The organism is Candidatus Wallbacteria bacterium, from assembly GCA_028687545.1.
Lineage (GTDB): Bacteria > Muiribacteriota > JAQTZZ01 > JAQTZZ01 > JAQTZZ01 > JAQTZZ01.
On record JAQTZZ010000010.1, the window covers coordinates 57,672 to 115,342 of the forward strand.

The window sequence follows — 57,671 nt, forward strand, 5'->3', positions numbered from 1 at the left end:
TGCCTGCTGGGAGGATTTATTGCTGAAAAATAGCTCAAAAGGCAGAAATTCAGGAAATCCTCCAAGTCCGGCAAAAAATGGCCCTTGAGCAAGTGGATTCAGGTAAACACAGTGGCACCATATAAAAAAGCCGCAGGTATGATAAAAAAAAATTAGGGATCAAGTAAGGAGCAAGCGATGAAATACATTTTGGGAATTCCTTCAGCCTGGGGATCATTTTTTAATGGACCTGAAGTGAGTCCTGCGGCGATCCGTGAAGCCGGACTTATCGATGCATTCAAATCAAGAGACGTGGTATTCGAGGATCTTGGTGATCTGCAACTGCTTCCCCTGATGTCCAGGCACAGTGTACCGCCCATCAGGCATTACCCGTCCCCCAGGATTGTCTGGGAATTGACCTTGAATGAGCTGGAACCTGTGATCAGGAAAAGTAAACGGGTTTTGCTGCTCGGCGGAGACTGCAGCATAGTAGTCGGCTCCATGACAGCCATGCACAATGTCTATGGAAATTCAGCTTATCTTCTCTATCTTGATGGACACATGGACTGCGAGATTCCAGTGGCCGATAAATGTGCAGGTGCGGCTGGCTTCGGCCTCTATCTGCTCACAGAGCAGAATCCCTTCTGGCCTTCCCCGGCCATCACTGAACAGCAGCTGCTGATAGCGGGAGTGCATGTCATGCCGGCTAACTGCAAAAAGATTCTGCCTCACTTAAGCCTTGCAAAGATGCGCAAAACCGGTATCCGCGACTCTGCCTTGAAGATTCTCTCGGCAATCGGGGCAGACATGAAAATACTGGTACACCTGGACGTGGATGTAATGAATCAGGAGTCAATGCCTGCAGCTTATTCGCCCAGCGAAGAAGGGCTGACTCTTGATGAAATGCAGGAGCTACTGTCGGTTGTCATGCATGATCAGCGGGTGAAACTGCTGGAGATTACCGAATTCGATCCGCTGAAAGATCCTGAAGGCAAATCAGGCGCAGATATAGTGAAGCTGCTCTCCGGTTTTTCGTGGTAGATTTTATTGTGAAGTAGGGAGGATAAATGAGTAATCACAAAGCCGGCACGAATGACGGGATCGTGATCCGCAAAGCAATGCCTGGGGATGTTGAGGTTCTTACTTTTTTCAGGGTCGGTATGCTGAGTGAGGTTTTTACGGGGATGGAGGTTTCTGAAAACTTGGAGTTGAAAACTGTCATCAGAAAGTACTTTGAGGACAAGCTGGAAGGCAGTGATTTTTTTGGTCTGATTGCCGAGAAAGACGGGAGAGAAGTCGGAACAGGCGGGATGACCATTTCGATCGGCCCGCCCTCACCGGCCACCAAAAGCGGCAAGAAAGCATACATTTTCGGGATGTACGCCATCCCAAAAGAGCGCTGCCACGGCATCGGAAGCAGAATTTTTCAGTGTCTGGTGGACGAAGCTGAAACGCGGGGAATAGAATACATACACCTTCACGCGGCACCTGACGGCCTCAATGTTTATCTGAAAAAAGGCTTCCATGACCCGCACAACAAGGAACTGGTGCTTTTGCTGAAAGGTTCCTCTCGGCAAAAGCCGGAGCAGAAGCAGCCGGAGAACAAATTTGTAGTCATCCTGAAAGAGAAAAAGACTGGCACTCTGCAGAGACCTCTTCTGGAATCACATGTGGAACATCTCAAAAACCTGCATCTGAAAAACCTGCTTTTCCTCTGCGGCCCTTTGAAAGACAGTGAATCAGCCTTATTGATCATCAGAGCAGAAAAGATGGAAGATGTAGAATCAATTGTGCGGAGTGACCCTTTTATTATCAACCAGTATTACCGATCGTTCGAGATACATGAGCTGATCGAAGGCAATGAAAGTAACAACTGGCTTTTGGAGTGATGACATCAGACTTCATGCTTTTACCTTCATTCCTGTTCGCACAAACCGGCAGATAACACAAAGTGTCAGAATTTCCTGGGCAAGATCATGGAAGAGATCACTTTTAAAGTTTCTCTGTTTGTATATTCCAGAAGCGCGGTTTAAAATTTTCTGATATGAAGTCCGGTTTGCTAAATCTCAGCAGAAACGAAATTGTCGATATGCTGGCTGAAAAATCCCGCACAGGATGCGTCTGCGTCGCTGGCCTTTCCGGATCAGGCAAAACCTGGCTGGCTAATGCACTGGCCGCTGAGATTCAGAAAAGAGGGAGAAATGCCCTGCAGATCGACTGCAGACGGGCCTGGACCACATCGGATGTTTACAGCGCTTTATCTGAATCCCTGCTGCAGCTCACCTGTGACAACAGTGTTCAGGCTTTTTCCAGTGATCCCGGAAAGTTCCTCGGATTCATCTCACGAAAAAATATTACCCTGATCATCGATAACTTCCATTTTGCGGAGAATCCAGAAACGATTGCTTTACTTGAAGAAGCGGCTTCTGGAAGAAACGGGATCGTGGTTTTCTCCAGAGAAAGGCCGAAAATGGACCTGGCAACCAAGGGTGAAGTCTTCACCTGCGTGTTACCGGGTTTAACTGAGCATGAAACAGGAGTGATGTTCGATTCCCTGTTCGAAGTCCAGGGCCAGGAGACGCCGGGTTATGAGGCGAAACAGGCAGTCTTCCGTTTGACTCAGGGTCACCCCTTTTCGATCAGGGTGATCTGCGCATTGCTTGGCCGGGGTAACCTGACACTGTCAGACCTCAAAAAAGGTGAAAATGAAACCCTGCTGGGCAATTACCTGGAATGGCCTGCCTGGAATGCCCAGTCTGATGATTTCAGGCATGTATTGAAACTGATCAGCATCATGCGCACTCAAGTCGACAGGGAAATTATCCGGGACATCGCCGGAGCGGACGCCGCAATAGTGCTGGAAAAGCTCCGGATTTCCTGCCTCTCAGAAATCGACCTGTACGGCAGGATCTCGCTGCCGCTGATCCTGAAGAATTTCATCAGGGGGAAGATTCCGGAGACCGAGCTGTTGGAGTTGCATAAAAAAACTGCAGTTCTGCTGCTTTGCAGATTCGGTTTCGAACCTGCCTACCTGGAAGAGATTTTCTACCATTTTTCCAGTGCAGGAGAATGGCATGCTGCTATCGACGCCCTGACCGGCTTTGGTGAGGAGAACCTTTTTCTACAGGGCACATGCAGTGGTCTCATCCCTCTTATCAGAAGTGGGGCTTGGGAAGATAACTACAAAAAGAAGGAGTTGAAGTTAGTGTTGATAGACCAGTTGATCCTCATGGAGAGATTCCAGGAAGCTCAGGAGGAAATCGAGGGGATCGGCGGGTTTTATGGTAAATTCTTTGCTGCAGGAATTGAGTACTTCAAGTGGAACAACGAATCTGCGCTTACCCAATACAGCAAACTTCTCAGCCAGACCAGAGATCAAAAACAGAGATTTCTGGTGCTCAATAGAATTGCCTTATGTCATATTTTTATTGGCAATTTCGAGAAAGGCCGGGAGTTTCTTATAGAATTATCAAAGATGCAGGAATTCGCTGCCAATCCGCTGGCTGCCATCAGGTTTTACATTTCCAGCACAAAGTTTTCTGAATACTGCGGGAAATACGATGATCAACTCACTGCAATTGAAAAAACACTCGACCTGATGGAGGAAAACGGAATAAAAACCGGGCTAGGTATTATCCTGTATGTAAAAAGTTATTGTCTTGCGATGCTGGGCAGGAATGAGGAATCGGCCCGGGTGGCAGGGGAAACATTGAAGATTGCCGAGAAGCATGGTGATACTGTGCTTCTAGCGTTAGCATATGATCTGCATGCATTACTCACTCGCTATGGCAGTGATTGGCGAAAGTCCATCGAGTACCGGCTCAAATGCATAGAATTATGCAGATGCTCAAATAACACTGTTCACATAGCATCGCATCAGGTCGAAATCGGCACTGCCTATCTGAGACTTGGAGAAATAGAAACTGCTGAGCACTATTTCCAATTAGTCCTGGAAACTATCGACAGTATCGAAGACATTGCGCTGAAAATCATAGCAATCAATTCCTATTGCGAGTTGCTGATCGCCACAGGCCGTTTCAGGGAAGCTCTGGAGCAGCTGCAGTCAGTCGAAAAGCAATTCCAGGGTAAATGTCCGCCACTTTGTACGAGCTTCAATTTTCTGATGGGAACATCCCTCGAAAAGCTTGGCGAAGCTGAAAAGGCCGGTCACTATTTCAGCCTCCACAGAATGGATCTGGATTCCATTCCCTCAGAAACCAGGAAACTATTCGAAAAGGAGGATGCCTGGCTGATTGCCAAGCTGCAGGAACCGAAGAAGATCAGGATCCTCCGCCGGGATACCGCTCCCGGATATATCAGCACAGAAGAAGTGGATTCCATACGCAGCCAGGCCGGGACTTTCGAATTTTTTGCGGATTTTATGGGTTCATACGTAATTGTGGATGGAAGAAATATCGAAATCTTCAAGAAAAGGGTCATGGCGAGGATGTTGCAGGAACTGGTTTCAATCCCAGGGACCGAATTCAGCGCCGAACAACTTTATCCGAAGCTCTGGAACAGGAAATTCGAGCCTGAATCCGATGCAGGCACATTCCGCGCCGCTGTCTCCCGCCTGCGGAAAACTCTGGATCCGGACCATTCGCTCCGCTTCATCCTGAGCACTAAAGACTCCAGCGACTGCTGTTTCAACCCTGCAGTGAACTATTGCATACTGCTTCCCTGAATCACTCAAATCTATTTGACGCAATCTGCTGCAATTTAGTACTTCAGTTACAGCTCATCCTGCGCATAATTTACTTATGAACGAAAGTAGATGGTGGAGGTGTAAAATGAAAAGGAACGTAACAAGAGAAATCATCACAGGAATCCTGATGGCAATGTTGATCGTGCTGCAGTACGGAGCGGTCTGTGCAGGTGAAACACAAGTCGGTTCAGGGTTGAATTCAGATCATTCCGCGTATTGCGTCGTTGATCCTTCGGAAGCCAATGTTTACATCGATCCTGCAGCAGCTACAGGAGCCAGGGAAAGTGCGGCAGTGGGTAAGCTCCCGCAGGGAATCAGATGCCAGGTAGTTGCAGAGGAGGACGAAGCCTTGCAGGTTGTCTGTGAAACAGGGGAAAAATTCTGGATCAACGTGCATGACGTCAAACAGGCGAAATCAGAGCCTGCAGCCGTGTCTACAGGTGAATCAACTGTGAAATACAGTGTTTTCTGGGACGTAACAGTCACTGTCAGGCCCGAAAGCACGACAAACAACCAGACCATCAATAAAGAATACAGATGGCTGATCGGCAAGTGCGAAACAGTGGATGAAGGCATCAAGCTCTCAGAAAAACTCATGGGCATCACTTCTGAAGAGAACAAGAAAATCTTTGAGGAAATCAGGAAAAAAGTATGCCAGGACCTGAATCAGGAAATCGCTGAAAATCAGATGGAGATATACGTGCACTTCGCAGCTGAAAAAGACATCGTTCAGGTTAACGATCCATCACTTAAGGGCGACAGTCACCCGAGATTCAAAGTTTACTGGGACGTTAAAGTCACTGTCCGGCCTGAAGGCCAGACAAGCAGTCAGACTATCAATAAAGATTACAGATGGTTGATCGGCAAGTGCGAAACAGCAGACGAAGGCAACAAGCTCTCCGAAAAACTCATGAACATCACTTCTGAAGAAAACAAGAAAATCTATGAGGAAATCAGGAAAAAAGTATGCCTGGACCTGAATCAGGAAATCGCTGAAAATCAGCTTGAAACATTCTGTCACTTCTCACCTGAAAAAGACATTGTTGAGTGCAGAAATTGATCGGAATTCCAGAATAAAGTATGGCAACTAAAAGGGGCTGTCCAAAAAGACGGCCCCTTTGCACAGTGCACTACTCTATTAAAGCGCAGCAGAAAGATCTGAAGATATGCGTTTTGATGTGTCCTGAGGCTGCGGAAACCGGATTTTTATTATACAATGTAGTCAGAATTTCGTGGACTATAGCCCCACGCCCGATCAGCGCAAAGGAGTAACACATGGAAGCACCTTTTTCCCAATACCTTGAGCAGAGGATACCTGCTCTAAGTGAGCTGCTGGCCAGCCTGGCAGACAGGTTTCAGTTCATTTCCATTTTAGGCGCAGACACGTCAGGCAAGGAATTCGCAGTCTCCAGATCCGCTTCCGAGATCAAACCAACGGCCTTTACCGAGTGCGGTTTCGTCATCAGGATGCAGAGGCAGGGCGTTCTCGGGGAATTCTCCATCAACGGGCTGCCGGCCGACATGGAAAAACTGCACGATCTGATCTGCACCAAAGCTGAGAAGATCTTCAGTTTCAGCGATAGATTCGACACTCAGCTCTATCCGGCGATCAGCTGTACAGGTGGAAACGAGAATTTCCGCCAGAAAGTCGAAGTTGTTCCGGACGAGAGCGACACTGAACACATCATGGCCCGGCTCAAAACGATCCTTGACCGGCTTTTGAACTTCAACAGCAAGGTTTCCGGCATCACGCTCAAATTCAGCTATGAAAAGTGTTCCAAGTTTTTCCTGACTCCTGCCGGTTGCCTGACCCAGTCACTGGTTTACTGCGACAATCCTGTCTATGTCAATGTCAGGGATGATCATGGCTGCAGAAATCTATACCAGGTCCTGTCCAGGGCAGCGGGGCTGGAAGTCCTGGACCTGATCGAGGAAAACCTGGTAACTGCCGTCAAAAGGGCTCTGGAATTGCCGGGATCGGCAGCGGTTGAGCCCGGAATTTACGAGATCATCTGTTCCCCGGATATCTCGGGCCTGATCGCCCACGAAACATTCGGCCATGGTACAGAAGCCGACATGCTGGTGCAGAAAAGGGCTCTTTCCGCACAGTATATCGGCCGGCAGGTCGCTAACCCAGTAGTAACCCTGTTCGACAATCCCACCCTGGCAGGCGGATACGGCTCATACTTTTTTGACGATGAGGGCACTCCGGCTTCCTGCACGGAAATCATCGGCAAAGGTGTGCTGCTTTTACCGATTTCAGATCTGCCCTCAGCCTGGATGACAGGTTTTCCCGCTACCGGGAACGGGCGCAGGGAATCGTTCAAAAGAAAGGCTTACCCGCGCATGTCAAATACCTACTTCGCCCCAGGCGAATCCAGCCTGGACGAAATGATCCGCTCAGTCGGCCGGGGTTTCCTGCTCGAATGCGGAGGCGGGGGTGTGGAAGACCCCAAAAACTGGCATCTGCATTGTTCCAGCCAGTTCGGCCGTGAAATAGCGGACGGCAGGCTGACCGGCAGGATTGTGTCTCCGGTAATCCTGACCGGATTCGTTCCTGATCTGCTTCAATCCATCAGCATGGTCTCCAGGGAAACCTCATTTGACTGGGGAGGCATCTGCACCAAAGGCCGGAAAGAAGGCGCCAGGGTCACACTCGGCGGCCCTTACATTAAAGCGCTGGGGAGGCTCGGATGATTGATAAGCTGATAAATTGTCTTAGGGAACGGGGCATAGACATCTGGCAGATCAGGGAAAACGGCATCAGTTCAGCTGAAGCATTCCTGAACGGAAGCAAGCTGGAAATGTTGCGCCTGTCGGACCTGTCAAGCTTCAACCTCAAAATCTTCAAGCCCGCGGCGAGCGGGGAAAAGGATCTGGGAATCGCCCAGGCTGAAATCAGCGCGGGTGCAACAAATGACGAACTTATCAGGGCTGTGGATCAACTGGCAGCCACCGCAGACCAGGCCCGGGTACCATGGTTTCCTATGCCGGACTCCGGGACTCGCGATTTCCGTATAAAAACGGCCACTGATGCTGATCTGCTTTCAGTGCTGGAAACCGTGTCCGGATTGCTGAAGGAAACTGCTGCTTCCGAAGATTTCTTTGTCAACCACGCCGAGATTTTCTCTACCCAGTCTCTGGTCAGCCATCGCGATTCCTCAGGCAGCTTCCTTCAGCAGAACATCGGTTCCGGAATTCTGGAGCTGGCTGCCGAAGTCTGCAGCCGGACCGGCACGGAATGCCAGATTTATCTAACCTTTTCCGGTAATGATAAGGATTTTATCCGCAATACAGTCTGCGAACAGATCAAGGCTTCCAGAGCTAAAATTCAAGCTGTGCCGACACCTGCCGGCCTCAAGTGCCCGGTAATCATCACCAGACCCGCTGTCACCAGATTTATGGACTACTTTGCCAGACGAGCCGATGCAGCATGCAACTATGGCAGCAGCCAGGCGCTCAGACCGGGGGACAGCATCCAGGGGCAGGACCCGCGAGGTGATCTTCTGGATATCGAACTGATCCCATGCCTGGAAAACTCATCGTACTCCAGCTGGTTTGATCAGGACGGGGTGATCCTGAAAAAGACCAGGATCATCGAACAGGGGAAGCTGAAAAACTACTGGGGATCAGCCCAGTATTGCCACTATCTGGGCCTGGAACCGGTTGGCAGGATCGAGAACATCCTCGTATCCGGCGGCAAACATCCGCTTTCCGTCCTCAGGCAGCCCCCATGTCTCGAAGTGCATGAATTTTCAGCCTTTTTCATCATTCCTGGATCAGGCTATTTCCAGGGCGAGATCCGCTTAGGCTGGTATTCAGACGGAAAATCCCGATCTGCGGTTACCGGAGGTTCTGTTTCCGGCCGGATCAGCGATGTCTGCGGGAACATGCTCTTTTCGTCGGAGATTCTGCAGTCCGGCTGTTTTCGCGGGCCTGTGGCAGTCAGACTCGACCCTGTGTCAATCGGGGGAGGAGGGTAATCTGGATCCCGTCTCTCTGATGTCGTGCAAAATACCGGATTGATTTTTTTAGCGATGATTTAATAAACTATCCTGCAAGCACTGAACTCTTAAGCAGCTGTAAAAAAGAGAAGATGGATAAAACACCAGTACCTTTAAAAAATGAAGTGCTCCGCAATGCAGTGATAGATGATGCGCTGGAAATTTGTAAGATTTATAATTATTACATCGAGAATACCATTATTTCTTTCGAAGAGGTTCCTGTTTCAGTCGAGGAGATGAAAAACCGAATCAGGGAAGTAACTGAAAAATATCCCTGGCTGGTTTGTGAGAAGAATGGCAGTATTGCCGGCTATGCCTATGCAAGCAAATGGAAAGATAGAACAGCGTATAGATATTCTGCCGAGAGCTCTATTTATCTTGCTCAAGATGCCGTAGGGCAGGGAATCGGAAACAAACTTTACAAAGCGTTGATTTCCAGAATTTCCGGGATGTCCATACATTCGGTCATCGGCGGAATTGCCTTGCCGAATCCGGCCAGTGTGGCGTTGCATGAAAAACTTGGGTTTAAAAAAGTTGCCTGCTTCAAGGAGATAGGCAGAAAATTCAGCCAATGGATCGATGTAGGTTACTGGGAACTTATTATTGACGATTCCAGACCGGAAAGGTGAAATTAAAAGGCAATGAAAGCAACAACTGGTTTTGGAGTGACTTGCAATGAGCTGTTACTTGCCAGCTCTCTTCTGCAGGATGGCCTTGCGCTCACTTAGAGACTTCTGGAATTCTTGATCAGACATCGAAGGATCACGCAATTTCAAAAAAATCTCGCAGGGAAACTGTGAACACAGACCACAATGTTCCAGGCATTTTTCATTCGTGCAGCAGTGGTAAACCGGGCACCCAGATTCTCCCGGCGCTGAGGACCAAAATGGCTTGCCTCCGGTCTGCCTGCACCCGGTGCAATCTTTTTTTAAATGGGAGCAGCCTCCACAGATATAGCCGCATGGAGGTGCGGCATTTACATCAAACATTTCCCCTCCTTCGTGAAATCTTGTTCATTTTACTTTTTTCGGTTGGCTCAGGAAGCTCTTTCGCTGTAAGCCTGATCAGTTCGCTGATCCATTCCCGGTCTTCAAACCTGTCTTCGATTGGAAAACGCAGCTTTGCTCCGTGATAGGGAGATGCCTTAAACCAGACCGGCCTTGCTCAGCGGGTTTTCGAAATGCTCCAGCTTTTCCCAGTTATCACGGATTATGTCGCGGATCAGAGTCCGGTTTACTATCTCAAGTAAAATGCCATCAGGGTCTTGAAAATAAACCGCATAGTAATCAGCACCGAATTCTAGATAGAGGCCGGGTTCGCTGACTTCTATGCCCAGCTTGCTCAGGCCTTGAGCAGCCAGGTCTACTGCGTTCATATCAGTCACCTGAAAGCACAAATGATGCAGACCCGGCACCAACTGGTCGTGCAAAGCCGCATCTGACCTTGCCGGCCGCAAAGTGTATTGCAGAGCACGGTTAAAATAATGAACATGGGGCTGTCCGTCTATAGAACCTGTTCCCTTGTGAAACCCCAGCAGCTTCATCACGGCATCGTAGAACACAGTGGACCTGGACAGGTTCGAGACTGTGATATAGATGTGGTCTATGCTTAGTACTTCAAGCGCCATCAGCGAACCTTTTCCTGAAGCCATTTTCTCTCCTTTCCCCCACCTTGTGCAGTGATTATTTTACAGTATTTTTTCAGGATAAAAAGTATTTAAGCATATCAAAACGCAGCACGAAAAGGCAGGATAGATGCGCTTTGAGGTGTATTCAGGCTGAGAAAACCTGATATTCGTGATACAATTTGTTGATCGAAAGGGTTTGAATAAAGAAGCGCAAGCAAAAACCGGTTGGAAGAAGGAGGGCCTAGTGAAGTGTTTCCCCGAAGTAATCAGTCAATTGCCTCAGGCTGATGTACTCCGTTCTGATCCTTCTGCTGACAGGAAAGGATTTTTTTTTAAACAAACGCTCTATATGCTTCCTTACGGTCACGGATCCGTAGGATGAAGATTTCCAGACAATCACGCCTGATCTGATAAATGATTCGATAGGATTTAACCCTGAATTTGAGATACCCTTTCCATGGACCTTTCAAAGGAATACCGGCATAGGGATTTTTCCGGATTTTTTCGATGGCTTTTTTGATGTCAAGTGCGGTAATCCTCTCGAATCTGGAAAGTTCCTTTACTGCAGCAGGATGAAAAACAACCTTATATTCCAAGATCACTGAAAACAGTCTCTGCTGAAACACCCTTTTTACCGTCCCTGGAGCGCTTCTGCGCCACATAGCCGTCAATGGCGTCTTCCAGAAATTCCCTGATCGCCTTGCGGATTATCCAGGGTTTCTTCTTTCCGGACTGTTCGCTGAATTCGTCCAGCATTCTGGATAAATCCTCAGGAAGAGAAATGCTCATAGTCTCTTTATTCATATTACCTCGCCTGTACAAACTATATCCGTTTCAGGAATCTTGTCAATAATAAAGTATTCGCGCAAATGATGCGTCTTGATTTGCATTGATGCTGTATTAACCGGTTTTTCATGATAGATTTTATTTGTGAAGGTGGGAGGATAAATGAATAATCACAAAGCCGACATGAATGACGGGATCGTGATCTGCAAAGCAGTGCCTGAGGATGCTGAGATTCTTACTTCTTTCAGGATCGGAATGCTGGAGAAAAAATTTGTAGTCATCCTGAAAGAGAAAAAGACCGGCACTCTGCAAAGGTCGCTTCTGGAAGCACATATCGAACATCTCAAAAATCTGCATCGATAAAATCTGCTTTTCCTTTGCGGGCCATTGAAAGACAGTGAATCAGCCTTATTGATCATCAGAGCGAAAAAGATGAAAGATGTAGAATCAAAATTCAGGTTTTGACACGAAGCAGTCGTTTTTGATCAGTTTCCTGAAGGTGTCCATCACTTTGGGCGATGAATCCAGCCTCAGGTTGGACACGCTTTGGTCATCATTCTGCCAGATCTCATGCCAGTATGAGACAGCCTGGATTCTGGGGTATTTTTTATCGATGATTGAGTTCAAAGCTTCAGCAATCCATCTCGCTTTTTTGTCAGATCCGTCATCGTATGCTCCGAATTCCAGCAATGCCAGAGGTTTGATCTTGGTCAGTTTGCAGAGTTTCGGGTAGGCTTTGTCCATCAATGAAGTGAAGCTCTCCCATTCATCCCCAGGTTTGAGAGGCCCGTATACGCTTACACCTACCCAGTCCACATACTCGTCGCCAGGGTAATAATCCGCGAACCTGTTCCAGGCCACGTCCGGGCTGTCTGCGTTATTGATATGGAAAAACCAGGTGACATTGTCGGCCTTTTCAGCTCTGAAGAGTTTCACGATGTGGCGGAAAGCGTCCCTGTATCGCTCAGGCCCGTCGTACTGATCAGGTTCTCCATATCCATCCTTATTGTTTCCTCCATTCCATTTCGCGTTCCAGGGAAACCAGTCGCCATTGGCTTCACAGGCAAATTCAATCATCAGGGGAGCCTTGACTTCCCGCGCAGACCGGGCAAAAGCACTCAAATCCTTGTCGAACTGGCCGGAAATAATCGCAGAGAGCGTGAATTTTTTCTCAGGGCATGCATCCACGTTTGATCTCGGGATAAGCCTGATATAAGGCAGAACTCCTTCAGCCTGTATCTCTTTGACTTCAACGGATGGAAAAGTGAAGCCGTCGCCAAAGGTTTTGGAAAAAAAAGCCCAGATTATCGGTTTTCCGGCAATTTCTTCGAAATCAGAGACCTTTTCCCTGGTCACTGCGTTTTCAAAGCCTGTTTCATTGGGATAACCGCTGAAATCAGGGTATGCGCCAAAATAGATGCCATTAGATGGCGGGAGCAGTTTTTTTGTGTAATACCCGGACTCGTCGGATGCGGATAAGTTTGATGCAATCAGCCAAAAGATTAAAAGAATATATAGACCCACAGCACCTTGTTTCATCATATAGCGACCCAGCCTTTCTGTGATTATTGGCGCGACTGATTGGCTTACCTACTTTTCAGGGCTGCAAAACCCGCAGCAAGGCCTGATAAGCTGATTTCTGGTGATACGAGGAGTCGTAGAGCAGAGAATCAGCATAATGCGCCCCCCAGTTTGGAGAGGAATAATTATCCCCGCTTTCGCCTCCGTTTACCGGATCAGACATTGAGCCGTATTTGTCAGTGAATCCCCACATCCCGAAACTCCGGCAGAGAGGATTTTTGACGAAATCGCAGCAGACAGCCAGTTTGTCGGAAAAAAGGGCTGGTCTTTTGGAAGCACCTGCAACATCGAGTTCAGAGATTCTGACCTTGACTCCCTTTGCCGAGATCCTGGCCATATTTTTCAGACACTCTGAAGCCACTGAAGGGTCTCCCTCAGGATCGTAATTATGGGCCTGGAAACCGACACCGTCGATTTTTTCTCCGTTTGATTCGATGTATCCGATCAGAGAAAGCACATTGTCAACAATCTTGCTGTTCGAAGCCTGATCTATGCCGAACTCGTTGATCCAGAGTTCACATGCCGGGTCAGCGGCGCGGGCAGCCCTGATCGCTTCCAGGATGTATGATGGCCCCATGGCCCAGAACCAGACCGAAGGATCGCTTTCCTCTTCCTTGCCGTTTCGAAGACCATAGGGATGATTCGCGTCAAGGGTCTGAAAATCATGGGAAAAGATTTCATTCAACAGGTCCCATTCCTCAATTTTGCCCTTGTATCTAGTGACAAGAGCGGTGATATGCTCAGTCATCACGGATTTCATCCGATCCCTGTCTCCTTTGCCGTTCGCATAAATCTCCCAGACCCAGCCTGGAAGAGCCTCGTGCCACACAAGACAATGCCCGTGGATGCGCATGCCGTTAACATCCGCGAAATCTACCAATGCATCTGCTTCTGCCCAGGCATAGCTTTGCTCCTGCGGATGCACTGCCTGAAATTTCAGGCACATTTCCGGGGTAACCATGCTGAATTCACAGGCAAGCGTCTTACCATACTGAGGATCTGACATGAGGGGCTCGACATTGCCGGCTGTACCGATCCAGAATTCATGGGTTAATCGCGAAGCCCGCGCCCTGAGAGAGTCAGGATTCACCGGATAGGACCTGATGCATTCATGATAGTTGTCATGGATAGAAACGCCAGATCCGCAGGCCGAAAGACTTTGCAGCAGAAATCCGCCTCCTGCCTCTGCGTCAGCTCCGAAATAGATCTTACTGTCAGTAAAAACAGTATCTTTGGCCTTGCCGATTTCAGCGCCATTCACAGAGAATTTCAGAAATCCGCCGGAACCGCTCAGGCCGATCTCCACTGCTCCGCTCAAGCCCTTCTTCAGGAAGTTCTGCTTTTTCATGTTGAGCCAGATTTCCAGAATGCCGTTTTTCAAGCCGAACCGGACATTTTTACCGTCTATGCGCCATTCGTCGTAGCAGATTGGAATGGAGCCATAAAAATCCAGAAAGGCCGATTTCTCCGGATTCTTTGTATTATCAATCACGGCACTGATCTGGAAATCTCCGGTCAGATCCAGTCTCGGACCGCAGAGATTTACAGGCGGATTGAAATACCATTTCCCGCCCCCTGCTCTGGGCCGGATCTTCCTGTCCAGCGGAGTGATCTCGACTCCTCCTTTGACCGGGACAGCTCCGGAAAAACGGGTCCAGTCGCCTGCCAGAAGATCGTATGCCTGAGGCTCTGCACCGGATGCAGAACAGGTCAGGACAGTTACTATAAACAGTGTTGCAAGGATTTTTGTCATATCCTATTCCTGAATGCTGAACTTTATAGAATTATAACCAGTTATTTATAGAATTGTAAGCAGCAAATTGCGTCAAATGAGTACGCCGTTAATTTGCTGCGTGCTTTGCAGAGCAATTTAACTATACAGAGGCGGTCCGCCTTCAGATTACCTTTCCAGCCCAGAGTTGATCAAGAAAGTTTTTCCATGGCAATATCTCGATCCTATTGTGAATTCTCTTCTCTTTCTCATTACATACCAAAATACTTTTTCTTGAGGGATGTGCTTCACGGAAGGATTCCAATCCGTTGATTTCTTTTGCTTCAACACGGCTGGTTCCCTTTACTTCAACGGCAACTTCTCCTTCCCCGAGTATGAAATCTACCTCCAGGCCTGCTTTAGTTCTCCAGAAATTAATTGCATAATCCTTGCCGCTGTATGACTTGTATGCCACCATCTCCATCAGCATGAAGTGCTCGAAAGCCTTGCCGAATTCAGCGCCTCTTTGCTCCACTATGTGCCTTTTCGTCAGGCAGCCTGCCACCCCTACATCAAACAAATAGAATTTGGAAGCCTTTGTTATGACCTGGCGCGATTGCTTCGTTTTAAAAGGCTCAACCCGAACCGCAAGCAGCGTATCCATGAGAATCTGATAATATTCCTTTACAGTTTTCGAATCTACCCCGCAATCCCGGGCGATATTGCAATAATTGGTCATCTCCCCGTGGCTGTATCCGAATGCATCGAAAAACCTTGAAAAAGCCGGTATGTTCCGCGTCAGGCCTTCCGCAAAGACCTCCTCACGCAGATAGTCCTGCACATAAGCCTTCAGTGATTTTTTACAGTCAGCGTCATTTTGCAGATAATGCCGCGGTATCAGACCATGATTCAGAACGTGCAGCAGGTCGATGCTCCCGATCTCCTGGCTGACAAACGGAAAAAGTTCATAACGCCATGCCCTTCCGCCCAACAGATTGGCCTGGCCCCGCTTGAGTTTCCTCGCACTGGAACCGCAAAGCACAAATCTCAAACCCTTTTCTTCTATCAGCGAATGCACTTCATCGAGTACCTGGGGTACCTTCTGCACTTCATCGAGTATTATCGGCTTTCTCAAGGATGCATCGTCTTTCGCAAGGATCAGTTCGCGCAGGAGCGACGGTTTTTTTGAGACTTCTAAGAACAAATCGGTTTTTAAAAAATCATATGTCAGACTATCAGGAAACCTTGCTTTCAGATAAGTTGTTTTTCCTGTCTTCCTGGCACCCCACAGAAAAGCCGATTGCCGCTCAGGAAGTTTTATCTTCAGTATTCTTTTCAGATTTTCCACAAGAATTAACCTCCAATATAGTTTAACTAATTTGGAGTATATTCCGTTTCAGTAATTTAGTCAAGCCGGGGCAAGGAAATTTGCCCACTCAGCTATGTAGAGGCTCTCAATTACTATTGATTATGAAAAAAAGCTGAAAACCTGTTCTGATTCTGCTGCACAATTGCTGCAACTTAATGCTCAAACCCAAGAGTGATTTGAGCATTGACATAAATGTTCCATGAAAGCATACTATCTTCAGAGAGCTCTTTTGTACAATCTGTGGATCAGGTTTTTTTTACTTCTGATTTTTGCTGCCGCTATTTTCTCCTGCTGGCAGAAAGAAGACTTGGACAAAATTCCAGGATCTGACAAGGACTCGGCAGAAGCGGAGATTTCTCCATCCCCTTCATACGGAGATACCATTATCAGCCTTGGAGATTCTCCTCCTGATTATTACATACCATTTCTTTACGAGGAAGAAGAATATTGGGACATTTTTTCCATGCTCTATAACAGACTTTACGATCTTTCGGATTCTGATGAAGTATTATCTGACCCGCATCGCATCCTGGTTCATCTTAAGAAAGATGTCCGATGGCATGACCAGCTTGATTTTACAGCTGACGACGTGGTTTTCACGTTTAGAGCGATTCTGGATCCTGAAGTTCAATCCCCTTGGCGTAAAAAGTATAGCCCTATCCTGAGATCTGTTGAAGCGGCTGATCCTTTTACAGTTGTGTTCATCTGCAGTGAAACGGCTGCAGATGAAATCTTTGATTGTTTCATACTGCCTGCTCATCTTCTCCATGGTTCGAATCCAAGGGATACACCTTTTAACAGAAATCCTGTGGGAACCGGCCCCTTCCATTTTACAGACTACACTCCTGGCGAGGAGCTGAGGCTTGACAATTTCAAGGGCTATTTCAAGGGAAGACCCTTTGTCGACAGCATGATTATCAGATTTATCCCTGACGAGTCCGCTGCTTTCCTGGCAATGCTAAACGGAAAAATTGATATGATGTATGTTTCAGTCAACCTCCTGGAACGAAAAATTTCCGATCCTTTGTTCAGTTCAAAGTTCAATGTCTATCTTAGTCAGAGGGCTACCAGCTTTTTATCAATACAATATAACTGCACCGATTCTGTTCTTAAAGATTTTAAAGTCAGGCAGGCGCTTACGCTGGCACTTGACCGCAAGCGCCTTATCGATGAAGTTGAGTACGGGTACGGCATTGAATTCGCAGGTCCGTTCCATCCCCTATCAGAATACAGTGATCCTGACGTTAAACCGTTGCCATTCTCACCCCAATCAGCCCGCAGACTCCTGGCAGATGCAGGATGGAGTGACAGTAACCATGATGGTCGGCTGGACAAAGATGGCAGGCAACTCACGATAGAAGTCGTCATGGTCAACTGGAAAGAAAGAGACAGCTGGTTTTCAGATGTGATGCGCACCCAAAAGCTCACCATTGGACTGATCAAAGAAATGTGGAATGAAATCGGTGTTGGACTTTCAGTGAAACCGGTTGATATAAATGAGTTGATGACTCTGAATAACAGTCGTGAGTTCTCGGCAGTACTTTTATGGTCAGACCTGAAACCGGATCTATCCGGCAATTACAGTCTCTGGCATTCTTTGCAAAATCCGGGACTGACCAGGGAGATTCCAAATGATGTCTTCAATCTTACAGGATACTCTAATCCTGAGGTGGACAGCATGCTGGAACAGGCCTTGTCGGAAACTGATCCTCAGGTTGTTGCAGGACTTTGCCGCCGAGTCCACAGGATCATTCATTCTGAACAACCTTGTTCATGGCTGTTTCTGGTGCCAGACGCGCTGGTGGCTGATAAAAGGATTTATGGAATTGAAACAATTGACGGCGAAATTGTGGTCCAGCCGGAACGTCTTTATGTACCGATAAACATGCAGAAATATCATTGAGTTCTCTTTTGCCGCGTTTTAGTAGGGGCATTCGGGAATAATCCGGACATAATCAAATCGTATGGGGTATAAGTGAGGAGTGCAGGATCTTCCAGAATAGGTAAGGAGGAAAATAACCGGAATACGTTCATTCTTCAGGAATGTGTATTTGGTCATTCCCAGGCCTGGCAGGATAAAACCGGAATCACACAACTGAAGTACTATGATCGATATGTCGAGGAATTGCTGGATAGTCTTCAGAAACAAGATTTATGGGAAAAAACTCTTCTGATTCTCACAGCTGATCACGGTTCACGTCGGAATCCGGCTGATCCTGAAAATTACAGGATTCCATTAATCTTCCGGGGCGGCATGGACAAACCTGGAAGAGATGATCGGTTTCTTTCGCAACTTTGTTTTGCCCGTCTGATCCGGGAACTTGAATCGCCCGATTCAGAGGAGCAAACTGACGAACCGATTCTGACTGTAGGACATTCCGGACAATGGGTATATGGTGAAATCCGGCCCAATGGGGATTGCCAGTTCATTGAAAATTCACGAGGGAAACTCCTGAGAAGCCAAGGAAATCTGAACCCTCTTGACTTGCAACAGATTTCAAAAATATTTAAACCAATTTACAGCACAATTTCCCGATCTTCGCTAAGTGGCCTTCCCTCCCAAGCAAGTGCACCCTGCCTGGCGCACAATAAAAGGGTGTGTCCAAAAAGTAGGACAGCCCCTTTTTACTTGTGCAGCAACCAGGCCGTATTTCTCCGACACTGCTGAGAAATTAGTGGTGTAGTCCTGGAAAATTGATTCCTAATCCGGCTCAAATACACATGGAACGAGAATTACAGATATAGGGACTCTGCAGTCGGATCGGACATGGACTGGAATTACACTTTCACGGATCTCAGCCTGGTCATGGACATGTATATCACACCTGACATATATCTTGCCGCTGATTTCGAGAAATTCAGCTACTGGAACACATCCGGAGGGGAATGGACAAGCGGCAAAATTACAGGGTCAGGATTTAATTTCAATACAGACAGTGGCTTCAGGACATATTACTCGTATATAGATGTGAAGGACTTTGGCTGGGCCGATGAAATGAAGTTCGGACGCCAGCATTACATCATCGGCCAGGGGCTGCTGATCAAGGGCATGGGCGATGGAATCCAGGCTGAAAAAAAAATCTGTGCAAAAAATGACACAATAGTCACTGTCGCGGGCATCAAGGACGACTCTGCAGACACAGGTTCACTCGGGGTCAGCAATGATAACGAAGGCATAGATCTTTTATACTCTGACTTGAGTTTCGACCTGAAGGATCTGCAGGCAGACCTGTATCTTGTCAATCAGCGTGATCCTCTCTCCGGCGTGGGAACAGGCTTCTACGACGCCACAACCACCTGGAAGCATGTGCACAGGAACAACTGGTACGGGCTCTCCTTATACGGGAAACCGGCGAACTCTCTCGAACTGTATGGAGAATATTCCAGGCTCAGATGGGATGAAAGCGTGGATGTGAACGGTGACGGAGCTGCTGAAAACGGAGATCCCGGCTATCTGGCAGGCCTCAGGTGGAATGTGAATCAGAAAACCGCGTTTAAACTCCAGTACGACAAGTTCGGGGAATGGTTCCACCGCCCGATGGACAGCGCCTGGGGTACGATCTGGGGTTACAACACAGGCCTGGACTTCGATGACGATATCTTGTTCGATCCTGCAGGGTACCGCATGAATTTCCACGATCTGATGACTGAGCTGTCTTTCAAGGTTTCCAAAAAGAGCACACTGCTCGGGCGATATGAAAAGATCAATGACAACTGCACATATGCCGCCCTCTCTGAACCTGACAGCAGGAAAGTCTTTACCGGCCAGTACCTTTATCAGTATAAGGAAAACACCACACTGACTCTGACTTACCGGAAGATAAACGTTAATCAGAATGAAACTTCATCTGCAGCGGGAACCCAGGTCGCATCCGGCAGCACTAATCCGTTTGCCGGAGTGCATGGCTTTGGCGGGGATGGATTCGGAAATGTGAGCGGGACTTCGGGAACAGACGGGAAAAATCCATATCTAGTGGATGACGTCACATTCCTCAGACTTTCTCTGGACGTTGCATTTTAGCGGCATCCAAGAGAAAAATTGGATATTGGCCAACTCCATATCCATAGATTATCAATTACTGATCGAAGAAATCAGGAACGTGGTACGCAGGGATTTCCAGGAGAGCTGCAAAATCTCATCTTTATCATGTAGAATATCAAAACAAGTTTCTCAACATTTATTGGCTACTGAGCATCTTTAAACAACACCCGTCCGGACAGCGTTTTGTCAACCACCCCCGGTCGTCCCCCCATGCCGGAAAAAGTTCGCGCCTTGATATAGGCTTCAGCGTAAGTAACATCCGCTGAGTATCCATTTACAATAGCCATGTGCTCATACATACCCCACCAGTCAGCCGGACCCTGCGATTTCTGCTGATAAAGTGCTACCTGCTTTTTCTTGATCACATCCGTGATATCAACATAATCCGTAGGGACAAACTGAAAAGACTTGGTGTGCGGGCTGTTGCTGGTTTCATAAAAATAGAGGTCGAATCCGAATTGCCTGTTCTGGAACACACGCCAGGCCAGCAGCCCGGATGCCTGGTGGTCTGAGTGTACATCAAGAGGCCACGGTGCCAGCACGATATCGGGTTTAAGCCGCAGCAGAATTCTTATCAATCTGTCAGTTGACGCTTTGTCAACTGCAAGGGATCCGTCAATTGCCCCGAAAAGCTCTACCTGTGCCCCTAATACTCCGGCTGCATTGTGGGCTTCCCTGGCGCGGATCGCCCGCGCTTCTTCCTGACTTTTCCCCCAGATTCCAAGCTCCCCGCCGGTCATGGTCAGAATGACTGCCCTGTCTCCTGCTGCAGTCGAATTGGCTATCAACCCTCCGCAGGATGCTTCCCCGTCATCGGGATGAGGGGCAATCACAACAATTGTCCGCTGAGCGGATGTTTGACCGTAGACTTGGAGAGCTGAAACGAGGATACAGAAAAATACAATTATTCCTTTCATGGTAATTTCCTTCATTAAAGTTTTCATTATGAATGCCTCGCTTTGGAAATGAGGGAATAATGATATTATTCTACGATACAGCTGCCTCCTCTTCAATGTTAAAGATGCCGCTTAAAGCAAATGGCATAGACCAATGTGGAATGCTTCGGTGCTTCACAGATCCCAAGATGATTGAGCTTTCCATGGCAGCTCTGCAGCCCGAAACAAATATCCCCAAATTCTAACCGGTTTAAAGGACATCAAGCTGTTCAGAGATGTCCTGGCCGCTGACGACGAGATAATCAGCGAAAGGCTGAGAAGGCTTTCAGCCATTCTTAAGGAAATGGGGTTTTAAAGGATTTATGGTCGGAAAAGCTTGAAGGTATAGTTTTTTATTAAGACGGGGAGGGCAATAAGCATGAAAGTAACGGTATTCAACGGAAGCCCTAAAGCAAGAAACAGCAATACCGATGTTACTGTTCAAGCATTTTTATGTGGCGCAAAAAGGGCAGGAGCTGAAACTGAAACAGTTTACTTTGGAGATTTACCGTAATTGTGGCATGCTGTTGAAAAAGGAAGATGCCAAAATAAAAAGCAAGGTTGCGTTGTACCTTGAACATGTCAATGCCGCCGGGTTTGAAATGATTTCCCAAGATAAGGTAAGCGTGGATACGATTAGGGAATTGGAAAAAGAATTGGTTTCTTTGGATGAGTATTTGGAAATATTGAGAATGTAAACTTTCTGAAGCGGATCGCTACCGTTCCAATTCGCTGCTGACAAGCACTTTATCCGCAGCCCGTGCTATTTAACGGCTCTCATCCATTCCCTATCTTCAAATCTGTCTTCGATCAGAAAATGGGCGGAAAAATATCTTCATTTCAAACCCGAATTGGATCTTAATTATCCCGGACAGTGGGATCAGGAAAAATCACGTCAGGCGGACAACCCCAACCATGCTGATTTGACAGTCACGTTTTTTTGCTGCTTGAATTTCATGAAGTCCCGTCTGAACGGTAGATAGGGCACAATTAAAAATTCCCGGAAATTCACCATTCACAAATTTGATAATGTTATTGACAACACTTCCCGGCACTGTATAATAAAAATATGCTACTTCGGATCGTTCATTCTGTCCTTATGATAATGCGCTGCCCGGACACGGGCGGCATTCAGCGTTCGTAGTTCGGGACCATCCAAAACATTTCACAGATTTACGCTCTTAAGTTCGTTTAACTTTTCCGGCATTATCAGCAGGAGGTAAATGTCCATGGCTAAATCGATAGAAGAAATTAATGATAAGATCGCCAAGAAAACAGTCAAGGTGCTTACAGCAGAAGAAATGACCAGACTGGTCGCGGAAACCGGACCTGAAAAAGCTGCCGCGCAGGTCGATGTCGTCACTACAGGAACTTTCGGCGCCATGTGCTCGTCGGGGATGTGGTTCAATACCGGCCATTCAGACCCGCCGATCAAAATGACCAAAGTCTGGCTGAATGATGTCGAAGCCTATACCGGCCTAGCTGCCGTTGACGGCTATATCGGAGCAACTCAGATGTCTGAGACGAGAGGAATGAAATATGGCGGAGCGCATGTCATAGAAGACCTGATTAACGGAAAACCGGTCATTCTGCGGGCAGTGGCCTATGGAACAGACTGCTATCCCCGCAAGGAAATCGTGACTGAAATCACCCTGGCAGACCTGAATCAGGCCCTGATGTTCAATCCCCGCAACGCCTATCAGCGTTACAACGCTGCCGCCAACACAGGTGCCAAAACTCTCTATACTTACATGGGTAAACTTTTACCCAGTGTTCAAAACGCAACCTATTCCGGTGCAGGCGAACTTTCTCCCATCAACAATGACCCTGATTTCAGGACTATCGGCATCGGCACGCGTATTTTTCTCAACGGAGCCCGCGGACACATAGTAGGCAGCGGTACTCAGCATAACCCTGATACCGGATTTTCCACCCTGATGGTGCAGGGTAATGTCAAGGAGATGCTTACGGAATACGTAAGGGCAGCCGTATTCAAGAATTACGGCTGCACGCTGTATGTCGGCATCGGTGTGCCGATTCCGGTGCTCGACGCAGATATCGCCAAACGGACAGGCATTGCCAACCGCGACCTCACGGTGGATGTGCTCGACTACAGCAAGCCAACCAGGAATCGACCGGCGCTTGGAAAAGTGACCTATGAAGAACTCAAGTCAGGCAATGTGATTATAGACGGAAAAAAGGTGCGTACTGCTCCGATTTCCAGCTATGCCAAGGCAAAGAAGATCGCAGGCACTCTGAAGCAATGGATCGAGAAAGGCGAATTTCTGCTCAGTCAGACCTCGGAACGCCTGTCAAAGAAAAGCGTTTACAAGCCTATGATCCAGCAGGAACCGGCAGGGTTTTCAAGTCCCAGGACAATCGACATCACCGGGGCTCTGAAGGACAAAGTGTCTAAAGACAACAGGCTCTGCGTAGAATGCGGGCTCTGCATCGGAGTTTGCAGCAATGGAGCTTACACCCGTGATCCGGACTGGCACATCCATCTTGACTCCTCTCGCTGTGTTTCCTGCGGCCAGTGCCGCGATATCTGCCCTTTCGACGCGATTGCCTTGAAGGAGGGAGAGGTATGCGTGAAGAACTGTTGAAAATCTATGAAACCATTGCCCGGGTTACTGCCGAGGAAGAACGCTTTATCCGCATCGCTGAAGCGGAGATTATTCTCAGGCGGAATGAATTGACCGCCTATATTTCCCAGGACCCGTATTTTCGCACCACACTTATGAGTCATTCAGTGAGTGAAAACGCTCCGGAGATAATCAAACGCATGACAAAAGCTACTGCCGGATTCGGCATCGGCCCGATGGCTGCAGTGGCAGGTGCGATTGCGGAATACGCGGTGCGAGCTATGGCTGCAGCCGGTTCACGCTATGCTATCGTGGACAATGGGGGAGACATCGCCATGCTCATCGACAGGCCGGTCACAGTCGGAATTTTCACCGGTGCGGCCGGAGTGCGGTCGTTCGGCCTGCGCTTTGAACCCAGGCCCGGCCTGATCGGTATCTGTACCTCTTCGGGCAGGATCGGCCATTCGCTCAGTTTCGGTTGCACTGATGCGGCAACCGTTATTTCCGGTGATACAATCCTGGCTGATGCCGCAGCCACTGCATTGGGCAATGCAATCAAGACAAAGGAGCCCGCGTCGATGAAGCAGGCGATTGACAGCATGCTGGTCGAAGGAATCGAAGGAATGATCGCAGTGGTGGACGACTTAGCAGCATTTGGAGGCATTGTTCCAGCCATAGTGCCTGTTAAACTACCTCTGGAAAAAATTGCAGCCGCCTGATCAGAGAAAACCGCTTACACGAACTAAACAGTACCGGCCTGAAAATGCGTGGCTGGAAAGGAGAAAAAATATGAAAGTCATGAAATTCGGAGGCGGCTGCCTAAAAGATGCCGCTGATTTTATCCGGACTGCTGATATTATCAGAAATGACACTGACGAGACCATTGTCGTAGTATCGGCTGTGTCCGGAGTGACCGATCTGCTTCTCTCAGGAATTCAGACAGCCCTCGACTCGGAACACAATGTTCCGGGACTCCTCTCGAACCTGCTTTCAGTTCATGAGAACATAGTCAAATCATGCATCCGCAAACCCAAAGAACGCCTCCAAGTGATGAAAGCCATTGAACAACGGATTGACAATCTTAAGAGACAATTTTTCGGTGCAGCTTATTCCGGTGAGATCAGCGCTGCGCTCAAAGCCGTGATTTTAAGTTACGGAGAAAGGTTTTCCGCTTTGATTCTGTCCGGCGTTTTGAACGACATCGGCTTGGATGCTGAGGCCATGGAAGCCGACAAAATAGGGATGATCACAGATGAGTCCTGTGAAAATGCCACAATGATTCCGGAACTGGTCAGAAAGGAGATGAGGGAGCAACTGATCCAGGCAGTCGGCTGCGGAAGAATATCGGTTGTGACCGGCTTTTTCGGCCGATCTGAAACCGGAAAGGTGACGACTTTCGGCCGCAACGGATCTGATTATTCCGCAGCAGTCGTTGCTTATGCCGTTAACGCGGATTCCCTGGAGATCTGGAAGGATGTGGATGGCTTCATGACCGCAGACCCGAAGATGGTGAAGAATGCCGGTCGCATCGACCGGCTGTCTTACTACGAAGCAGCGGAACTTTCGTATTTCGGAGCCAAAATCCTGCATCCCCGTACTGTGGAACCGCTGGTGGAGCTTGGAACGCCCCTGTACATCAAAAATGTCGGTAAACCGGACAGCAACGGTACCTTAATAGGCGCGCCCGGTTATACAAGGGAGGATATAATCAAAAGCGTTACCTGCAGCCGCAAGATGGCTGTATTGCGCATCCAGGGACCCGGCATCGGGTTCAAACCAGGCATCATCAGCGAAATCGGCCGCCTGATCGCAGGCGCAGGGATCAACATCTATTCGGTCATCACTTCTCAAACCTGTATCAATCTGCTTGTTGACAAGGGAGACTCGAGTAAGGGAATCGAAGTTCTGTCCCCTCTTTGCGGGGGGGTGATTGAGAAAATCGACCTGCAGGACAGGATCGCCTTGATCGGAGCCGTGGGAGAAGGCCTGATCCACACACCTGGTCTGGCTGCGCGCATGTTCACAGTTGTGGCCAGGGAACACGTCAATATTCAGATGATCTCGGCTGGTGCATCAGACATTGCCTACTACTTCATTGTGGACGAGGAAGACGTAGAAAAGGCAATCATTGCCATACATGGAGAATTCTTTTGCGTATGAAACCGTTTTCAGGATTTGTAAGGCTCGCTTGATTTAGCTTTTTTTCAGCCGCCCGAAATTGAAATTCTGAAATCCGGAGTTTAACATTCATTCATATGAACAAGAAGTTTCATAATGTAACAAGGGACGGTATTATCGGTCTGCTTGCCGGCAAATCGGCCCTGACCGGGTGCGGTAAGATCGTGGTTTTTTCAGGACCAAGGCCGAAAACAGGTGCTAAAATCACGTCCGATGTTTTCACATATGTTTTGCCGGGTCTGGCTGAGCCCGAGACCAGAATGATGATTGACTCAATCTTCGAGTTTCAATGCCTTACTCAGCGGGTTTTCGAAATGATCCAGCTTTTCCCAGTTATACAGTATTTATTCTGAATGAAAAAAAGCTAAATACTTCAAATCTTGTCACAATATCAATCGCGGTCAGATACTTACTGGCCGAAGCTTTTCAGCGCCTTGTTGAGAACAGTGTCTGTCCCCTGCAGGTAGTCGCTCTCGCTCTGCACCGCATAAATATCAGGCTTCAGGGACAGGTCGCTGTCGTAGGCCGGAGTGTCCACATTGATCCAGATCCTGTAAGGAATCGAGGTCTGGATGTCGGCAAACTCCAGGTTGTGCTTGAAGCCCTTTTCAGTGGAATTGTTGTTCCCGCCGGTATTGCTGCCTATTATCGTGCCGAGTTTCATCGCCGAAAAGCAGACCGCGCAGTCAAATGCAGTGGAAAAAGTCTTCCTGCCGACCAGCAGCCTGACTTCACCGGTGAACATCTTTTCAGCTGTGGGAGTATACGCCTCATGGGTATAGCGGCGTGACTCTCCGATAGCCAGGTCGTCGTCGAACTTGATCCCGTCATCCCTGGCTTCCTTGGAGCAGCGGTCCAGGTTAGCCTCCCAGAATTTGAAATTCCGGTCAGAAATCCTGCTCAGCAGATGCACAAGTCCGTCCGTGTGGCCACCGCCGTTTTGCCGCAGGTCTATCACCAGTTTATGAATGCCCGCGGTCCGGATCTCACTGAAGCATTTGTCTACAGATTCCTTGAACCATGGCTCTTTCCAGAATCCCATAAGTTTGAGCACTGCCACATCTCCGATCCGAGTCATCTCAACCGGTTTGCCGGAAAAAAGCTGGGTCTGGGGGTAATGCAGCACATCCTGATACGTCACTCCTTTCAGGGTGATTTCCTCCTCCCTGGAAAGCGCCCGTAGCTTCAGCCTGGCCTGCTCTGTGCTGCCAAAGGCCAGGTAATAGAAGAACTGGAAGTTGTCGGCAATCTCGTCCATCTTGTTCTGGACAGTGTCGCCGCTTGCCATTGGAACCAGTTCTTCAAGTATGGATTCGATCTTGACTCCGTTGATTTCCAGGATTTTGGCCTTTTTGTCAGAGTAATGCCCGGGCTTCATATATACTCCGCTTTCCATGATTTCCACATGCAGGGGCAGAAATCTGTCGTTCCCGAGCAGCAGACCGGCTGAAAAAGCGTCGGAAAGCTGTGTGGTCATGGCTCCGGCGTGGCCGTCATTGAGAAGGGAAAAGAAGCAGGCCAGCTTCCTGACAAGAGAGCGCAGGTCTAGATTCTCTTTCTTGGAAAGGTCTGTCTGCATGAATGCGGTCAGATACTTTTTTGCAGCCTTGTAGTCCTGGCCGTCGTATTTCACGTAGCCGTTGTCCATGGCCTTCAGCAGCCCAGTCAACTGATCAGAGGCTTTTTTAGTGGAGACGGTGTATGTTTCCCTGACTATGCCGAGATTGAACGACATGTCGTCCGAAAAAGTGGCATTCACTTCCCTGGTTTTGCCGTAGGACAGCATTATGAATTTTTCCGGTCCGCTTTCCTTGAATGCGCCGTTGGCAGCCTCGATGAGTTTGCTCGAATCCTGGTATCCTGTCACTTTTGTGCCGTTAATATCCAGGAAAACATCTCCAGGGATCAGCAGATTGTCCGGGACCCCGGACGTTGAGGAAATCATCATGTAGTAATCGCCCTCAGCCGCCTGGATAGAAAGAAAAGCAACCGCGCAGAGCATGATAATGAAATACTTTTTCATGCAGCCTCCGATTATTTTCATTTTAGTCCTCTAAGTATGATTATGCTCAGAAACGAATGAAATTGAAATACTAATTTGACGAGTCCATCGGACAACATCAGTGTTCCTGTTTTCCAACACTATACGCTTCTTTAAACCATTCTCTAAGTTCCGTGTCAAAGTCTTCCAGACGTTCGATTCTGAAGTGATGTACGTGATTTCTAGGGGATACTGTTTCAATTTTTCTGAAGCGTGACTTTTCAAGTCGTCTTGCAAGGACCACATGAGCATCCAAACACCCATTAGAAAGCTTATTTGCCGCAGCAAAAATCATTCTCACCTGAAAACCAACTCTTGTTTTGGCCGGTGCAAGAAGTATGGGACCAATTGATTCCAGTTCTTTAACGAAGGTTCTGTATAAGGCAACCTCGTGGGCGGAGCGTCCCTTGAGAAAGTCTTCTTCAGAAGCCTTAACGCAAGAATGCGACTGATCACAGTTGGCAAAATGCCTATTACATTTGGGACATTTCCAAAGAGGCTTTTCTTTAATAGTTTTATTTCCCATTTTGCCCTCCTGTATTGATCCCTTTGTTTCAACCTGGGGAAGTTCCGGCTCTTTTTCTCAGGATGGTCAAACGTTCGTTCAGGGATTTCTGGAATTCCTCATCAGACAGCGAAGGATCTCGCAATTTCAAAAAGGTCTCGCAGGGCAGCTGTGAACACAGACCGCAATGTTCCAGGAGCCTTTCATTCGTGCAGCAATAATAGATCGGGCATCTTGAATTCTCCACATATGAACTCCAATAAGGCTTGCCTTCAGTCTGCCTGCACCCGGCGCAATCTTTCCTGAAATGCGAACAGCCTCCACAGGTATAGCCGCATGGAGGCGCGGTATTTACGTCAAACATTTCCCCTCCTTCGTGAAACTTTGGTTTTGTTGTTTTTTTCGGCCGGCTCAGGAAGCTCCTCCGCCGTAAGCCTGATCAGTTCGCTGATCCATTCACGGTCTTCAAACCTGTCTTCGATCAGAAAATAAGGCTTCGCACCTGGATACCTTTCACCCTCGGTCACTTCGCCGATAAAGGCTCTTCCACTTTCCGTCGGCTTGATGAACAGCCGGTCATCACAAACCATGGCAACCAGTTTGCCGCCACAGTAAATTCCATACTCGCCGAACATCTTTTTGTATGTGATCACGCCTGCACTTTCCATCTGCTCCACTATGAATTCAACAAAATCTTTTCCTGACGCCATTTTCTCTCCTTTCCGCACCTTGTATAGTGATTATTTTACAGCATTTGTCCGGAATAAAAAGCAGAAAAGCATATCAAAACACATCAGAAAGAGGCTGGATAGATGCGCTTTGAGGTATTTTTATGCTGAGAAAACCGGATTCCCGTGATACAATTTGTAAGTTGTGAAGAAAATTTATGATGATAAAATCATGGAAGTGAACCTAAAATCCGGGTCTGATTTTTTTGTAGCCGGAGAAACTTTCAAAGCCCCATTGAGCAGAGAAATCCAAAAGGAATACAATAACCTAATCCGTCAGGCAGCGGGCCTTTCTACTGAACAGAGGACCAGAAAGGAAATCAGTGGAACAGGCGGACTGGTCAGTCCGGCTGATCTCATCGCCTACCAGATCGGATGGGGAAAATTGGTCATCGGCTGGTATGAAGCAGGAATCAAAGGAATCATGCCCGACATGCCGGGGGATGGTTTTAATACCTGGAATTACACAGGACTGGCACTGCATTTTTATGAAAAATATCAATTCCACAGCCAAGACGAACAGTATCAGGAATTTTTCAGCATAGTACAGCGTTTGATCCGAATCGTGGAAGCTGAGCACGGGATCGGCAACCTCGAAAAACCTGGAGTGTGGGAATGGTGCAGACTCAAGTCCGGCAAATACTGGCCCCTGAGCAAGTGGATTCGGGTAAACACTGTGTCACCTTACAAAAAAGCTGCGGGTATGATAAAAAAAACTAGAGGATTCAAATAGGGAGCAAGCGATGAAGTACATTTTGGGAATTCCTTCAGCCTGGGGATCATTTTTCAATGGACCTGAAGCGAGCCCTGCGGCGATCCGCGAAGCCGGACTTTCCGATGCATTCAAATCAAGAGGCGTGGAATTCGAGGATCTTGGCGATCTGCAGCTTCCTCCATTGATGTCCAGGCACAGCGTACCACCCATCAGGCATTACCCGTCCCCCAGGATTGTCTGGGAATTGACCTTGAAGGAGCTAGAGCCTGTGATCAGGAAAAGCGACCGGGTATTGCTGCTCGGCGGAGACTGCAGCATAGTAATCGGTTCCATGAAAGCCATGAATACTGTCTATGGAAATTCAGCATATCTTCTCTATCTCGACGGACACATGGATTGCGAGATTCCTGTGGCAGATAAATGCGCAGGCGCGGCAGGCTTCGGCCTCTATCTGCTCACGGAGCCAAATCCATTCTGGCCTTCTCCGACCATCACTGAACAGCAGCTGATGATTATGGGAGTGCATGTCATGCCGACTGACTGCAAAAAAGTTCTGCCTCATTTAAGCCTTGCACAGATGCGCAAAACAGGTATCCGCGTCTCTGCCTTGAAGATTCTCTCTGCAATCGGGGCAGGCATGAAAATATTGGTGCATCTGGACGTGGATGTAATGAATCAGGAAACCATGCCTGCAGCTTATTCTCCAGGTAATGAAGGGCTGACACTTGATGAAATGCAGGAACTGCTGTCAGTTGTCATGCAGGATCAGCGGGTGAAACTGCTTGAAGTGACTGAATTCGATCCTCAGAAAGATCCTGCAGGCAAATCAGGAGCAGATATAGTAAAGCTGCTCGCAGGAGCGCTCTGATTCAAAGTCAGGGATTTTGTTCGGAATGCAGCTTCAGTTCAGGAGCGGACTGGTTGGAGAATTCCTCCAGACTGAGCAAACCTTTCCATCAAGTTGCAGAAACTCATAGGAATACCATTTTGAAATAAATGCTTTCTTTGTCCAACTATGTTATACTTAATGTAACAACAACATGTATACGGAGAATTCATGATCAAGCATCTGTTCAAGCATGGGAATAGTCTGGCTCTGCTGATAGACAAGAGCATACTCGAACTTCTGGGAGCTGACGAGAAAACAGAGTTCCATCTTACCACTGACGGAAGATCACTCGTGATTTCTCCGATTTCAGACCCGGACCGACCTGAAAAATTGAAGAAAACTAAGCAAAAGGGCAAGCGCAAGTACTCCAGGATGTTGAAAAAACTCGCGGAATGAAGGAAATCCTGTTCCTCACTCTGGCGGAAGTGCTGGACATTCACCGGGAGCTGATCGAAGAATTCGGAGGAAGCCCCGGCCTCCGTGATCTTGGTCTTCTTGAATCTGCTCTGGCTCTTCCTGCGGCCGGATTTGATGCCACTTATTTCCATGAAGACATTTTTGCCATGGCTGCGGCATATCTGTTCCATCTCTGCCGGAACCATCCCTTCCTGGACGGCAACAAACGCACTGCGGCACTTGCAGCTTACGCATTTCTCGGTTTGAATGGTCTTGATCTGACTGCTTCGCCTGCAGCATATTATAATCTGGTGATGCGGGTCGCTGAAGGCAAATCAGGCAAAGACAAAATCAGCGCATTCTTCAGGAAATACTGCCGGGGACTATAGACCTTCTCATTTTCATTTCAATCGAATCATTGTTTCTTTCCTGATTTTATCGTGAATTATCTCGGCTTTTTTGGCTTTGAGCTTCAATCCGGGAATTTTCAATTCGAAATTCTGGCATACGCCATTGGAATTATCACTAAAAGTAAGTTCAGCTTTTGAAAGATCATTCCCGATGTCTTTGAATCTTATCTCTCCTTTAAACATGTTTGAGATCACAGGAATGGAAATTTCTTCAACAGTCAGGTTTTTATCCGGTGTTTCCAGCTTGAAAAGTCCGCAAAAATACACGAAATTCGTCATTTTCTTATCGCAATATGCCTTTCCGTAAACCCAGTCGAAATAGGTGTACAAGAACTGCCCGGCTTCGATTTTGTAAGTCCAGCCTTTTTCAAAAGGGTATATGCTGAGATATTTCTCGATCCTGGTTTTGTCGTTGATCACCAACATTTCACCGCTGGATAAATATTCATTCAAAACCTGCCGGTAAATTTTCATGATCCGGTCGTCAGACAGGTTAAAAATCTCCGATATCTTCCGGGGTAAATTGTATTTATCCAGATGCGCTGAAACTGATTCTTCGGCTTCATCTGAAGAAACGCTGGGATCAAGCAGCGGAAATAATCCCTTTTTCCATTCATCATCATTGCAAAATTCGTCAAAGACCCTGATCAAGGCAAGGGCATATCTGTATTCAATTTCTCCGGCATTGGTAGAAGGCTGGTTTATCTTATTTCGGAGCATTTGGGGGCCAAAGTGTTCCAAATTGGTCTGATAATATTTTTTGATCTGATCACCCTTGAAATAACTGTAAGATAAGATTTTTCCTTCTGGGATAGTACTGTTTTTCACTCCTTCTGCCGTGAGTATTTCCAGGGCCTTAAGTTCCACAAAACTCGCGGTCCCTTCGATTAAATACTCATAATTCTCCCCCCGGATCAATTTTTTGCTCATCTTCTTCTTTTTCATTTCATCCACTGCGACAATTTTTTCCAATAATGATTCTCCGTTTTTTTTTCGACTCTTTTTTTCAGTCAATTCAGCAAGGATCTTGCCTTCCATCACAAGATCTGCATCATATTCCGCGGTACGCGGGTTTTCGCTGAAAAAATCTTTTTTAAGCCGACTCATAAGATCATCTTTCCCGATGCGGTACAGATTACCGAACTGATAATAATGAAAGCCCTCGTGAATAAAGTTGATTATTACATCTTCCAGAGAGGAATCTTCTCCGTAACCCATGGTGACAACTGGAAATCCGTTTATCATGCTGCAGGCCCGTCCACCCGGGCAATTGAAGCTCAGCGGACCCTTTTTTTTGAAGACACGCTTGGAATTAATGAAGTATTCCGTTGGTTCATAATTTTTCAAATCAGGATCAGGGTGGTTTATCAGGTACTCTTCCTTTTTGACCGGATCATAGGCAAGCACCGGAACTTCCTGATAGGGGATATGCACTGCAGGCCAAAGCCTGTCGGCAAGCTGCCCGGCCACATGAAATGCTTCCTGGTAGTATAAAATAAGAACAGGTGTTTTCTCACTTTCTTCCGCAAATAACGGTATTGACACCACTTTTAACAAAAGACAGAATAAAACACTGATAAAAATTCGCTTCATGTTTCCCCCACTTTATTAATTTTACATCATTTTGCCGGAAAATCGAACATCAGAACATCTCAAAAAAACTCAAAATGAAGGATTCGCGGGGATAATGCGATCTGATATGTATTGATGCTGTGTTAACCGGATTTCCGTGGTAGAATTTTACTGCAGGACTCGATTCAGTTCAAAGATCCGGATCTGATGCATCGTAAAAAATCGGAGGAGCAATCAATGGAACAAAGCGGAATTATTCAATGGCTGATGCAGGGCGATCCTGCCGTGCGCTGGCAGGTCATGCGGGATCTTCAGAACGCCCCTTCCGAGGTATACGAACAGGAAAGGGCGAGAGTCGCCAGCTGCGGCTGGGGAAACGATCTGCTTTCCCATCAGGATGAAAACGGGATGTTCGGGGGAGGGATTTACACACCCAAGTGGACCTCCACCCATTATTCGCTTCTTTTGCTGGCCGGACTGGGACTTGCACCAGGCAATGAACAGGCGTTGAAATCCTGTAATCTGCTGATGGAGCGGAATTACGGGAAGGACGGAGTAGAGAGCTTCGGGAAAAATCTCAGGCACAACGACGACTGCGTTACAGGCATGCTCCTTTACATGTTCTGCTATTTTGGTTTCAAAGACGAACGCGTGCACAGGCTGGCCGAACAGCTTCTTTCAGTGCAGATGCAAGATTGTGGCTGGAACTGCAGAAGCAGGAGGAACAGAAATACGGTTCACAGTTCCTTCCACACTACGCTCAATGTGATGGAAGGATTGCTGCAATATGAGATAAGGTATCCGGAACGGGCGGCAGCTGCAAGGAAGGCCAGACTTGAAGGAATGGAGTTCATGCTCAGGCACAAATTGTATCAGTCGCATAAAACAGGAAAACCCGCCCATCCAAAGATGATTATGATGTCTTTTCCGGCCAGATGGAAATTTGATTTTTTGAGGGGCCTCGACTTTTTTAGGGAATGCAAAGCGGAAAAGGATGACAGGCTGTCGGATGCTGTCGGACTATTAATTGAAAAACGGCTCCCGGACGGTACCTGGCCGGTTCAGAACCGCTGGCCCGGGAAAGAGTATTTCACTCTGGAGCAAACCGGAAAACCAAGCCGCATCAATACCCTCCGCGCATTAAGGATACTCAGCTGGTGGGAAGGCTGAAAAGGCTGGATGGAGCAAGCTCAGATGAAGACTTTTTACGCAAAGGACAGGCAGGACTGGCGCAACTGGCTTTCCGAAAATCACGATTCCTGCAAGGAGGTGTGGCTGATCTATTACAAGGCGCATACCGGAAAACCCAGAGTGCCTTATGATGATGCCGTTGAAGAGGCCATCTGCTTCGGCTGGATCGACAGCATCATTAGGAAGCTGGATGAGCAGCGCTTCTGCCAGAAATTCACACCGAGAAAACCCGGAAGCCTCTGGTCAAAACCGAATCTCAAGCGTGCCGATATGATGATTTCTCAAGAGAAGATGACACAAAAGGGACTGGAGCTTTACAGGATTGCTGTTGAAAAAGGGCAGTTCGTTGCTGAAAAGGAAGAACAACTGTCTGTTGACCTTATTACCCTATTCAAAGCGAACAGGGAGGCATATTCCCGGTTCTGCAATCTCCCAGGGAATAGAACGAGCAACTATATAGGCTGGATAATGTCGGCAAAAGGGCATGAAACAAGGATCAGGCGGCTAAACAGGCTGATTGGAGCGATCCTGAATGGCGAAGACTTGATCCGGAAACTTTAAATCCGGATGGATGAAGGGATACCATGAAAATTGAGAGCCAGTGGGGCATCATTTTCGAAGGAAAATCAGACCTGGTCATCGACGGGGTGAAGCATACCTTTTGCAAAGGAGACCGTTACTTCTGACTTTTCAAGCGAAAACATCTTTTCGGCAGCAAGTTCTGGTTTGATAGCCCCGGTACATCTTGCGCCCTGATTAAGTTAGAACAAAGAGATATGAAGCCGCAGAATAATCCAATCGTCCAGCTCAGCCCAAATTGCGACTGAAACATAATGAAACATTTTGTAGCTTGCCGGATGGCTTAAAATCATCAACAATTGATTAAAAGAGATTACATCTGATAAGGAGGAACAGTATGCTGTATCAAGTGTGCGTCTTTATCATACTGAGCGAGCTTTTACTATGCCCGGTGGTTCATGCTGGATACAATGCCCGGGAAGTCCTGGAGGCTGTGATCACTGCGTCGGATGTATCGGCAGAGGACGAGGCGTTGTGGCGCCACTATGTCGAACAGCCGCAGCCGTCAGTGGATGAGGTCCGGGCTATGATCGCCGCTGCTGCCAAAGAATTCTCGGTTCCGTCTTCGATCCTGGAAACCGTCGGCTACCTGGAAAGCAACTGGATCCAGATCGGTCCCACCATCGACCGCGGCTGGGGCGTCATGCACCTGGTCGAGAACGACAGAGTCGACACCCTGGGCGAGGCTGCAGGCCTCCTGAACTGTGAGCGGCAGGTCCTCAAAGACGATCCGCAAGCCAACATCAGGGGAGCGGCAGCCCTGCTGGCCAGCTTTGCCGGCGAAAAACGCGCCGGTTTTTCCCGCCTCGAGGACTGGTTCGATGCTGTGAAAAAACTTAGCGGCCTGTACGAAGAGGAATTCCAGGAAATGCAGTCCGGCCAGTACTTCCGCATCCTGAAAAAAGGGGTCAGCGAGATCAACCTCTTCAATCAGGAAGTGAGAGTCTGCGCCCAGAAATCAATCGACATGGAACTGATCGAGTCCAAGATGCCTAAATACAAATCCTGGAAGGCTGAAGCAGCCCGGTCCCGCGCTGATTACCCGGGCGCGATTTCCGACATCACTTCCTGCAATTACACCGGCGGCAGGAATCACAACATTGACACCTGGGTCAATCACTGGATGGGCATGGGCACATACGCAGGCGCAATTTCCTGGTTTCACAACCCGAGCGCCAGCGCCAGCACCCAATTCTGCATCAGGCACGACGACGGTGAAATCACCCAGGTCGTCAGAGTAGCTGACACAAGCTGGAACTGCGGCTCCCCTACAGGCCTGGCAAACAACTCCCGCTCGATCAGCGTCGAGCACGAGGCAACTGTCGCCCATCCAGAATGGTGGAACAGCCAGGCTATGATCCAGGCCAGCGGCAGGATGATCCGCTTTTTCGCCGACCAGTACGGCATCCCGGTCCAGCGCGGCTGCCCCGGCATCACCGAACACAAGGCCATGCAGGGATGCAGCACAGACTGCGCAGGCAACATCCCCTGGCCGGATCTCTGGGCTGTGATCACAGGCAGCAATCCTGGTCCAGTTCCCAACGGAAACCAGACCGGCCATATTTCCGTGGATACGGCCGCCAATGTCCGCTCCGGCCCGGGAACGGAATTTCCTGTGATCGCCTCGCTGAATAATGGAGTTCAGGTGCAGATCCTCGGCAAGGAAGACACCTGGTACAAAGTGATTATCCCCGACGGCAGAACCGGTTATGTACATGAGTCGCTGGTAGCGCTCTGATTTTCGGAAAAAATTACTGTGAGATACGGGGCTTTTGAGATTTTAACAGATACCCGATGCTGGTGAACAATCGCTTACAATTACACGGGCAATCCATGAAAATCTATGTCGATGCCGACGGATTTCCCAAGTCCGCGAAAGATATTCTGATCCGGGCTGCGATACGCCATGACGTGTCACAGGAATACTCCGCGAAATTTAACATACCATCAAACTTTTCCTACTTACAGATCATCGCGAATAAAGTAAAGGACCGCCCCCAGATCGTGATGCGGAAGATCCCTACGGAAATGTTTTGATGCGTTTTGATGCTTAAAATGGAGTTGTTCCGGGCTTATTATTAACGAAACATATCCTGAAACTGTAAAATCACGTGAGGAGGCTTTGTGAAGAATGTAAAAGAACTGATGACAGTGCTGATGGCTGTATTGTTCGCAACATCCGGGGCAGCTGAAAATGCCGGAAACTGCGGCAATTGCACTTTGGCAGCATGGTTTCCGGGCGGCAGTCTTACTCAGCCGGGGAGCGTTGATCTGAGACCGTACCCTCATCCGCACCCTAATCCTAACCCTCAGCCACAACCCAACCCTTATCCGAACCCGAATCCGAATCCAAATCCATATGACCCGGCTTATCAGCAGGGCTTCAACCAGGGCATGAACGCCGGGAGAGCTGACGGCTACCAGGCAGGAATACGTGACGGCCGCAATGAAGGCTATAACCAGGGCAGGGCGGACGGAGACCGGAACGGCAGGAACGACGGCTATACCAAAGGCGTCCAGGACGGTAACCGCGAAGGCCAGGAGCAGGGGATCAGGCAGGGCAAAATCGACGGCGAAGCCAAGGGTACGGAAAACGGCAAGGCCGCAGGAGCTAAGCGCTGTTATGACGAAGGCTTCAAGGCCGGAAAAAACGAGGGTTATGCTGCAGGCTATGCGGAGGGCGAGAAAAGCGATTCTTACGATAAGGGCGTTGCCGCTGGCGATACCGAAGCGCGCAAAGTGGAAAAGGAAAAGGGCTGGCAGGCCGGATACAAGGACGGCTTCGCTAAGAAGGAGAAACAGTTGCATGACAGCTTCGGCCGCTCCGGTGGTGACACTAGACTCAGCGGAAGCGAAGGTCCGGACAGCCTGCTTCTCGACGGGCTGGACATCCCGGATACCAGGCTGGAACAGGCCAGCTGGAATCAGTCGCGTTCATGGCAGGACGGGTACAACGCGGGATACAGGCAGGGCTATGACCAGGCCTATCAGCGTGCCAGGACCGAAGGATACAACCAGACCTATGGCAACGCTTACTCATCGGCCTACCAGACCGCTTACCAGAACAGCTATTCCTTTGGCTACGGCCAGGGCAAGGACCAGGCCTACCAGATCGCCTACCACAATGCCTATGATTCCGCCTACAACTCTGCATATGCCGCGCAGGAGCAGCAGGAATATCCTGCGGACAGGGAGCGGGGGCGCGGCGAGGGTTTTGCGGCCGGCAAGAAGGAAGGATTTGACACGGCCTGCAGGAACCTGTTCAACAAGGGTTATAAAGAAGGATACGACAAAGCTGCCGCCGAGGTTTATCCCGCAGCCTTCGCCGAAGGAGGGACCAAGGGGGGTGAGGCTGCGGACAAGTACTATCACGAAAATGCGGTGCTGGAAATCAGGCGGGCAGTGGTCCTGGACGGCAGCGGCAACGGGATTTTCGAGACCGGCGAGGAACTCAAAATCTCAGCCGACATTGTCAATTACGGTTTCGTCGATTCGCAAGGCGCAGTCATTGAGATCTCGGCAGGCCCGGAGATAACTGTGCAGAGTCCGCATCAGGCCGGTACCCTGGCAGCTAGGAAATCGAACAGCGTTACCATCAGAGCGGGCAAAGTAAATGAGGACGCGCTCAGCGGTACTGAAGTTACGATCAAGTTCACGCTCAAGTCCGGCGGTTCAGAGACAGCAAAGCTACTGCAGATCAAACTTTATAACCAGAACCAGAAAGTCGGGACTGTCAACACCGACAATGTCAATGTACGCAAGGGCCCTGGAACCGGTTACTCAATACTCGGCACTGTGCAGAAGGGGACCAAGGTCGTGACTACGGGCATGGAAGGGAACTGGTACAGGATCGTGATCCCGAACAACGGCAACGGCTATATTTACAAAGATCTTGTCACCCTCGACTGATACTTGGCAGGTGAGAATCAATGAATTTCCAGGGCTGGGCGCAAACCCAGCCCTGGTTTTTCCATTACTATTCAGTCACACCATTTGTAGTTGTCAGCATGTGCATCTGCCTGTGGCAGGAATTTAATTCTTCGTCCCTGCGATGTTTAGAGGATCAATGCTGATCTTAGCCGGCAGTTCTGGCACTGCGACGTCCCTGTCCCCATGTTGAGTCGGAAGCCTGAGAATCATCCCTCCAGGGGGGGTGGCAGTCCCTGTAGCTGAGAATTCGATCTTTTTGCCGATTTTCCTGACCGAGTAACTCAGCATGCCGTAATTGGTCGGGAGATTTTTGACAGTAACGCCACTCTTGAGCCAGTCCGCGTCGATTCCTGCGCAGAGGATCAGTTTGTCCCCTGATTCATAGACCAGCATAGTCCTGACTGCGTCGATGAATCCCGAACCTACCCAGGTGTGCGGCATGTCGCCGATGTAGGAAGGCTCCCTGGGATTAGCATGCACAAGTTCAGCCATGTGATTCCACGCATAAGGGCGGACCGAACTGGCGGTGAGGTATCTGAGCATGGCAAGAGCCCTGTCGCGCTGCCCCATTCTGACGAAAGCGTTGGCGGAGCGCACTTCATAGGGAGTGAATGTCCTCTCATGCCCTGGAACAGTACCCTTGCGGAATTCCTCGTAATAGCGGTCGAAAGTGTGTTTCAGCTGCTCTTTCGGGAGATTGTCGAGCTCCCCGCAGGCCACGACCGCTATGGCGGTTGAGGTGGCGTCGAAATCCGCCTTTTCCGTGCAGCCGGGAATATAGTCGATATTCCGGCTTGAAATCACCAGATTGAGAGAGTCATACAGGCATTTGCTGAAGTCTGTGAGTTCGGCCTGCAGCATGGAGGCGTTCTCCTTGTCCCCCAGCAGCTCAGCGAGATAGATCGCATCCTTGATGCCGCGCAGGACGAAAAAATCATCCCAGTAACTGTGCATTCCGGGGTAATATCCTTCATGGCTGTTCGAACCGGGCAGTATGCCGTAGTTCGGGGCCTGCCTGGGATCGTTTTTTATCGCCTCGGTCATGGTGGAATGTCGCAGGTCTCGGGCGAATTTCAGGGAAGCGAGCACCTTGGGATAAACGAGTTTGAGATACTCAATGTCATGGGAATAGTCGAAGTAGTTGCGGACTGCATAGGGATATTCACCCTGGCTGTCAAATTCCTTTCCATCAGTGGAACTGTCATTTACGAAAGCCGGAGTTTTCCCGTTCTCAAATCTCATGAACGGCACATAGCCGTTGTCCGGGATTATGGTAGCAACCGCCTCCAGCCAGTCCCTGACTTCATTCACCAGTCCCATCCTCATCAGAGCGATGCCGGTGAGTGCGCCGTCCCTGATCCAGGAATGGGAGTAATTGCGCGATCCGGGCTGAATCCATGGCCCATCCTTGTTGATCAGGACATAGGCCAGGTTGGATTTCACCACGTCAGTCAGCCTCTTTTCCGGAATCCTGATTTCCACCCTGTTCGTAAGTTCACTCCAGCGCTGTGCCTCGGCAGATCTCGCAGATTCAAAGGAAAAACCGGCCAAAGCGCTTGGGGAGAATCCCCCTTCCATCGGATACGCGACGAGGATGTCTTTTTTCTGCCCGGGCTTGAGATCCAGGCTGAACAGCACTGCTGCGGAAATCGCGCCTTCCTTGCTTCTGATGATTGGGGAATCCGGAAGAGATCCGTTCCTGACGCAATCCATGATTTCCGAAGTATCGAACTCCATGGCGGCCATCGAAAGGGGCCGGCTGAGTGCAATCAGTCCCGGCTGCCCGTTGATGCGGAGATATGAAAAATCGTCGCAGTTCAGGCATTCGCATCTGTCGATCGGGCTGAATCCTCCGTGCTGCCAGGTCGGATTCAACTGCAGCGGCCTCACTACCAGGGCCAGCTTTCCCTTGAAAGCTTCCTTTTTATTGTTAGTGAAAGAGTATCTTACCGCTGTATGCGACTTTCCAAGAGTACCTGTACCGACGGCTGTGATTTTCAGATCCCAGCCCTTAGTCTCCCATCTGACGGTCGGGATCGGCAGATATCCGTCCTGAAGGCTCTGGGACACCTTGCAGTCCAGGGCCGTCCGGAGCTTCTTCCCGTCCAGCACGAACGGCATCACGCTGAATCCATTTTTGAAGGGTTCGACTGCACCGGTCTCAGAGAACACACCCTCGTTTTTCTCGATCGGGATACCGACTACTGTCCAGAATTCCTGTTTCCAGGAAAGCCACATGGGGTATTCTCCCGGGTGTTTCCCGGACAGTGCCAGATAGGGTTTCGTTCTGTCTGCCTTTTCTTCGGACCCCTTGAATTCATAGCCAAGCAGATCGAATCCTTTTCCCCCGCAATTAATACGGATGCCACTGACTTCCACGGAGTCGAAATAATCCCATTGTTCGCCTGATTTCCCCCTGGCAGTGCTGTAAACCTCTTTCCAGGCTTTACCGTCAGAAGTGGCTTCCAGAAAGTAAGAGACAGGATATTTTTCACCCCATTTCAGGATTATACCGCCAAGAGGCATCGGCTTTGGCAGGCTGACCGTGAAACACGAGCGGTCACTTCCGGCGGTGAGAATGGGGGCGTCTTTACCGTCGATGAATCCGATTTCCCAGATCGAAAAGGCCCAGCTGCCTGTCCCACGTTTGATGCATTCGAGCTTCACTGCTGTTGCAGTGACAGGTTCGAAATGGATGATATCTGTATTGCCGTCCGAAGTGCCGGTTTCATAAACCTTATGCCACCCGCCTGACCCGCTTTTCACTTCGATCGCGTATTTTTCCGCATGAGCATATTCCCATTTGATTACTATTCCACAGATCGAACGCGGGGAATCAAAATCCGCCTGCCACCATTGATTGTCTTCAGGCGCGCTGATCCAGCGGGTGTTCGGGTCTCCGTCAACTGCTAACTGCGCCGGGCATGTTTCCATGGAAGCCGAGGCAATGGCTGTAATGGCGGATTGGGCATCCACCTGAAGCGCAAACAGGAAAATTGTCACAAGAAGCAGGATTGAATTTTTTGGCACGATTCCTCCTCAAATGATGGACGCCTCCATTTTACACCTGAACGAACCTTTCAGTCACTAGTGATCGGATAATTACAGCGTGCGCTTTGGAATATTTTGTGTTTTACTATCAATATATTTCAGATAATTCTGGAGGTTTCATGAAGTCCCTGGCCATGATGTTTTTTCTCACCTTAATCGGCACACCGCTTGTTGCAGCGCAGGGTAACGTGATTGAATATTCCGGCAAAACTCCGGCAGGGCTTGTCGGCAACGGCAGAAGCGTAGTGAAAGTGCGATCCGACGGATACGAATTTCATACCGGAGGCGATGCGGCCGGAACCTTCGAGATCTTGATAGACGGCCATCCGGTCGGAATATCCTCGAAGGATGCAGGTTCAGTTTTCTTTCCAGGGGGTGTGGTTTACTCTCTTGCGGTGCATGGACTGAAAGTGGAGATTCTGCACGGCGCGACTGAGGAAAATCCGTATGTCCTGGCCGTCAGGGTGGCAGGTAAGAAGAAAAGCATAGCCCTGAAAATCAGCCAGCATGGCGCACCTGCTCTTTCCCGTTCCGGGCTGATCCCCATCGAGATGAAGAAAAACAAGGGAGAACTGATTCTATTCTCCGGGACAAAAGCTCCTCACGGCACTTTCAGCGATTTACGCAAACAATGGGAAGAGCAGTACCAAAAAGGTTTTGTCCTGAAGACCCCTTCGGAACTCGTGAACCGCGCAGTGCCTTTCAACCGCTATCTCCTTGATCTCGGATTCGACGGGCACCTGCATGTATGTGAAATCTTCCGCTGGCGCGATGTCTGGTCCCGCGATCTGGGAACCGGACTCGTACCCGGGGCGATGGCAAGCGGCCAGTTCTCCCGTGCCCGCACCACGCTCGAATATGATCTCGGGCGCTATGCGGCCAATAATCCGGCTGGTCTGAAAGCGACCGAAGACCCTTCGCAGGGAGGTTCTGCAGAGGGAACCTCCTGGCTGGCGAACGCTGTCTGGCATTATTTTCTCTTAACCGGAGACAGGAAATTCCTGGCTGATGCCGAAAAAGTCCTGCTGCCGTGGGTCAACGCCTGGATCGGGCGCGATTACCGCCGCGAAGGCCTGCTGGTCGACGTGACGGAATGGATGGACCATTCGCGGTTCTTTCTTTTCCCGGATGGGGCGCGCGTCCTGTATTCCAATGCCCTGTTCGCAGATCTGCTGAACACATTTTCCATGATCGAGCGGACCCTCGGTGACTGCTCGGCAGCGTCCAGGCTGCAAAGCGTGAGAGACAGGTTCGTGGCAGCGATCAACAACGTGCTCTGGAATGAATCGACCGGCGAATACGACAATCTTTCCCTCTGGGACTTGCGGGATACGCGTTCCTCTGCGGCGGAAAACAGCCTGGCGGTTTTATGCGGCGTAGCGCCAGCGGACAGGATCGGAAGAACTCTGGAAACAGTCAAAAACCGAAACTGGCGCGCTGCAGGCTCGACCACGATCTATCCGCCGATGTCGCATGTGGAAGCCAATTGTGACCATAATTACAAGATGTGGCCCTGGTGGAACGCCGTGGAAGCACGAGCCCGGCTGCAGAACGGAGACATAGCCGGCGGGATTCACCTGCTGGAATGTTGCTCAAAAACCCTGGAAGACGAGCACTATCCCGGAATGATGGAGGAGCTGACTTCGCCTGAAGGCGTGACTGAAGGCGGGAACGCCTTCCTGAGTGCCGCCGGTTCGTATCAGTACGCAATTGTCGAAGGGCTGCTCGGAATCGAAATCCTTGAGCCAGGCTGCGCCAGGATTCGCGTATCACCGAACGTCCCTGCAGAATGGAAAGACTGGAGCGCCACGGTTCCGCTTCCCGGGGGCGAAATATTCCTCTCGCAGGAAAATGGGAAACTCTACATCCGCGTCACAGACCCCAGGGTGAAAATCGTTGAATCGGTCAGGGGCGCGGCGGTCGAAGGCGCAGAATCCGCAGCGGTTTCTCCGCGGATCTATCCGGATCTTGCAAAACTACCTTCCGTAAAGCCACTCGGCTGCCCTCAGTTGAAAAATCGCCGGGCCGCCGTGTTCCACGACGACAGTTTCCCTGCCGCATTGCCGGACGGCCTGCCCAGGAGATACGTAACTGTCGATGAGCTTTTGTGCCTGGACTCCCAAAACATCTCAGCCCTGATCGTTCCCGGAAACGCCCTTCCCCTGAAGACCAGAGCCGGAGTCGAAATCCGTCCGGCCCTCACCAGATTCCTGGACCGGGGAAATGCGATCGTCTTTTACGGAGGGACCATGCAGGACCGCTGGACAATGGGTGAAACCGGCGGAATTGTAGACTGGTATGACTACCGCCACCTGCTTGCCGGCAGCCCCCTGGACGGATGGGTTTTCAAAACCTCCCAGGCCGGGACACAGGTTTGGAGGGAAACGGAATCCGGATTCGTAAATGGCTGGTTCAGACAGGACTATCCGGATCAAGACTGGGAACCGGTCAAAATTCCCGGCACGTGGGAGGACCATCTGAAAAAATCCTATGAGGGATGGGGCTGGTACAGGCACCATTTTCAGCTTCCGGCAGAGGCCAGGGGCAGAAGCATTCTGTTCGAACTGGGGGCAGTTGACGATGCTGACTGGGTCTATCTAAACGGAATTCTGGTCGGTTCGGAATGGGGCCGCGATCATTTCCAGCGCTATGCCTTGAAACCCGGCGATCCGGCCTATGCCTCGCTGAATTTCGGTAAAGACAACCTGATCGCAGTTCAGGTTGTCAACTACGGTGGAGGCGGCGGCTTATACAAAGACCCGCCCAGAATGGGTATCGAATCGGATCAATTTACCTGGGCTCCGATCGATGCCAGGACTGAAGCGACTCTGCTGGAACCCAAGCGATTCGGGGTCATTTCCTGGGGAAAAGGCGATTTCTTCAATTCCTGGGAAACATCGCGCGGCGCGTTCGGGTTCAAGATCGCAGGCAGCGGGATCGAATTCAGCGGGCCGCTGGCCGGGATGCCTTCCATCTCTGGCAGTGTCCAGGAAGCATTCACTGATTTCGCGATCAGTTCACCGCTGTTCTTCCAGCCACTGGCATTCACAAAGACTGACAGAAAGCTTCTGAGCCCTGATGACGGCGAACGCTATCCCTGCCTGGCCAGGGTCGTGAATACCCGGACCGGCGGAGAATTCATCATGATTCCCGTTTCAGTCACCGGAGCATGTCCGGAAGTGCTGGAAAAGCTGGGAATCAAATGAATGGGTTAGTCCGATACTTGACAAGGTAAAGTTCAGCGATGCTGCTTTTTCGATTCAAACACTTTGCAGTCGTCGATCAGTTCATAGGCATTCTGATAACGCTTGGCAGCATCCTTTTCAATCGCCTTCATCACTATCCGGTCAAGTTTCTGAGACACCTCAGGCACAATCCCGGATGGCGGGGGAGGTGAGGTGTTGAAAATCTTGTACAAGGCCTGCTCGGGGTTATTTCCCTTGAAAGGTAAGGTGCCTGTCAGGAATTCGTAAAGCGTCACTCCCAGCGCGTAAATGTCCGTGCCTTCGACAATGTCGCCACCCCTGAGTTGTTCGGGGGGCATGTAGTAAAGAGTGCCGAACACCTCGCCGGTTCCGGTCATGGATGCTACATCCAGAACCTTGGACAGGCCGAAATCCATGATCTTGGCGAGACGATTCTGGTGCAGCATGATGTTGTCAGGCTTGATGTCGCGGTGGATGATGTTGTGGCTGTGGGCATAGGCAAGGGCTTCGGCCACCTGGAGGGCGATGCGCGCCACATGCTGCGGCTGAAGCCTGCCGAGGCGGTCCAGGATTTTCCTGAAGCTCTCGCCTTCCACGTATTCCATCACGATGTATGGTATCTCCCCTTCGACGACCTCGAAGATCCTGACGATTCCAGGATGATCGAGCCTCTGGGCGGCCAGCCCGTCCCTTTTGATGAAGCGGCGGATGAATTTCAGATTGTCGCGGTATTTTTCCGCAAGCACCTTGATGGCGACTGTCCGGTCGCGCTTGATGTCCAGTGCCTTGAAAACCACACCCATGCCGCCCATGCCGATCTTCTGGAAATCTTTGAAATTTCCAGCCAGGCCATCGATTATCAGGCCGGGGTCCGCGGAATCCGCGAACAATTCATAGGCAAGAGCCTGCTTCGCCTTGAGAGCCGGTGGCCCAATCTTTCCCAGTTCGCGCAGTTTGACCGTCAGCCAGGAATCATCCTCTTCGGTCAGCTTCCTGGTTTCTGCAGACATGGAATCCAGGTCGATCCGGTACTGCTTGAAATAATCGCGGGATTTAGCCGATTCCCCCAGTTTTTCAAGCGCTGTTCCCATCAGAAAATTAAAGCTGGTAAACAGGACCGGGCATTGACCGTGGAAAAGCTTTCCGATTGCCTGAAGCCTTTCCAGGGCTTCCACGAATCTGCTGGAGAAAAGCAGCAATTCACAATAGGAATAATTCACTCTGACCTTGGGAGCGAAGTCGTCCACCTGGTCGATCGTTTCCAGCGCTTTTGCAAAATAATCTTCAGCAACATCTTCTTCCCCCAGCCTGAGATACGCCCTACCGATATCGGCATGCGTCCAGGCCGTAAAAACCGCGGAATTGGAACGCTGGAAAAAATCCCTGCTCTTCAGGCGGTATTCGATGGATTTCCTAAAATCTCCCTGATGGTAGCTGAGAGATCCCAGCAGGCCGCAGGCAGTCCCGGAAAGAGCGGAATCGCCTTGCTCCTCTGCCAGTTTCAACACCTCAACGGCGACCTGTCCAGCTTCTTCCATTCTGGCAAGTTTCAGAAGGAAATGCCCTTTCAGGGACAAAATATCTCCCAGAAAAGTTTTCATCCCGTTTTCCCTGGCCAGCCCGACTACCTGCTCGATCTCTGAGAGCGCTTTCTCAACGTTTCCCAGGTAGTCGAATAAAAACGAGTTGCATCTGAAATACAGGGCAGTTGCTTTCAAATCGGATGCGAATCCCTGCATTTTAGGTATTTCTTCAAGAATTTCCCGGCTTTTTTCGAGATCCCCTAGCTGCAGATGGCACATGCCGATTTTGAACAGCAGCAGAAATTTCAAGGTCGGATCTGCTTCCTTCAGCAGGAGAGAGAATGAATCCAGCGCGGCTTCGATGCCGCCCTTGTAATATTCAATGCAGGCGGCAAAAAATGCCCTGTGTACACCCTCGATGGCTTCGATTTCCACCTGGGCTTCCTCAAATCTATTCTGCAGGATCAGCTGGTCGATCAGGGCCAGTTTCAAATCACGCTCACGGTACCCGGCTGATTCGAGCTCGTTCCGGATGATGAACACAAGGTCGCAGCTTACAGACGGAAGGAACAGGTTCATATCTCCGAACTTAATCAGGGCATCAATGGCGGCATGCCTTTGTCGCGAAAAGAGAAAATGATTATAAATCTCTTTTACATACAGCGGCTCTGAACCGAAACGCTTCTGCAGCAGCAATGCTGCTCTGTCGTGCAGCTCCTCCATCTCTGCATCCGGTATCTTTTCCCTGATGAAACTCTTGAGGATCATGGGCAGGGAAATCTTGCCGAAGGAATCGTACTCGGCCAGGCACGAGTCTCTCAGCCTGTCCAGCATGGTTCCGTCATTGTCCGCTGCAATATCCCGCACGATTTCGCTGCCCACAGGGATGCGGAAAACACTGAGTTGCTTCAGGATCTGCCTGAAATCCTTAGTCTGGGATTTCCAGAAAGAACCCTCGAAAAAATGATTGATGATTTCATCGAGTTTTTTATCTCCGCCCCACTTGGTCAGGGTCATCTCTCCTGATAACAAAAGAGCGCAGATCGCCTTGACTGAAAAGGGATGTCCCTGGGACAGTTTGCAGATCTTTCTTTTCGTTTCCGCATCCGGGAGATCACGATTCTGAAACTCGAAGATCGAGTCAACCATTTCCAAAGTTTCGGATTCGATCAGCGGGGGCAGGAAGTATGTGAAAATGTCCGCTGAAACTTCAATCGAGGTTTTCGGTCTGGTTCTGGAAGTGACGATCACCCTTCCCTCTGCAGAGGAAGAAGCCTTTTCAAGCAGGTCAAGCGTTTTTCTGCTTTCGCTCATGTGAAAATCGTCGATGATCAGCTTGATGTCCCTTTTGGACAGGAAATCAAGAAACTTTTCCGGATCATGGCAGAAGATCGGTACTTCCTTGTCGCCGGCATAAAGGCGCAGGGTGTCTGAGAGTGAACTGTAGAAATCCTCTTCAGTCCAGGCGTCCCTGCAGCGCAGGATGATTGAGTTCCACCCGTTCTTCTGCAGGCTGGCGAGCAATTCTCCTGTCAGCCATGTTTTGCCTGACCCGGGCAGGCCTACTATGCAGACGCAGCCGGCCTGGGAAAATTTGCGGACCAGGAGTTCTATGATGTCTTTTCTGGAAATTTTTGGACTCTCGTTCATTACCTGAATTTTATCTCTCAACGTTGAAAATTTCAAATGAGTTTAGAACCTGTATCTGAAAACAGGATAGACTTGGAGATGGGGTTTTAAATGCCGCCTGAGAAGAAAAAGAAAAGTGAATTCAGATCCTGTTCTTCTCGTAAATTTTGTTCAATGCAAGTTTAGCCTGTTCCCTGACTTCGCGGCTTTCGTCCTTCAGGGCTTCCTTGAGCGGCGGAATGGCCCGCACATCGGAGATCCTGCCGAGGGATTTGCAGACAGCCCCGCGCACGCTCTTGCTGCGGTCAGAGAGCAGTTCGATCAGAGAGTCGCAGGATCCCACACTCTTGATGTTTCCCAGCACCAGCGCTGAATGTTCCCTCATGAATCGGTTGCGGTCATACAGCATCTTAATCAGGATCTTTTCCAGCTGATTGTTCTGAATCATGGACAGGATCTCTGTGGAATTGTCCCGCAGCACCTGGTCGTCGTTCTTCAGGCATTTCACCAGCAGCGGGATAGCCTGTTCGCCAAACTGGCTGATTGCCTCGAAAATCTTGTTCTTGATCCACATGTTCTCCAGGCTGAGGTTCTTGACCAGCGGTGTAATCGCACCTGTATCTCCGATTTTGCCGAGTGCTTCCACGGCTTCTTCCCGCACGCGGTTGTCCGGATCGTCCAGCAGCTTGTACAGACTTTCCAGAGCTCTGCGGTCCTTCTTCTCACCCAGGATTCTGGCGGCTTTCGCCCGTACCAGATCGCTCTGGTCATTGATGCTCTTCAGAATGATCGGCACCACTCTGTGGTCTTCAATATTCCCGAGGGATTCAATGATCCTGATCCTGATCGTTTCGCTCTTGTCACCCAGAGATTCCGTGAGCGGTTCCACTGCTCTCGGATCCCGGAGCGCGCCAAGGGTCTCGATGATCGTCATCCGGATCTTTTCGTTGGAGTCGCGCAGGACTTTGACCAGTGGTTCCACTGCCAGCGCGGAACCGATCTTGCCAAGGGCTTCCACAGCGACCTTGCGCAACTGCTCGTTGGAGTCCTTGAGGCTTCTGACCAATGGTTCAATCGCACGCACATCTTTGAATTCGCCCAGCGTGTAAATAATGCTTTCCTTGGCATAATCATCCGCCACGGTAAGCTCCTCAAGTAAGATACGCACAATTTTCTGCTCCCCGATTTTCACCAGGGCATTGGCTATTTCATAGTAATCAACGCCATCGGTTTTATGCTTCAAAAGCCCTATCAGCACTTCGATTGCCTTGGAATTGCCGAGTTCCCCGAGAGCAAACACGGCCCAGTATTTAGCGATTGACTCAGATTCGGACAGCACTTCGATCAGCTGGTCCACCGCCTGCTCGTTACCGAATTTTCCGAGCAGTTCGGCCACATTTCTCTGCATGCCGTTCAATACTTCCCGGACAGTGCAGAAAATATTTTCGTCTTCAAGACCTCGCAGTTCTTCCAGATCTTTGGCGCGGATTGTATCTTTCAGGATCGAAACCAGCATCCCGGATACCCTGGAATCTTTTTCCCGGATCAGGCACTGGGCGATGGTGAAGCGCAGCCATGAATATGATTCCCTCATCACCAGGATCATCTTGCGGCTTTCCATCACTGCCCTGTCGATTGAGAGCAGGGCATCCACGGTAAGAGCCTTGATTTTCTTGTCATTGCTGTCCAGAAGCCTGACCAGCGGCATGATTGTCCTGATGTCTCCAGTTCTGGAGAACACACGGATTACTTTGGACTTGATGTCACTTTTTGAGCCGGGAAGAAATTCCACCAGGGCTTCAGTGGCCTGTTCCTTGAATTTGACCAGCGCATCTACAGCTTCTTCGCTCACCACAACATTCTCATCTGACAGTTTTCGAATGAGCCTGGAGATAGCCATCTCGTTCTTGATCACTCCCAGCGCAATTACAGACTGTTTTCTGACTTCATCGTTGGCATCGTCGATCACTTCGATCAAAGCTTCGGTTGCCATGCGGTTACCGATCTTGCCAAGAGCGATCACAGACTGTTCGCGCAGCCGTTCATCCTTGTCATCCAGATGCTGGATCACTGTTTCAGTGGCTTCCTCATCGCCGATCTCGCCAAGCGCGATGATGGCTTTCTGCTTCAATTCAGGTGCGATATTCTCGCTCAACAGTTTGATCAGGGGAGCCACCGCGCGTGGTGTTTTCAAAAGTCCCAGGGACTCGCAGGCTGCAAGGCGCACTTCATCCTGTACGTCAGCCAGAGCTTCGATCAGGGATTCGCAGGAAAACGGATCACCGATTTTTCCGAGTGCTACGGCCGCTTCCTTGCGGATCCTTTCATTGAGATCCTTCAATAATATGGAAATCGAGTTTACTATCTCTCGACGGCGGATTTCACCAAGCGCCCAGACAGCTTTGAGTTTGACATCATCGTTCTGGTCTGAGAGCTGACTAACCAGCACATCCAGAGATTCTTCGGCCCGCAGGAGGCCGAGAGCTTCGCAGACGGCACTTCTGACCTCGTCGACCGGGTCGTCAGCCAGCTTATTAAGGGCCGGGATAGCCTTACGGCTTTTAATTTTCCCCAGGGCTTTAGCAGCCACAAAGCGCAAGTCGCCGCTTTTTTCTTTCAGGAGCGGAATCAATCCATCCACAGCACGCTCATCACCGATCTTTCCTAGTGATTCGGCAGCTACATACACCAGATCATCATTTTCATTATTCAGAACCAGCAGCAGGTGTTCCACAGCCTGGACTGATCCAATCTTTCCCAGAGCCTTGATCAGCAGATAGCAGATATCCTCATTTCCTTCCTGCACCAGCATTTTAAGCAGGGGGTCGGTAGCGAGGCCTGAACCGATATCGCCAAGCGCTTCAATCGCTGCTTCCCGCAGATCCAGGTTGTCCTGATTTAAAATATCCAGAATAGGTTTAACACCGTTTTCGGCTTTATGTTCACCGAGTTCCTGTATGATGGCATATTTCTCGTCGTCATTCGATTCCTGCTGCAACCTGAAGAGCAGATTTTCAAGGTGTTTCTGTTCATCTTCCTCTTCCGGAACCTGGATTTCTTCTTCCTGGGACTCTTCTCCTTCACGTTCCCGTTCTTCCTCTGCCTGCATCTTTTTCCTGACGCGCTCAATCACGGGAACTGCTTCTTTACCCTTGGCCGGACCGCCGGGTACGCTCTCCACGATTACAGGTTCAGCTTCATCAGAGCTGATCTCAGGTTCGATCTGCGATTTAATTTCAGGTATTTCCGGTTCCGGTGTCAGTTCGGGCAGGATTCTGGAAAGATCTGACTCTTCCCTGGAAACTGCAGGCGGTGGAATCTTTGTTTTCTTGGAAGGAGTGACTGTTGATTGAGGTACTTCAGTCTTCAAGTCAGCATTTTCCGGTTTTTTTACTTTGGGTTCTTCAGGGGAAGCGAAAAGCGTTTTGACTGCGCTCGCGTCGAAAAGTGGTTCTTCTTCAGATTCAGCTGCCGGTTCATCCAGGCTGAATTTCTCGGTTTCAAATGAGAACTCTCCTTTTTCTTTATCTTCGCCGCTGAGATCGAAATCCATCTCTTCGGCTTTCTTCCCCTCCTCAGCTTTAGGTGGCAGAAGATCGCTGAAATCGTCATCCGAGCCTTCATCGTCAAGACTGAATTCTGCGTCATCACCCATTTTAATGTCTAAATCGCCTTCATCTTTGCTGGTTGATGGTTTCGCAGCTTTAGCTTCCGGCTGTGGTTTACTGTCCAGAGAAAAATCAAATCCGTTATCTGCGCTATCTTCTTTTTTCTTTGGCAGAAGCTCATCGTATTTTTCCTCGTCACCACCCGCAAAAAGTTCATCGAATGATTTCTTGGAATCAGTGATTTGGGCAGAGGGCGGCTTCTGGACGCTGCTTTCCAGCAAGTCCAGCTTAATCTCGCCGGAAGAACTCATGTCATCCTTCAGATCTCCGGATTCGGATTTCACGTCAATTGATGGCTGGGAATCCGAAAGATCCAGTTCCTTGAAAAAATCATCTTCAGCGGAATCTGTGGTTTCCTTCTTGGGTTCAGATGCCTTTTTGGAAGGTACTTCTTTGGAAGGGACATCATTCAGAAAATTGCTGTCTTCATTGAGAAAATTGGACTGAATGGAAATTTCCCCGGACTCCTTGCCTTTCCTGGCGTCTTTTCCGGAATCGTTTTCCTCGACCAGCCCCAGTTCACGGAAAATATCTTCATCATCCTTGTTCGAGCTTTTACTGTTTTTATCCAGATTCAGGTCCAGATCGAAGAGGTCGTCCTCCTCGCGGATCATGGCATCGATACCATCGCCCTTTTCACTTTTCACCTTGGCTTTCAGGCCGCCGATGTCCAGATTGGCTTTTCCGCCTTCATCAAGCCCGGCTCCGCATTCGACGCAAAACTTGCTGTTATCGACATTATCAGCTCCGCAATGGGGGCATTTCATCAGAGACCTCCTGCGCTTTTATGCAATTCCTGTGAAAATTCTCCAAAGTGGACTTGATTTCTTCGGATTTGCATAACTTCATAATTGTATCGGCAAGTTCCCGTGCGTCGTCCAGATGCAATTTATTGATTATCTTCTTTATGCGTGGAATTAAGGGCGGACTGAGGGACATCTTGTCGATGCCGAAACCCAACAGAACAGGCGTAATCAGTGGGTTTGAGGCCATCTCGCCGCAAATGGAGGTCCAGAGTCCGTTTTGATGGACTCTATCGATGATTTTTTTCAAGCTGCGAAAAATCGCCGGATGAAAAATATTGTAAGATTCGGAAATATAAGGGTTATTTCTGTCAACTGCAAGGATAAATTGCAGAAGGTCATTGGTCCCGATACTGAAAAAATCCACTTCGCGGGAAAAATCGTCGATCAGATAGGTAGATGCAGGGGTTTCCAGTAAAACACCAAGCTTCACATTTTTCGAGTATGGGTATTTTTCTTTTTTCAGGTCATCCTTAACACCTTTAATAATCTCTTTGATTTTATGAATTTCTTCTATCGAAGAGATCATGGGGAACAGTATGTGCAGTTTCCCGTGGGGACTGGATTTGTACAGGGCTTTCAACTGGGTGATGAACAGGGTTATGTGCTGCAGGCTGATCCTGATCCCGCGCAATCCAAGGAAAGGGTTTTCTTCCTTGATGTTCTTGAATCGATAGAACTGCTTGTCACCGCCCAGATCAAAGGATCTGATGATTACCGGCTTGTCAGGGAAGGCTTTCAGGACTCTGGAATAGCTTTTCACCTGTTCTTCTTCGGAAGGCAGACGTTCGTATTCAGCGAACAGGTACTCCGTGCGATACAGTCCGATGCTGTTGGCACCGTACTCAGCCGCCAGCATGGCTTCTTCTTCCCTCTCAATATTAGCGTCGATCATAAATACATGCCCGTCAAGGGTTCTGGCATCCGACCTGGCACTGTCTTCTTTTTCCTTGAATTTATTGATGTAGTAATCTTCCTGCTGACGCTTGTACCGGTTTAAAGTAGGCTCGTCAAAACTCAGGATCACTTTTCCTTCAATTCCGTCCATAATCATGAGCAGATCATCAGTGATTTTGGAAGTGATGTCCGTCAATCCTACGATCATGGGAATTTCCAAGGTCTTGGCGAAGATCGCCATGTGTGAGGTGCCGCCTGATGTTTCAACACAGATTCCTGCAATCTTGGATTTATCGAAATTCATCAGGTCGCTGATCCCAATCTGGCTTCCAACCAGTACTATCTCATCATCAGACTTCTGCAAGCTCTTGGAGTCGCGGCCATGGAGAATTCCAATCACGCGTTCGCCGACTTCACGGATATCGTCGGCCCTCTCTCTGAAATATTCTTCCTTCATCTTCTCGAAGAGGCCGATGAATTTGTTCATTACCCGAAGATAGCTGTTTTCAACGTCGACTTTCTCGGATTTCACAATTTCGATGATTTCACCCATAAAGAGTGGATCATTCAGGATCATGATCTGAGCCTGGAAGATTTCCGAGGCTTCCTTGGAAATTTCCCGGTCAGCCCTCTGTTTAAGCTGGGCTAATTCGGAAGTGGCCTTTTTAATGGCACTGTCAAGCCGGGTGAGTTCCTTGTCAATTTCTCCATCTGAGATGCTCCGAGGCTTAAGATTTTTACAGAGAAACTTCTTTATGATAAAGGCTTTCCCGATTCCCAGTCCTTCTGAAGCAACAATCCCTTTCAGCATTAATCCTCGTCAAACATGCTTTCAAATAAATTATGAATTGCTTTAGCGGCTTCAAGTTCGTCAGAGCCGGAAGCGCTGATTGATATGGTACTACCTTTCTCGGCAGCCAACAACATGATGTCGATTATGCTTTTGGCATTAACCACAGTACCGTTCTTCTGCAGAAAAACCTCAGATTTGAATTTCTGGGAGGTTTCGGCGATCAGCGCAGCAGGCCTCGCATGCAGCCCGGCTTTGTTTCTGACTATTGTCTCCAGTTTATGCATATGGCGTTACCTTGAAAGTCATTTCAAAGGAACATTCTTCTCCGGGTTTCAGGGAGATAGATTTAAAAAAGCTCACACTGCATCCCTGAAAAACCAGCTGGTACTGTTCCGGCAATCTGTCAATAACATAATCCGGTGCAGTCAGACATGTCAACACAGGATGACAGAAATCGATTTCAACTCCCAGCAGCCCGTCGAACACCTGCAGTTCTCCTGATGACTCGAAGCAGGATCTGTTTTCAAAACCGAATTCCCTGGTTTCTTCAGGAGTGCAGGTCCTGAAAAAACTGCCTGAATATCCCGGATGGGAAAGACCCAGGTCGAAGTCGATGCGCAGCAGGTTTTCGACCGCTGTGGCGCAAGTATTGGTGAGATGGTACCTGACGCAGATATTATTGTTGGAATCGCGAAGTGAAACTTCCTTACTAAGTTTCAACGCAACGCAATCCATCCCGAAATCGGTCTCGAAAAAAGCCCTGGCAACATTCTTGCCTGATCCATCCCGATAAAGAGTATGGAGAAGCTTGAGTCCAGTATCTCTGAAAGAATCACATTCTCTCAGAGCAAAAGATTCTCTGAGAAATGATGGAACCTGATTGAAGTTCAATTCAGAACTCAAGGTCTCTTCGTCAAGGGTTCCAAACATCTCATTCCGCCATTCCAGGATTTTCCGGTAGTTTTTCCTGCGATTCAGGAGATTGCACTTTTTCGGTTTGAAATCGAACTGAGTGATGGCACCAGTCTGCTTATCAAAACAGATCCCGAAAATATCGCTGTCAAATCTGATTTCATCAGTTCCGTTGATTCCGGTTTCAAGACTGAGTCCTGTTTTTGACCGGCTGGGGACCATTTCATTCAACATCAAACTTTCCCTGAAAAAATTCTGCCTCAAGGCCGAATAATTAAGTCCTCCAAAAATTCCCGGCCAGAGGTATCCGTAAAATTCAAGCGAAGAGAGAAGTTTTTCGGCCTTTTCCTGCTTCAAGATTGAATCATTTGAATCTTCAATTCTGGTCAGAAGCTGATACATGTTCCACATTTCAGGGAAGCTTTTCAGATAATCCAGAAAATCACTCTTGATCAGCATCTTTTTTTCAGCGCCAACATCGTCCATGAAAAAATAATAGTATGGGTAATTGTAAACCACGTCCAGCCAGAGAAGTTCTCCCAGATTCATTCCCGGTATTGTTGTCCGGGAAATGTTTTTGTTACAATCCGTCTCTGAAACACAGCGAGAATTGGAATTTGTGTCCTTTAATTCCTGCAGAAAGTCAAACAGCCAGTCGCTCCCGACACGATTGGTGAACAATTCAGCAGGTAAAGCCAGGAAAAGAGGGCTTTCGACCTGGCCCAGCTTTTTCAGGACTCCAGTACCTTCCAGAAAAAACTGCCTGGCTTTTCTCAAGTCAAAACCAATCACCTTGAGAGGATTTTCCGATAAGCCGGTTAGAGTGATCCCGTCTCTCCCTTCGTCCACGATAGCAACATTCCGAATTCCACAATCAGGCAACACATTTGAGAGGTAATCCGTCCAGAGCATTCTGGGAAGAAACATTGAGCTGGGCACGCAACCGAACTTCTTATGGCAGAAGGAGATGCTCTTTCTGATCTGTGATTCAGCTCTTTCTTTAGGGATCAAACTATAATTAGGTTCATAAAATCCATTGATCAGGACTTCGATTTTCCCCTGTTTGATGTAAGGTATGAATTCCTGGAAAAAATCCTGGCGCTCCTGTTCGATCCATTCCAGGATGAATCCGCTGAAATAAAGATTGAGTTTCAGATTACCAAGTTTTGCGAGCAGCTCTTCCACGAACATGAAAAATCTGGCCTTTGTGCCCAGTTGAAGCTGGCCAAGCGGTTCGTTGAAATATAGAAGTAACAGGATCTCATTGGTCAACGATTTTCTCCCGAAGCAGCAGATATGCTCCCAGCAGGCTGGATTTGTCGATCAGATTGCTTTTGACTATCACAGTCTTCTCAGCAAATAGCCTGAAACAATACTGAGAAAGCTTTCCAGTTACAACAGGCAAGAGGATCTCACCGCTGTGAAATAATCCACCTGCCAGAACTACTTTTACCGGACCGAAAATGTTGATCAGAGATCCGATTCCGGCAGCCAGAAAATCCGAATATTTTTCAACGATTCCAATCGCGAGTGGTATCCTGCTCAGATAATTGGTCAGTATTATCTCAGGCATTTTTTTTTGCTCAGACTCAGATTTGGGGAACGTCGTTTTCGCGTTCATATATTCTTCCGCTGCAATCCTGATAAATCCATTTGCAGATGCGTAGACTTCGAAACAGCCTTTTTTCCCGCACCCGCAGATTCCCCCTCCAAAAACCAGCCCCATATGACCGATCTCAGTACCCATACCATCCTTGCCCCTGAACAGGGAACCGTTAAGAATTACGCCTCCTCCGATCCCTGTACCGATAGTGAGGGCAATGCCGTCACTTTCACCTTTAAGTTCTCCAAAACCGAGTTCTCCAAGCGCAGCCAGGTTTGCATCATTTTCCAGATAAACCGGCAGGCCGGTCCGATCAGACAGCGCCTTCCCCATGGGGATATCAATCCAATTCAGATTTGGTGCATACCTTAAAACAGTGCCTGAAGCATCTACTACCCCAGGAACAGCAATTCCGATCCCAATGGGGGCTTCCCCTTTAATCAATGGAACAATTTCTCTCAAAAGCTTGTCCAGGAAAGCAGTGCTGTCTTTATATGAAAGCGTTGAAAACCGGGAACTTTTAACCAGCTCTCCCTGTTCATTGATAAGCGCAAGGCGGGTGTTTGTACCACCAACGTCAATTCCCACAAAAAACAATTTATCCCCCAAGACTGACGACTCATTTTATCACATGATCAGAGAAAATGCAAATTGATTCAGGGGAAACCTGTTGTTTTACATATTTTTCCCGGACACAGAGATATAACGTTTCAGATACAGCAGAATTTTAATCAACGGATGCATCAGTGAATAATAAGGAATCAGCTCTCCACCGAATTTGCGGAAATAATGCGCGATCCCCGGAATCATCGAACCTTCAAAATCAAAACTTGCGGATTGGCTGGCTGCATGCTGAAGTGCCAGCATCAGAGACCTGGTACCGGAACCTCTGATTTTACGCCTGTCTGCACCGGCCAGATAATAATATTTGCCATTGTCCCGCAATATCAGACAACCGGATTGCAGCTCCTCGTTTCTGCTCAAGCAGAGAAAGGCCCTGTCTTCCCTGAAAAGCCAGCAGATCAATGATTTGAAAACTCCTTTTCCAATCCTTCGGACATTCTGCCTGGAAAGCGTCGCTTCCCACAGATCAAGGAATTCTTCCCAGACGAGGGAGATTTCAGTCAC

The 57,671-nt window shown here is 49.0% G+C and carries 46 protein-coding genes and 1 pseudogene (2 of these 47 cut by a window edge); 27 read left to right on the plus strand and 20 right to left on the minus strand.

All coding sequences use genetic code 11. The features are described from left to right. From PHW04_06895 to PHW04_06930, 8 genes are all read left to right on the plus strand, one after another. Window positions 1-33, plus strand: partial view of an alpha/beta hydrolase gene (locus tag PHW04_06895; protein ID MDD2715603.1) — the final stretch only. 798 nt of this gene lie to the left of the window's left edge; 33 of the gene's 831 nt are visible here — the last part of the coding sequence; its start codon lies beyond the left edge, outside the window; its stop codon occupies window positions 31-33. A gap of 144 nt (window positions 34-177) precedes the next feature. Continuing rightward, complete coding sequence (locus PHW04_06900; GenBank protein MDD2715604.1) at window positions 178-1,020, plus strand: arginase family protein; 843 nt, start codon at window positions 178-180, stop codon at window positions 1,018-1,020. A 26-nt stretch (window positions 1,021-1,046) separates the two neighbouring features. Continuing rightward, window positions 1,047-1,868, plus strand: a complete 822-nt coding sequence (locus PHW04_06905) for a GNAT family N-acetyltransferase (protein ID MDD2715605.1) — start codon at window positions 1,047-1,049, stop codon at window positions 1,866-1,868. 155 nt (window positions 1,869-2,023) lie between these two features. Then, window positions 2,024-4,663, plus strand: coding sequence for a hypothetical protein (locus tag PHW04_06910; GenBank protein ID MDD2715606.1), 2,640 nt, complete (start codon window positions 2,024-2,026; stop codon window positions 4,661-4,663). Between the two features lie 106 nt (window positions 4,664-4,769). Next, a complete protein-coding gene (locus PHW04_06915) occupies window positions 4,770-5,744 on the plus strand; it encodes a hypothetical protein (protein ID MDD2715607.1) in 975 nt (324 codons plus the stop codon). A 215-nt stretch (window positions 5,745-5,959) separates the two neighbouring features. Beyond that, on the plus strand, window positions 5,960-7,381 hold the full coding sequence (locus PHW04_06920) for a TldD/PmbA family protein (GenBank protein MDD2715608.1): 1,422 nt from the start codon (window positions 5,960-5,962) through the stop codon (window positions 7,379-7,381). Next, a complete protein-coding gene (locus PHW04_06925) occupies window positions 7,378-8,667 on the plus strand; it encodes a metallopeptidase TldD-related protein (protein ID MDD2715609.1) in 1,290 nt (429 codons plus the stop codon). Before PHW04_06920 ends, PHW04_06925 begins: the two co-directional genes overlap by 4 nt. A gap of 113 nt (window positions 8,668-8,780) precedes the next feature. Continuing rightward, window positions 8,781-9,317 carry a GNAT family N-acetyltransferase gene (locus PHW04_06930; GenBank protein ID MDD2715610.1) on the plus strand — a complete coding sequence of 179 codons (537 nt, stop codon included), beginning with the start codon at window positions 8,781-8,783 and terminating at the stop codon, window positions 9,315-9,317. 515 nt (window positions 9,318-9,832) lie between these two features. Here PHW04_06930 and PHW04_06935 read toward each other — a convergent pair. From PHW04_06935 to PHW04_06945, 3 genes are all read right to left on the minus strand, one after another. After that, window positions 9,833-10,339 carry a VOC family protein gene (locus tag PHW04_06935; GenBank protein MDD2715611.1) on the minus strand — a complete coding sequence of 169 codons (507 nt, stop codon included), beginning with the start codon at window positions 10,337-10,339 and terminating at the stop codon, window positions 9,833-9,835. Between the two features lie 308 nt (window positions 10,340-10,647). Next, complete coding sequence (locus PHW04_06940; protein MDD2715612.1) at window positions 10,648-10,917, minus strand: type II toxin-antitoxin system RelE/ParE family toxin; 270 nt, start codon at window positions 10,915-10,917, stop codon at window positions 10,648-10,650. Next, window positions 10,901-11,119: a ribbon-helix-helix domain-containing protein gene (locus PHW04_06945; protein MDD2715613.1), complete on the minus strand. Its 219-nt coding sequence runs from the start codon at window positions 11,117-11,119 to the stop codon at window positions 10,901-10,903. Before PHW04_06945 ends, PHW04_06940 begins: the two co-directional genes overlap by 17 nt. A 144-nt stretch (window positions 11,120-11,263) precedes the next feature. Between PHW04_06945 and PHW04_06950 the strand changes: the two genes are divergently transcribed. After that, entirely contained in the window at window positions 11,264-11,464 is a 201-nt protein-coding gene (locus PHW04_06950; protein ID MDD2715614.1) for a hypothetical protein, read from the plus strand. 84 nt (window positions 11,465-11,548) lie between these two features. Here PHW04_06950 and PHW04_06955 read toward each other — a convergent pair whose 3' ends face one another. From PHW04_06955 to PHW04_06965, 3 genes are all read right to left on the minus strand, one after another. Beyond that, window positions 11,549-12,643 carry a glycosyl hydrolase gene (locus PHW04_06955; protein MDD2715615.1) on the minus strand — a complete coding sequence of 365 codons (1,095 nt, stop codon included), beginning with the start codon at window positions 12,641-12,643 and terminating at the stop codon, window positions 11,549-11,551. 55 nt (window positions 12,644-12,698) lie between these two features. Beyond that, on the minus strand, window positions 12,699-14,435 hold the full coding sequence (locus PHW04_06960) for an endo-1,4-beta-xylanase (protein ID MDD2715616.1): 1,737 nt from the start codon (window positions 14,433-14,435) through the stop codon (window positions 12,699-12,701). Window positions 14,436-14,577: 142 nt separating this feature from the next. Beyond that, complete coding sequence (locus PHW04_06965; GenBank protein MDD2715617.1) at window positions 14,578-15,741, minus strand: AAA family ATPase; 1,164 nt, start codon at window positions 15,739-15,741, stop codon at window positions 14,578-14,580. Between the two features lie 220 nt (window positions 15,742-15,961). Here PHW04_06965 and PHW04_06970 point away from each other — a divergent pair, with 220 nt between their 5' ends. Both PHW04_06970 and PHW04_06975 read left to right on the plus strand, forming a co-directional pair. Next, on the plus strand, window positions 15,962-17,665 hold the full coding sequence (locus tag PHW04_06970) for an ABC transporter substrate-binding protein (GenBank protein ID MDD2715618.1): 1,704 nt from the start codon (window positions 15,962-15,964) through the stop codon (window positions 17,663-17,665). Window positions 17,666-18,529: 864 nt separating this feature from the next. After that, window positions 18,530-19,783: a hypothetical protein gene (locus PHW04_06975; GenBank protein MDD2715619.1), complete on the plus strand. Its 1,254-nt coding sequence runs from the start codon at window positions 18,530-18,532 to the stop codon at window positions 19,781-19,783. 164 nt (window positions 19,784-19,947) lie between these two features. Here the strand turns inward: PHW04_06975 and PHW04_06980 are convergent, their stop codons facing one another. After that, a complete protein-coding gene (locus tag PHW04_06980) occupies window positions 19,948-20,721 on the minus strand; it encodes a PIG-L family deacetylase (protein MDD2715620.1) in 774 nt (257 codons plus the stop codon). Between the two features lie 235 nt (window positions 20,722-20,956). On the opposite strand from PHW04_06980, the pseudogene PHW04_06985 reads away from it, so the two are divergent. From PHW04_06985 to PHW04_07010, 6 genes and pseudogenes are all read left to right on the plus strand, one after another. Continuing rightward, window positions 20,957-21,055 (plus strand): annotated as a pseudogene (locus PHW04_06985) (DUF6530 family protein). 115 nt (window positions 21,056-21,170) lie between these two features. Then, window positions 21,171-21,437 (plus strand): hypothetical protein, encoded by a 267-nt coding sequence (locus tag PHW04_06990; GenBank protein MDD2715621.1) that lies wholly within the window; start codon window positions 21,171-21,173, stop codon window positions 21,435-21,437. 531 nt (window positions 21,438-21,968) lie between these two features. Next, window positions 21,969-23,345, plus strand: coding sequence for a homocysteine biosynthesis protein (locus tag PHW04_06995; protein ID MDD2715622.1), 1,377 nt, complete (start codon window positions 21,969-21,971; stop codon window positions 23,343-23,345). Beyond that, the gene (locus PHW04_07000; GenBank protein MDD2715623.1) at window positions 23,327-24,043 is read left to right on the plus strand and encodes a UPF0280 family protein; all 717 of its coding nucleotides are present in this window, start codon (window positions 23,327-23,329) and stop codon (window positions 24,041-24,043) included. The genes PHW04_06995 and PHW04_07000 overlap by 19 nt, the downstream gene beginning before the upstream one ends. A gap of 70 nt (window positions 24,044-24,113) precedes the next feature. Beyond that, the gene (locus PHW04_07005; protein MDD2715624.1) at window positions 24,114-25,484 is read left to right on the plus strand and encodes an aspartate kinase; all 1,371 of its coding nucleotides are present in this window, start codon (window positions 24,114-24,116) and stop codon (window positions 25,482-25,484) included. 95 nt (window positions 25,485-25,579) lie between these two features. Further along, window positions 25,580-25,855, plus strand: coding sequence for a hypothetical protein (locus tag PHW04_07010; GenBank protein ID MDD2715625.1), 276 nt, complete (start codon window positions 25,580-25,582; stop codon window positions 25,853-25,855). 56 nt (window positions 25,856-25,911) lie between these two features. Here PHW04_07010 and PHW04_07015 read toward each other — a convergent pair whose 3' ends face one another. From PHW04_07015 to PHW04_07030, 4 genes are all read right to left on the minus strand, one after another. Further along, the gene (locus PHW04_07015; GenBank protein MDD2715626.1) at window positions 25,912-27,546 is read right to left on the minus strand and encodes a S41 family peptidase; all 1,635 of its coding nucleotides are present in this window, start codon (window positions 27,544-27,546) and stop codon (window positions 25,912-25,914) included. A 76-nt stretch (window positions 27,547-27,622) separates the two neighbouring features. Then, window positions 27,623-28,069: a DUF5655 domain-containing protein gene (locus PHW04_07020; GenBank protein ID MDD2715627.1), complete on the minus strand. Its 447-nt coding sequence runs from the start codon at window positions 28,067-28,069 to the stop codon at window positions 27,623-27,625. Window positions 28,070-28,097: 28 nt separating this feature from the next. Next, window positions 28,098-28,412: a DUF3795 domain-containing protein gene (locus PHW04_07025; GenBank protein MDD2715628.1), complete on the minus strand. Its 315-nt coding sequence runs from the start codon at window positions 28,410-28,412 to the stop codon at window positions 28,098-28,100. After that, the gene (locus PHW04_07030) at window positions 28,405-28,758 is read right to left on the minus strand and encodes a TfoX/Sxy family protein (protein MDD2715629.1); all 354 of its coding nucleotides are present in this window, start codon (window positions 28,756-28,758) and stop codon (window positions 28,405-28,407) included. The genes PHW04_07025 and PHW04_07030 overlap by 8 nt, the downstream gene beginning before the upstream one ends. Before the next feature lie 163 nt (window positions 28,759-28,921). On the opposite strand from PHW04_07030, the gene PHW04_07035 reads away from it, so the two are divergent. The 4 genes from PHW04_07035 to PHW04_07050 all read left to right on the plus strand — a co-directional run bounded on the left by PHW04_07035 (window position 28,922) and on the right by PHW04_07050 (window position 31,165). Next, a complete protein-coding gene (locus PHW04_07035) occupies window positions 28,922-29,509 on the plus strand; it encodes a ClbS/DfsB family four-helix bundle protein (protein ID MDD2715630.1) in 588 nt (195 codons plus the stop codon). Between the two features lie 10 nt (window positions 29,510-29,519). Continuing rightward, window positions 29,520-30,359, plus strand: a complete 840-nt coding sequence (locus tag PHW04_07040) for an arginase family protein (protein MDD2715631.1) — start codon at window positions 29,520-29,522, stop codon at window positions 30,357-30,359. A gap of 189 nt (window positions 30,360-30,548) precedes the next feature. Then, entirely contained in the window at window positions 30,549-30,776 is a 228-nt protein-coding gene (locus PHW04_07045; protein MDD2715632.1) for an AbrB/MazE/SpoVT family DNA-binding domain-containing protein, read from the plus strand. Next, window positions 30,773-31,165 carry a type II toxin-antitoxin system death-on-curing family toxin gene (locus PHW04_07050; protein MDD2715633.1) on the plus strand — a complete coding sequence of 131 codons (393 nt, stop codon included), beginning with the start codon at window positions 30,773-30,775 and terminating at the stop codon, window positions 31,163-31,165. The genes PHW04_07045 and PHW04_07050 overlap by 4 nt, the downstream gene beginning before the upstream one ends. A gap of 12 nt (window positions 31,166-31,177) precedes the next feature. On the opposite strand, the gene PHW04_07055 is transcribed toward PHW04_07050, so the two are convergent. After that, on the minus strand, window positions 31,178-32,779 hold the full coding sequence (locus PHW04_07055; protein ID MDD2715634.1) for a hypothetical protein: 1,602 nt from the start codon (window positions 32,777-32,779) through the stop codon (window positions 31,178-31,180). A 216-nt stretch (window positions 32,780-32,995) separates the two neighbouring features. Here PHW04_07055 and PHW04_07060 point away from each other — a divergent pair, with 216 nt between their 5' ends. The 5 genes from PHW04_07060 (at window position 32,996) to PHW04_07080 (ending at window position 38,437) form a co-directional block, all read left to right on the plus strand. Continuing rightward, entirely contained in the window at window positions 32,996-33,928 is a 933-nt protein-coding gene (locus tag PHW04_07060; protein MDD2715635.1) for a hypothetical protein, read from the plus strand. Between the two features lie 24 nt (window positions 33,929-33,952). Further along, window positions 33,953-34,510, plus strand: a complete 558-nt coding sequence (locus PHW04_07065; GenBank protein MDD2715636.1) for a YdeI/OmpD-associated family protein — start codon at window positions 33,953-33,955, stop codon at window positions 34,508-34,510. Between the two features lie 355 nt (window positions 34,511-34,865). Beyond that, complete coding sequence (locus PHW04_07070; GenBank protein ID MDD2715637.1) at window positions 34,866-36,266, plus strand: SH3 domain-containing protein; 1,401 nt, start codon at window positions 34,866-34,868, stop codon at window positions 36,264-36,266. 95 nt (window positions 36,267-36,361) lie between these two features. Next, window positions 36,362-36,565 (plus strand): hypothetical protein, encoded by a 204-nt coding sequence (locus PHW04_07075; GenBank protein MDD2715638.1) that lies wholly within the window; start codon window positions 36,362-36,364, stop codon window positions 36,563-36,565. 87 nt (window positions 36,566-36,652) lie between these two features. After that, window positions 36,653-38,437 (plus strand): SH3 domain-containing protein, encoded by a 1,785-nt coding sequence (locus PHW04_07080; GenBank protein MDD2715639.1) that lies wholly within the window; start codon window positions 36,653-36,655, stop codon window positions 38,435-38,437. 123 nt (window positions 38,438-38,560) lie between these two features. On the opposite strand, the gene PHW04_07085 is transcribed toward PHW04_07080, so the two are convergent. Further along, window positions 38,561-41,488, minus strand: a complete 2,928-nt coding sequence (locus PHW04_07085; GenBank protein ID MDD2715640.1) for a discoidin domain-containing protein — start codon at window positions 41,486-41,488, stop codon at window positions 38,561-38,563. Window positions 41,489-41,628: 140 nt separating this feature from the next. Between PHW04_07085 and PHW04_07090 the strand changes: the two genes are divergently transcribed. Further along, window positions 41,629-44,715: a hypothetical protein gene (locus PHW04_07090; GenBank protein MDD2715641.1), complete on the plus strand. Its 3,087-nt coding sequence runs from the start codon at window positions 41,629-41,631 to the stop codon at window positions 44,713-44,715. A gap of 32 nt (window positions 44,716-44,747) precedes the next feature. Here PHW04_07090 and PHW04_07095 read toward each other — a convergent pair whose 3' ends face one another. The 7 genes from PHW04_07095 to PHW04_07125 all read right to left on the minus strand — a co-directional run. Further along, the gene (locus PHW04_07095; GenBank protein MDD2715642.1) at window positions 44,748-47,888 is read right to left on the minus strand and encodes a protein kinase; all 3,141 of its coding nucleotides are present in this window, start codon (window positions 47,886-47,888) and stop codon (window positions 44,748-44,750) included. A gap of 121 nt (window positions 47,889-48,009) precedes the next feature. Then, complete coding sequence (locus tag PHW04_07100) at window positions 48,010-52,302, minus strand: HEAT repeat domain-containing protein (protein MDD2715643.1); 4,293 nt, start codon at window positions 52,300-52,302, stop codon at window positions 48,010-48,012. Continuing rightward, window positions 52,277-54,046, minus strand: coding sequence for a phosphoenolpyruvate--protein phosphotransferase (gene ptsP / locus PHW04_07105; protein MDD2715644.1), 1,770 nt, complete (start codon window positions 54,044-54,046; stop codon window positions 52,277-52,279). Before ptsP ends, PHW04_07100 begins: the two co-directional genes overlap by 26 nt. Continuing rightward, complete coding sequence (locus tag PHW04_07110; protein ID MDD2715645.1) at window positions 54,046-54,312, minus strand: HPr family phosphocarrier protein; 267 nt, start codon at window positions 54,310-54,312, stop codon at window positions 54,046-54,048. The genes ptsP and PHW04_07110 overlap by 1 nt, the downstream gene beginning before the upstream one ends. Continuing rightward, on the minus strand, window positions 54,305-56,212 hold the full coding sequence (locus tag PHW04_07115; protein MDD2715646.1) for a hypothetical protein: 1,908 nt from the start codon (window positions 56,210-56,212) through the stop codon (window positions 54,305-54,307). Before PHW04_07115 ends, PHW04_07110 begins: the two co-directional genes overlap by 8 nt. After that, entirely contained in the window at window positions 56,202-57,131 is a 930-nt protein-coding gene (locus tag PHW04_07120; GenBank protein MDD2715647.1) for an ROK family protein, read from the minus strand. Before PHW04_07120 ends, PHW04_07115 begins: the two co-directional genes overlap by 11 nt. Window positions 57,132-57,218: 87 nt before the next feature. Further along, a protein-coding gene (locus PHW04_07125) for a hypothetical protein (protein MDD2715648.1) crosses the window boundary here: on the minus strand, window positions 57,219-57,671 show its final stretch. It continues 522 nt past the right edge of the window; only the last 453 of its 975 coding nucleotides appear in the window; its start codon lies beyond the right edge, outside the window — the gene reads right to left on this strand; the stop codon is at window positions 57,219-57,221.

Bases quoted from the DNA above. Each gene is read 5' to 3' on its own strand.
- PHW04_06900 (MDD2715604.1), top strand. From the start codon at position 178: ATGAAATACATTTTGGGAATTCCTTCAGCCTGGGGATCATTTTTTAAT.
- PHW04_06905 (MDD2715605.1), top strand. From the start codon at position 1,047: ATGAGTAATCACAAAGCCGGCACGAATGACGGGATCGTGATCCGCAAA.
- PHW04_06910 (MDD2715606.1), top strand. From the start codon at position 2,024: ATGAAGTCCGGTTTGCTAAATCTCAGCAGAAACGAAATTGTCGATATG.
- PHW04_06915 (MDD2715607.1), top strand. From the start codon at position 4,770: ATGAAAAGGAACGTAACAAGAGAAATCATCACAGGAATCCTGATGGCA.
- PHW04_06920 (MDD2715608.1), top strand. From the start codon at position 5,960: ATGGAAGCACCTTTTTCCCAATACCTTGAGCAGAGGATACCTGCTCTA.
- PHW04_06925 (MDD2715609.1), top strand. From the start codon at position 7,378: ATGATTGATAAGCTGATAAATTGTCTTAGGGAACGGGGCATAGACATC.
- PHW04_06930 (MDD2715610.1), top strand. From the start codon at position 8,781: ATGGATAAAACACCAGTACCTTTAAAAAATGAAGTGCTCCGCAATGCA.
- PHW04_06935 (MDD2715611.1), bottom strand. From the start codon at position 10,339: ATGGCTTCAGGAAAAGGTTCGCTGATGGCGCTTGAAGTACTAAGCATA.
- PHW04_06945 (MDD2715613.1), bottom strand. From the start codon at position 11,119: ATGAATAAAGAGACTATGAGCATTTCTCTTCCTGAGGATTTATCCAGA.
- PHW04_06950 (MDD2715614.1), top strand. From the start codon at position 11,264: ATGAATAATCACAAAGCCGACATGAATGACGGGATCGTGATCTGCAAA.
- PHW04_06955 (MDD2715615.1), bottom strand. From the start codon at position 12,643: ATGATGAAACAAGGTGCTGTGGGTCTATATATTCTTTTAATCTTTTGG.
- PHW04_06960 (MDD2715616.1), bottom strand. From the start codon at position 14,435: ATGACAAAAATCCTTGCAACACTGTTTATAGTAACTGTCCTGACCTGT.
- PHW04_06970 (MDD2715618.1), top strand. From the start codon at position 15,962: ATGAAAGCATACTATCTTCAGAGAGCTCTTTTGTACAATCTGTGGATC.
- PHW04_06975 (MDD2715619.1), top strand. From the start codon at position 18,530: ATGGACTGGAATTACACTTTCACGGATCTCAGCCTGGTCATGGACATG.
- PHW04_06980 (MDD2715620.1), bottom strand. From the start codon at position 20,721: ATGAAAGGAATAATTGTATTTTTCTGTATCCTCGTTTCAGCTCTCCAA.
- PHW04_06990 (MDD2715621.1), top strand. From the start codon at position 21,171: ATGTTACTGTTCAAGCATTTTTATGTGGCGCAAAAAGGGCAGGAGCTG.
- PHW04_06995 (MDD2715622.1), top strand. From the start codon at position 21,969: ATGGCTAAATCGATAGAAGAAATTAATGATAAGATCGCCAAGAAAACA.
- PHW04_07000 (MDD2715623.1), top strand. From the start codon at position 23,327: ATGCGTGAAGAACTGTTGAAAATCTATGAAACCATTGCCCGGGTTACT.
- PHW04_07005 (MDD2715624.1), top strand. From the start codon at position 24,114: ATGAAAGTCATGAAATTCGGAGGCGGCTGCCTAAAAGATGCCGCTGAT.
- PHW04_07010 (MDD2715625.1), top strand. From the start codon at position 25,580: ATGAACAAGAAGTTTCATAATGTAACAAGGGACGGTATTATCGGTCTG.
- PHW04_07015 (MDD2715626.1), bottom strand. From the start codon at position 27,546: ATGAAAATAATCGGAGGCTGCATGAAAAAGTATTTCATTATCATGCTC.
- PHW04_07020 (MDD2715627.1), bottom strand. From the start codon at position 28,069: ATGGGAAATAAAACTATTAAAGAAAAGCCTCTTTGGAAATGTCCCAAA.
- PHW04_07025 (MDD2715628.1), bottom strand. From the start codon at position 28,412: ATGTTTGACGTAAATACCGCGCCTCCATGCGGCTATACCTGTGGAGGC.
- PHW04_07030 (MDD2715629.1), bottom strand. From the start codon at position 28,758: ATGGCGTCAGGAAAAGATTTTGTTGAATTCATAGTGGAGCAGATGGAA.
- PHW04_07040 (MDD2715631.1), top strand. From the start codon at position 29,520: ATGAAGTACATTTTGGGAATTCCTTCAGCCTGGGGATCATTTTTCAAT.
- PHW04_07045 (MDD2715632.1), top strand. From the start codon at position 30,549: ATGATCAAGCATCTGTTCAAGCATGGGAATAGTCTGGCTCTGCTGATA.
- PHW04_07050 (MDD2715633.1), top strand. From the start codon at position 30,773: ATGAAGGAAATCCTGTTCCTCACTCTGGCGGAAGTGCTGGACATTCAC.
- PHW04_07055 (MDD2715634.1), bottom strand. From the start codon at position 32,779: ATGAAGCGAATTTTTATCAGTGTTTTATTCTGTCTTTTGTTAAAAGTG.
- PHW04_07060 (MDD2715635.1), top strand. From the start codon at position 32,996: ATGGAACAAAGCGGAATTATTCAATGGCTGATGCAGGGCGATCCTGCC.
- PHW04_07065 (MDD2715636.1), top strand. From the start codon at position 33,953: ATGAAGACTTTTTACGCAAAGGACAGGCAGGACTGGCGCAACTGGCTT.
- PHW04_07070 (MDD2715637.1), top strand. From the start codon at position 34,866: ATGCTGTATCAAGTGTGCGTCTTTATCATACTGAGCGAGCTTTTACTA.
- PHW04_07075 (MDD2715638.1), top strand. From the start codon at position 36,362: ATGAAAATCTATGTCGATGCCGACGGATTTCCCAAGTCCGCGAAAGAT.
- PHW04_07090 (MDD2715641.1), top strand. From the start codon at position 41,629: ATGAAGTCCCTGGCCATGATGTTTTTTCTCACCTTAATCGGCACACCG.
- PHW04_07095 (MDD2715642.1), bottom strand. From the start codon at position 47,888: ATGAACGAGAGTCCAAAAATTTCCAGAAAAGACATCATAGAACTCCTG.
- PHW04_07100 (MDD2715643.1), bottom strand. From the start codon at position 52,302: ATGAAATGCCCCCATTGCGGAGCTGATAATGTCGATAACAGCAAGTTT.
- ptsP (MDD2715644.1), bottom strand. From the start codon at position 54,046: ATGCTGAAAGGGATTGTTGCTTCAGAAGGACTGGGAATCGGGAAAGCC.
- PHW04_07110 (MDD2715645.1), bottom strand. From the start codon at position 54,312: ATGCATAAACTGGAGACAATAGTCAGAAACAAAGCCGGGCTGCATGCG.